This is a genomic window from Pedobacter humicola (genome assembly GCF_056490705.1).
Map to the genome: position 1 here is coordinate 346029 of NZ_JBWJIG010000002.1, position 57671 is coordinate 403699.

The window sequence follows — 57671 nt, forward strand, 5'->3', positions numbered from 1 at the left end:
ATTGAAGTTTATAATGGCGGTAAACCTCTTTTTTATCTTCTGAAAAACCAAGGGTCTGCATCCGTTTCTCGAAAAGATCAAGATATTTTTGCTGATTATTAAGTAAAAAGGGATCATGGGTAGATACCGTCAATATCACATTCAGTTCAGGGTGGTTGTCAGGTTTCGGACTGCGCGTATTCAAATAATACTTGAATAATTGGTCGTCAGTATATCCCCAGGAAAAACCGTTGGCCTGTTGTGGTAAACGGGTGTATCCTACCGGAAAGGTTGCTTCGTCTCTTATCTCATCAACTTCATTATAACGAAGAAACAGCTTCATGTTATCAAATTCTGCATCCCCGCCATAATAAAAAGAAGTATGGTAACCGTTGTGTTTTAAAATCGAATAAAGAGAAAGATGAGGTGGCATACGTTCGCCCATATCCAGAAAACCTGCTTTTCCAAAAGGAAGCGATCCCATTAACGAAGGCAATACCGCAAAGGTTCGTCCTCCCGCACTCAAAAAATTTGGCCAGTAGAGGCTCTTGGTAGAGAGCGAATCAATGAAGGGGGTAAAACTACCTAAATAAGCATCATCATTACTAAAGGCCCTTCCAAGGCCCTCAACTATAATAAACACAATATTGGGGAGGGGTTTACCAGCATTAAAAAATGACCCTAACACCTCCCTGTCGCCAGGAGCGTGCAAAAATGGATAACCAGCAGGATCAATATAAGAGAATTGGAAAGTCGTATTGGACTGTTCACCATAATCACCAATGTAGCGATCGGCATAAATATCGGTTTCTTCTTCCTCATCAAAAAAATACCTGTTACTAGAAGACAGGAAATATTCCAATTTATTGGTGGCCAGGTTATTTGCATATTCAGAAGAAAAGCCATTTACCGTTGTACGTCCTTTGGGAATGATGAGAACAAGTAATATCAATGTGCAAAGCATGATAGCAGCGGCTTTTCTACCTATCTTGATACGAGGTAAAAAGTACCGTAATAGCAGAAAAATAAAAGTCAGGAACAGCAAAAAACCGATAATACTTTTTGCACTGACAACCCCCGATGAGGCTGTAGTTTGCAAAATATCTTTTAAAGAATAGCTATATAAATCTGCCCCCAAAGGCACTAGTGCAGTATTGAAGTAAAATACAAGTAATAACGAAATCATTGTACAGATAACCAGTACCGAAATGGCTATAGCCGATGCAATTTTTTCAGAGATAAGATAAAGTATAAAGAAAGTAGGATAAGTGATTACTGAGGAAGAAACCGCAAATAAAACACTGTTCACCATACTCCGGAAAACCAGTCCGGGCTCATGAGAAAAACCATTTGATAAACCGCTTATTACCTGTTCTAAAATACATATTAACATGACCAGTAACACCCATGTTAACATCAAAGGAAAAAATTTCGTGGCAGAATCCATGATTTTGCGGGTGGGCAAACGCTCAATAATATCTCTTTTATTCATGAATGATTACTTTTTTTTTGCAACAGTAAAGCCTGCCCTGGTCATTTCTCCCCAGGAGTTCTTTTTTCTCAACAAATCGATATTCCCCATTATCGCCGACCATACTACAAAAGGATGAAAAACAAATGCTTCAGTAAAAGCTGTGAAAATAAGCCGGAGAATATCTTTACGCCGCTTATATTGATTATAAGTCAACACTTCCATAAATATGGCAAATACCGAGTATAGAAAACCAAAACTGAAAACCAGAAGAAATAACGATAGAAAGAATTTCCATTGCGTTAAACCCAATATGCAAAATAAAATAAAAAATGCAAAACCAAAAAACTCTAGAATGGGAGACAGGAACTCGAAAAAGAACCAATAGGGATAGCTCAACATGCCAAGTATATGGTATCTGGGATTGAAGAACATTTTTCTGTGGATGTTAAGTGTTTCAATTGTTCCCCTGGTCCAACGGTTACGCTGTCGGCCCAAAATCTTAAAGGAAGCGGGAGCTTCTGTCCAGCATAATGGATCGGGAATAAAGCTCACCACATAGGGTATGCGGAGTTCTTCCATATATCTTCTCATCCTCACCACAAGCTCCATATCTTCCCCTACCGTTTTATGGTCGTATCCTCCGGCTTTAATTGCTATTTCCCGATCGAAAGCGCCAAATGCGCCAGATATTAAGAGCAGGCCATTTAACCGCGACCATGCCATACGGCCCAACAGAAAGGAACGGATATACTCTAAAGTCTGTACCCTCGGAAGAAAAGATTCAGGCAAGTTCACCTTAACCAGTTTCCCACCCTTAACTTCACAGCTATTGGCAATGCGGACAACGCCACCTGTTGCTATAACCCTCTTTTTCGTGTTTTCCAGAAAGGGTTTGGCAAGTTTGAGCAAGGCATCCTGCTCCAGAATACAATCTACATCAATACAAACAATGTAATCTTTCTGTGCAACATTTATCCCCACATTCAGCGCATCTGCTTTACCCCCATTTTCTTTATCTACGACGATAAGCTTTTTAAATATGCTTTTTTTACTTTTGTAGATACCCCTTACAGATTTAGTATGGATTTGTTCATTAATAAAATAATCAATTTTTTTCAGATCATAAGCTTCAATAAGTTTTGCCAATGATTCATCTTTACTACCATCATTAATGATAATGAGTTCGAGATTTGCATAATGGATAGAAAGCAGAGAACGTACATTTTCTACAATATTGGCACCCTCATTGTAAGCCGGGGCCAAAATACTGATACCGGGTGCCTGATCTGAACTGGCCAGAAGCCGGTAATCGGTAAATCTATTCTTGAACATATAGGTCCTAACCTCTCCAATAGAATATAAAGCTATAAAGAGATAAGATGAAATGAGCAAGACGGAATAGGCCAATAAGCCATAGCTAAAAAAGTCGGTCAATATATTCTGCCAGCTCATACCTGCTCTCCCTCCACCTGCTGAATGATCGACAATAAAACGCTATCAGTCATCTCAGCCTGCTTTAAATTTCTGAATGTATCCATATCGATTTTAGCAATTGATCTTATTAAGCTACGTCTTAGCTCATTATGAGGAGTTGACAGGAGTTCGATCAATTGCGGGATATCTTCCCTGGTGGCGATGAATTGAAATGCCCTTGCAATGGCCAATTGATTTGTAAGGGTTTCCTGTGGAAAAAACATAAGAAGATATTTCATGCTTTCCTCAGATTCCCATTTGCGCAGACAATTGATAGCCTCTAACCGGATATTTTCCTCGGGGCTTTCTAAATGAGGTAGAACATATGAATACAGTTCAAAGCGCCTGTAAGTGCCTGCCAGTTTAAGCGAAAACAACACAACACTCCAATTGGTAGACTGCATCCATTTCTCAATTCCATTAAAATTTTCAGCAGGAAGCAATGAAAGCTCATTGAGTAATTTGATCTGCTGCCAGGAAGTAAGCTGATAGGATATCACATCCAAAAACCGCAAACCTTCAAAACCATATAGTTTGATGATGGCTACTTGTGCTTCGCCACGAACCAACTCATTTTTATGATTACTATACCGGTAAATTTTGGCTAATAAGTCCTTTAAATCCATTAAACCTATTTCTTGCAGTGCCATGGCCTTACGATGCCAGTGAGGTCCCCTCAATTGTTTCAAAGCGTACTGGTCTAATCCCAGCTGAAGGTAGAGGTGCTTTAGGGGTAAGGATGAAGGGCCAAGAATATTTTTCCGGGCAACCAGAAGTCGATGTGTTAATAGCTTTCTGAAGTTTCGGTTGCCCAAAAGCTTTTGCATCCTTAACGTAATCCTGATGGGTTCGTTCGGCTGTCGGGATTCGGAAAAGATGGCATTCCTGACCACGAGATCACACATATTTTTCCACTTCGCCCGTTTTCTGCGTCTTGATTTCTTTATCGTTGCACTCGAAAGTACATATAAAATAAGGACCAGGGCAATGGTGAAAAAACCTAAAGAGATAAAAATAAAATAGTTCATTACTTCATTCGCAGGGCGAACCTTTTTACCCTGACAGATAGTTCGCTTGGGCTGAAAGGCTTCGTTATATAATCATCGGCCCCCAACTGGAAGGCCTCTAAAACTACTTCTTCTTGCCCCATTCCGGAAAGGATAATGATTGGTATTTCGGGACTATAACTTTGCTTGACAGTTCCTACAATCTCCAGTCCGGTCACAAAAGGCATCATAATATCAGAAATGATCAGATCAGGTCTCAATCGTTCAATTTGCTCCAATGCTTCTAATCCGTTGCTGCAGCAAAAAACCTCATGACCATCTTTAAGGAGACGGAGATGGATGGTTTTAAGCATCAGTTCATCGTCCTCAGCGATTATAATTTTCATATCGGGATTTTGTCCGAAGATATAAAAATTTCATACAGATGAGAAGAGCATTCTCATAAATCCTATATTTACATGCGTTAAAAATATTTACCCTAACAGAAAATCAGCTATCTGAATCCTAAAATTAATATGTCTTCCCAACTTAATCCAATTCCGAGCAATGAATTTGAAAGGCTTATAAGCTTATCAGATTTCGACCTGGACTATTCTAACTTAAATGAACACTTCAAGGATCTGACCGAACTGGCAGCCAGGGTTTCGGATTCTGAAATCTCTGTGGTTAACCTCATCGATAGTTATACCACCTGGTCTATATCCAGTTTTGGACTTGAAAATATATCACAAACGCCCCGTGAGGAATCGACCTGTCAGTATACCATCATGAACAATGATTTTTTTGAAGTGGAAAACCTGACACTTGATGACCGCCTCCGGGATAAGGCCTTTGTAAACCCGCCCTTAAGCCTGCGATATTATTTCGGATTACCCTTAACTACCGTAGAAGGAAGCAATATTGGAGCGCTCTGCGTGCTCGACAGAAATGTAAGGAAACTCAGTCCTGAGAAAATAGAATTGCTCAGGCTGATTGCCAATGAGATCGTGAACAGGCTCAATACAATTAAAGTGGTAAAGGAACTGAAAAACAGGCTTACAGATTCCAACCAAAATAATTTCAAAATTGCCCATGATATTCGTGGTCCCTTATCGGGAATTATTGGCATTGCAGAAGTAATCAGTGAACGTGGAGACAAAAACCAACTGAATGATCTCCTTGATCTAATCAATATGATTCAGAAAAGCAGTAAATCACTGCTTACCCTTGCAGATGAAATCCTGACAACAGATTATCAGAAAAGCAGCGCACTCTCCAATGATGAGTTTAACCTATCGGTATTACAGGAAAAACTTGATGTACTTTACCGGCCACAGGCCAGGAACAAAGACATTTATTTTAACGTTAAAATCAGCTCGGCAAACCACCAAATCCCTTTTGCAAAAAACAAACTATTACAAATAGCGGGCAACCTGATTTCTAATGCGATCAAATTCACTCCTGTAGCGGGGATAGTTACTGTGGATCTCGAGCTTAAAATAGAGTTGGCAAGTAAAAACCTTGTTATTGCCGTTTCGGATACCGGACCAGGCCTAAGTGTTGATGCCATACACATGATACTTTATGGTGAAAAAAATTCTTCTTCGGGAAGCAACGGAGAGCAGGGATATGGCTTCGGTCTTTTGATGGTCAAACATCTTATTGATGTGCTAAAAGGTAAACTTGAAATCGATTCTGATGGACAAAAAGGCACACGGTTCATCGTAACTTTGCCTATCACATAAATTGAGACGAAATCAGCGTTTAGACTAATCCCTTAAGGATTCTTGGGAGAATCACTAAAAGGGATCAAAAGCTATAGAAAGCCTGGAACCGTAAGGTTCAGGCGTTTTTCGTTTATAAAAACTTAATTTCACAACTCGAAAAACAAGCATTAAGCTTTCTAGAATGGACTATATTTCTACTGAATCCTTTTCAGCAACAACAAAATATGGTTGCCTCCTGCAAAACATTTACCGGAAGGGTACACATTAAACATTTAGATCAGGTGGCTTTTCTGGATACTTTCTTTTAACAGCACAAACTCGTAACTATCTTGTGGAATGGCCCGTCTGAGCGATTTCAGTTTTTCGGGCACAAACCTAAACCTTATTTTACCATAAAGATCCTGATAAACACCAATCTGCTCCGTAATTTCGCGTACCATACATTCGTATTTTTGATAGGTTTCAATTAAATCTATCCTAAGGTCCCTGATCTGATCGCAACCTTTAGGATCATTACCAATGATCCCTTCCAGTTCTTCCAACTGATTGAGCAGACCGATCATATTTGCTACCGTTGCTTTGCTTATCCCCTTTAAACTCATATTATTTCTCAAAAATCTTTTAATACCTGCAGCAAAATCTGCCACAGGCTTATTTCCAACACCTATTATACAGCCTTGTGTTTAAGCTAAAGCAGGTTTAACCCGTGTCTTATTTCCCATCCTGGCTACAAAAAAGGCAATCGAAGCCGATAATATACAGGCTATTGCGGTTACGATAAAAATATTGTTGCTATTGCCGGTAATATCGATTACATAACCCAGAAACGGTTCGCCAATGGCCGCAAAAAGATAACCGCACATATTCATAATCCCTACACCTGTACCGGTTAACCTGTTCCCCAACATATCCGGACTCAATGGCCAATAACAGGCTTGCGGCCCGTAAACAAAGAATCCCGTTAGCAACATCAACACACTACTGAGCGCGATCTGTTGTGTGGGCACGATAAAAATAAGAAGCGAAAGCACTGCACTTGCCGCCATGCCCACCACTATGGCTTTTAACCTGTTCCCCTTAAACAAAGTATCGGATAAAACCCCAAAACAGAGTGCCCCGATGGCCATACCAACCGGAAGCAGAAATGTTACCCAAATATTGCCCGGGTTATCTTTCCAGTTTTTACCCAGAAAATGTACCGGAACCCAAAATATAAGCCCATAACGGGCCATACTTTCGAAGCCGAATGACAATGAGGTAAGCAGAAACTTTTTATTTCTGAAAGCTTCCCTATAACGATCCAGCCAATCTGATCCCACATCTACAGGTCGCAGGTTTTTGGTACTTTCGCTGTCTTCAGGTTGATCTTTTGCAACAATTAAAAGTATGGTTGCCGTAACCAACAATAACAATACAGGCAGGCGGAACAGCATCCGCCATTCAATACCCTGCTGGAGCAACACTATAGAAATGAGGTAGGTAACTGCCGACGATAATCCCGCAGCCATGGTGTAAAAACCAAAGGCCTTGCCCCGTTCATGCTCATCCCACCAGTTATTGATCAGTTTTGCCCCTGGTGCCCAGGCCATCGACTGAAAGAAACCATTAAGTCCCCACAGGATCATAATCATGGTAGCCGTGTTTGAAAAACTGATGGCAATATTGGTCAGAATAGATAAATAAGCACCCGTTGCAATCATCAGTTTAGGACTTAGTTTATCAGCAAGGTTGCCATTGATTAACTGCCCAACCGCATAACCAATCAACATACAAAAGCTGATCCATCCAATGGTGCTATAAGGAATATTCAACGAAGCAACCATGCCTTTTACGGCCCAACCGAAATTGTGCCTGCCGGTGTAAAAGAATAGGTAACACAACATGGTGACCAATAACATTCTCCACCTTAACCTGCTGGTATTATTGTTGTTCATCACCGGCTTTTTTAGTAACATTTATCCCAACCCGTATCGGTTTATCAGCCACGGCATAATTAAATGCAGATTCGGCATCCCTCAATGAAAATTCTGCTGAAACCAGTTCTTCAAATGGAAATTTCGTGTAATTATTTTCGATAAACTGAACTGCTTTTACAAAATCTTCATAGTTATAGTTGTGCAAACCCTTAATGGTAATGAGGTTCCGTACTACACGCTCGGCATTCACCTGTACCTCGCGGTTTTTAAATACCGCTCCTATCCAAACTGCTGTTCCGCCAACCGTAAGGGCTGCCAATCCGCTTTCCATGGCATCGGGCGATCCACTCATATCAAAAGCTACATCAATACCATCCGGAAGCTGGGGATGATCAGTTAATAAGTGTTGAACATTTGCACCAAAGGATGTAGCCAGTTGTAAACGTGCTTCGTTTACATCCGCAACATGTATTTCCTGTGCACCATCGGCACTACACATAGCGGCGCATACCACGCCCAATAAGCCTACGCCCGAGATCAGTACCTTTTTACCCCGAAGACTTCCTGAAAGCCGTATGGCTCCGGCAACCGTAGCTACTGCACAATTAATGGTCGCTGCAACTTTTAAGGGAATCTCTTTACTGATTTTCAGCACTGTAGTGCCATTTTTTAATATACAATGTGTAGAAAGGCCGCCATGCAACGCATCGGTTTCCGTTACGGTAGCATGGCCATATTTAAATAAGCCATCCGATTTTTGTGGCATGCCCGCCCTTGCCTTAGCAGAATTGGCGTTCGAAGAAAATATGCTCCAGGTTACCCGGTCACCAATCTTAAGCGGATTTCCCAAATAATCCATTTTGCTATGCGCTGTATGAAAACCAACAATTTCACCTACAATTTCATGCCCCAGTACCGTAGGCACAGCCTCATTGCGCAAACCGCAAAAAGTATGCAGGTCGCTACCGCAGATTGTAGTGTAAAGATTTTCAATCAGGATTTCGCCGGGCTGTAATTCAGGGATGGGAGTTTCCATTTCCTCTAGGGCTTTTCCCGCTCCATTGAAAACAATGAGGGTTGCTTTTTTCATATATTCTTTTTCTGTTGAGTCAATTTGATTACTGTGCCTAATATTTTGGTGCGATCCAGATCGTAAAGCAAAAATGGGCTTTTAATGTTTAGCAAATGTAAACAAATGTTAACTTAAATGTTAACTATTGCTAAACATTTGTTTAGCAATACTACATGTAGTATCTTTGACGAAAGAGTTTAAAATTAATTATCTTACTTTAAAAAAAACAGAATGTACCCTGAAATTAAAATGGTCGTATTCGACATGGCTGGTACCACGGTAAACGAGAACAACCTCGTATACAAAACGTTAATGAATGCTATAAATGCTGCTGGTTTCTCATACAATCTCGATCAGGTGCTGGCTGTAGCAGCCGGAAAAGAAAAAAGAGAAGCCATCAGGTCTGTTCTAAAAACATATGAAGGTACTTTCGACGAAACCACCGTTGGCGAGATTTATAATGAATTTATCGGTAAATTAAAACTGGCCTACGAAACGGAAGAAATTTTACCACAGCCTGGTGCAACTGAACTTTTTAGAAAACTCCGCGAAAAGCAAATCATTTCGGTGCTGAATACTGGTTACGACCGCTCTACAGCACAATCTATTCTTGATCGGTTAGGTTGGAAAGCAGGTGTTGACTTTGATACACTGATTACCGCATCAGATGTTAACCAAAACAGACCTGAACCAGATATGATTTTGCTGGCCATGAAACAGCATGGAATTACAGACAGCAAATCGGTAGTAAAAGTTGGCGATTCGAGCATTGACATTGAAGAAGGCCAGAATGCAGGCTGTGGTCTTAGCATTGGTATTACTACTGGTGCACATACCAAACAACAGCTGGAAGAAGCAAAACCAGATGCAGTAATTAATCAATTATTGGAGATCTTCACCATCATCACCGGAGCCACTGCAACTGCATAATCGCGACTTACACATTTATATGAATATGCTGGCGAATAAAGCCAGCATATTTCTTGTTGGGCTCCCATACCCACCTATTCTTTCACTTTTTCTTTGCAGCGCTGACGATTTTTCTTTTCCCGATAACCGGTACAATTTCTTTGTCAGGCAGTAACCCGCTTTCGTCGATGTAATTCAATGCTTTGGGAGACAGACCAACCCAACTGCTTTTTTTACCGTCGATGTGTATAATGCCTAAAACAGGATCGATGTTTAGGGTAGTAAATAAGGCATCCTGATAAGGGCATGTACTCGATATCCATGGATGGCTTTGGTGTACTGCTTCCGGATAACTATTATGTTTATATTTACCACCAACCCAAAAGTACGAGGCCGAATTGATGTGAACATAATTGATGTTTTTGATCTGTAACTGGCAATCGATATGGGTGTGACCATTTATCGCCAATAAAACCTTATCAGCTGCCGAGCTCAGTATTTCCTGTATTTCGTCAGCATTATCAACGGCAAGGGCACCGGCAAGTGGCTGGTGACTTACTACAATAATGGGTTTGTCGATCTCTTTCAATTGTTGTTGTAACCAGTTTTTTTGTTCATCGTTAATATAGGCCGGATAACCTCCCTTGTGTTTTGGCGACCCTTTGTCATTTCCGTCTAATACAATAAAACATATACCATTTACTTCTTTGGTATAAAACCTGGCAGGCATTTTCCAGTAACTGATGCACTCCGCTTTGGTATGTCCCGAATCGGTATCGTGGTTACCGATCACATGTAACGTTTCCTTGTGTGCATCATTAAAAAGATTAATTAGTTCCTTATTTTTTTCATTTGGATAGGCAAAGTCGCCCATTTGCATTATCGCATCGGGATTAACCTTTTTGCAGTGATCTAAAAAAACCTCCAAACGTTCGCGCCCATTGTGTATCACATCCTGATGCAGATCCGTAATCACACCTACCTTGATTGGTTTTGCTTTTGGCGGGAACATGGCAAGCGCTGTGTCCGGAATTTGTAGCACAATACCTGTGGCAAGCATAACACCGATAAACTCTCTTCTATTTAGGTTTTTCATTATTTGCTAATGGTATTTTTGAATAAGCCGATCAATGAACAGTTCGTGATGGTTGATGTCGGCCAGATTTATTTCGAAGCGTGATAAATTACCCGGCAGGGAAGATCCCTGCCAGGTACATGCATGATGAAGCTTAAGGTGCTACTGAAATTAAAATTTTCCAATCCCGGTCTGTTCCGTCAGCCGAATGGAGCCTGTAAGTAAATTCTCCTTTCGAAAAATCGGCAATTATACCCGCAGCTGGTGCGCCGTTAACGGGTTCTATTGATTTTGCAAAATGAGAAAATCGGATACCTATTTTGGTTAAATCCGTTCCTTTGGCAGCGACGATCCTTACGGTAGCCTGGCCTTTATCAACCACATTTGAAGGAGTAGCTATGCTCACATTCTGATAACCGGTTACGGGTTCGTTATAACCCAACTGATTTTTTACTTCTTCATATTTAAACAATACGGCAGCAGTAATATTGGCATTATCGCCCCACTGGGTATCATCGAGTTCTACCCTTGGTTTCATGCAACTGGAAAATACAAGCAGCAGAATCAGTGCCATGCAATTTGATATTTTTATGTGTTTCATTATTTTTCGCTTAAAGGTTAAAAGATTAATTCCATCCCGGGTTTTGGCTGAGTGTTGCATTGTTTGCCTGATAAAGTTTAATCTGCTGCAATGGTATAGCGCTTAAATAATCCCTTGTTGGATTAATATAAAGTCCTCTGCCCCCAGCCCTGAAATCGGCAACTTTAAACAATGGATTTATCCTTCCGTTAGAAAAACTGGCCACGTTGGTATTGGGTACCAGGTTAAATTCATTGAGCACATAACCATCCTTTCTAATCTGGCTATATAAAGTTGGGTCGGAGCCTTTATCCAATGCAACCTGACTGGCAGAACGGTTAAAATAATTAAGAAATTCCTGCAACATTGCACCCTGTGGCTGATAGCCGTTAATTACTTTTTCATACACACCCCATCTCTTGAGGTCGTCCAGGCGGAAACCCTCTAAAGCAAATTCTACGGTTCGCTCTCTTCTTATTTCATTTACGATAGGTGTGGCAGCAAGATCAAAACCAAGATCTTCTCTATAGGTTCCTGCAGCAATTGTGCCCATGTTTAAAGGTACCATGCCCACCCGGTTTCTAATTACATTTACTGTTTTATCGATATCAGCCTGCGTAATTGTGCCTAAAATAGCCTTAGCCTCGGCCAGCGACAGTAAATCTTCTTCATAACGCATCAATACATCATCGGTTTCCCCTTTTGTTGCTTCCTGGGCTAAAACGGCGCCTTTAAAATTCCGGTAGCCTGTAGAAGTAAAACCTATATCAGTATAAGGTGCCTGAGAAGCAATAACCGGATACCTGAAAGGATTTCCATCACCACCACGTCCAGCCAATTGATTCAGCGGACCTCTATCTGGTGTCCATACGGTTTGTCTAAACCTCGGATCTAAATTGGTACTTAACTGATTCAGTGTATTTGGATACACGGCCGGAAACACTTGTGGTGTACCATCGTTGTTTAAATAAATATCAACCAAATGGTCGGTTATAGACGGACCTGAATCCAGAATTTTGAAAAAGAAATTATGGCTTAATGCAAGTAAGGTTGCATCGTATACTTTATAGAGAAATACGCCATCGATATTCGAAGCATTTTTTTGAGCAAATAGCTGATTGTAAGCAGTGGTTTTGTCGCCAGCTGCCGTAAATATTCTGGTACCTTGTCTGTTGATCAGTTGGGAAACTGTGGGCTCAACCATTTCCAAAAATTCGACACCATTTTTCCCAGGCATGGCATAAGGACTTGCTTTTTTACTGTGGTAATATTCCCAGGTACCTTCGTATAAGGCAACCCTTGCTTTTAAGGTTAGGGCTGCTTCTTTATTAATTCTACCCGCAATAGCACCTTGCCCGTCACTTTTCCAGTTCAGTTTTGAAATGGCCAGATCAAGATCGGCAATGATCTGTTTGGCCACATCGTATCTCGAAGCTCTTGGTACAAATAGTTTATCCAGGTCGCTATCGGTTAGTGGTTGTGTAATAATGGGTACCCCGCCAAAATTCTTTAACAATGCAAAATAGTCCCACGCCCTAAAGAAATAACCTTCACCGATATAATGAGTGGCAGCATCTGTTTTTTCAGCATTGAGGCCCGCATAATAAAGAAAATAATTATCTGACCTGATATTGGTATAACCTCCTGACCAGCTGCTATTGGTATCACCGGCAACGGAAGCCACATCCCATCTGTACAAACTACTGGTTGCTGTTGTTTGTACAATCATCATGTCGGTATTGGCATCCAGCGCCAAATTACTATTACCCCCAGAGGTAGTAGCTGTGCCCCCCAAAGTATTGTACTGGGGAGCCAAACGGCCATAAAATCCATTTACAAAGATTTGCAGATCGGATGCTGTTTTGAAAAAATTGGCTGAATTAACTGAGTCTAACGGACTCTTATCCAAAAAGTTTTTCTTACAGGCAATAAGATTCATCGCCACAAAAAGTGCGAATATTATCCTGCCTGGTTTATTGTAAGCTTTCATATCGTTTATATATAAAATGATAGGTTATAAGTTTAAATTCAATCCAATAGAATAATAGCGCAATGGAGGATATCCGTTTGCATTATTGCTTAATAACTCAGGATCATATTTTACAACTGATTTTGAATAAATAAAGCCTAAATTCTCCCCGCTGAGGTAAATATTGGCCTTTTTAATTTTAACCTTACGCAACCAGTTCTGAGGTAAATCGTATCCTACCGTAATGTTCCTGATCCGCAGGTTTGCAAGGTTTAAAGAATATTTATTGGTTGCCAATCCACTGCCTGTATTAAATGCAGGGAAAAAGGCATTGGTATTGTCTGGACTCCAGTAACCCAAACTTGTACTTTCTTTGTATGCAGAAGTATAAAAATAGGCAAGATCGCTACCCGCATGTGTACCCCATACCAAATCGGTTGTATTGTATACTTTCCATTGCATTACTCCATCCAATACCGCAGAAAAGGAAATGTTGTTCCATGAGATGGTAGGGATAATGGAATAACTCTTACGTGGATAATTAAAACCGTCTTTAATCACATCTCCACGGCTATACCAGAAACCACCATTGCCCGAATTGATATAACCATCTCCATTCACATCGTTGTATAAAATGTAACCCGGATAATTATAAGTACCGTTTAATGTTCCTGTCCTCAGATCGGCGGTATTTTGGGCAATCCCTCTTGCATCATAGACAAAATTCTGACCAAATTGCTCACCCGGTGTCCAAACGCCACTTGTTACGCCTGTTTTATTTTGAGCATACTTGGTCACATAACCAATGTAATCGCTCATATTAAACTTTAATGAATAGTTCAATGGTTTGTTCGCTACTTTAAACTGATCGGTCCAGCCAACCGAAAGCTCCCATCCGCGGGTTTCAGAAACAGAATTATTCAGGTTTGGTGCCGAGGTACCCAATACCTGAGGAAGCGGGTTTGGCGGCCCGATCTGATCAATTACCGTACGCTGGTACCATTCGTAGGTTACATTTAACCTTCTGTTCAATGCTGAAACATCCAAACCGAAGTTTAATACCGTCGGTTTTGCCCAGGTAAGTGTCGAACTTACAAGCCCCGGTGCTGTTGCCACATTCGAATAGGTACCACCCAGCAATGTATTTTTGTTAACCGAAAAACCAAGTGTTGGTAAATAGGTATAATAATTATCTGCGCCTACTGAAGTAAGATCTCCTGAGGTTGACCAGGAAACCCGAGGTTTAAAATCAGAGATAAAATCCTTTAGCGGCCAGAAGTTTTCTTTTGCGGCGTTCCAGGCACCTGATACTGAAGGGAAGAAACTCCATCGCGACTCAGGCGAGAAGCGTGAACTCGCGTCTCTCCTACCGGCAAACTTGATCATGTACCTTTCCAGATAATCGTAAGTAATTACGCCATAAAAACCCAGCGTGCTCCAGGAATACATGCTATCATTGGCCTGCTGGTTATTTGCCGCCCCATTTAAAGCCTCAATTACCTCGGGGGCAAACAGATCGGTACGGCTGCCCGTTAAAGATTTATAATCATTTTGTTCGGATTGAAAACCAAACTGCGCAAACAGGTTATGTTTCCCGTTAAACGAGCGGTTATATTGGGCACTGATTTTTGCCACCCCAAATTCCTGTGTTCCGGTTGTTTTTGAAATACTGCTCACATTGGCCGAGCGGTTATTCTGGATTTTGGTACCATCAGGAAGCTCGGTATAAGCAATTTTGGTTACCGTGGTGTTATCGGTATAACTTTGTCTTCTGGAGTAATCGGCATTTATTTCAAAATATTTAAAAGGCCTTAAAGTTGCGCCACCACTCAATACCATTTCATTCCGGCCATTGGTAATCAGTCCGCCTTCTCCTAATATGCCCGCAGCCCCTAATATCCAGGAATAAGCATTGCCTGAGGGAACCCTTAAAGGCGTAGCAAAGTATTGCATCATGTTGGCGAAGATGCCAGGATAATTGGCTACCGTACCTCCTGCACCCGAAAAGTTTGGCCCCTGATTTCCAAATCTTACATAGTTAACATCAGTTCTGAGATCTAGCCAATCTGAAGCTTTATAATTTAATTTGGTTTGAAAATTATACCGTTTATTATAGTTTAAATCACCCTTCAACAAACCTTTGGTATTGTTATAGCCAAAACTCGAAAAATAACGTAATTTATCGGTACCTCCGCTAAAATTAAGATTGTGCTGCTGGCTGATATCGTTTCTATTAAAGTACGAATCGTACAGGTTGGTCGTCGCAAACGACTGTTCACGCGTCCAGCCTTTATAAGCTGCATTACCACTTGGAAACTGCCCGTTTTCGATATAGGCTTGCGCCTTATCGCCAAACTGGGTCCTTAATGCGTCAAACGACGGGTCGTTCCAGTCTTTTCTCAGCCAGGCTTCCATTCTGGCTATGGTAACTGCATCAACACCATCGGTACCTGTTCCGTTTGGTTGTCCGTTTTTTTGAGCAATATTGATATAACGTGCCCATTCTGGCGAATTGGGCTGTGTTGGAGCCAATACCATTTCACCTATTTTGGTATTCATCGAATACGTTATTGATGCTTTACCTTCTTTACCGCTTTTGGTGGTAATCAATAATACGCCATAAGGTGCCCTCGAACCATAAATGGCTGTGGCTGCCCCATCTTTTAGCAATGAAATACTTTCCACATCATTTGGGTTTACATCCTGAAGCGGCCGTTCTATACCATCAACAAGGATAAGGGGCGCAGCACTCGCATTAATAGAGGTAAAACCACGGATATTGATTGAAGCGTTAGACTCGGGTGCACCACTGCTCATCCGGATGTTTAATCCTGGCGCAAGCCCGATCAATCCATCTGTGATATTCCTAATTGGCCTGTTGGCTAGCTTTTCACCGTTAATAGTTTCAACGGCATCGGTTAAACTGCTTTTTTTCACTTTACCGTAAGCAGTAACAACCACATCGTTCAGGTTTTCCTGCGAAACAGCAAGTACAACCTTACCATTCTTAACATCCTTTGCCAATACTTCTTTACTCTGGTAACCAATAAATGAGATCACCAGACTGGCCATATTGTCTTTTACATTAATGGTAAACTCTCCGTTCCCATTGGTCTGGATTACATTGCTAGTCCCTTTTTCGGTTACACTTGCACCTGGAATGGGCATGCCCTGCTCATCAACCACTTTACCGCTTATCTTTTCGGCATTGAACTGAAATGGATTAAAAAAATTAAATTTTATCTCTTTCCCTTTAATCATCACGGTTTTGTCCGTAATCTGATATTCTAAGGCCTGGTCTTTAAAACAGATTTTCAATACTTCCTCAAGCGTGGCATCCTTCACATTAATGGTAACCGGTTTAGCTAATTTCAATGCCCTCTTGTTGTAAAAAAAATCATAATTGCCTTGATTGCGGATTTCGTTAATAATCTGCGATAAAGGCGAATTAACCTTATCTAGCGTTATCTTTTGTGCAAACGAGGTCGCACTAACCTGCATTATGGTCATAATTAAGAAAAATGTCGTAATCTTCATCACCAGCAGAAATTTGTAAAAGGCACGGCGGTGCTCACCATACCGATTATGTAAGTTTAAATTCATAAATTTGAGTGTTGGGTTTAGGTTTAATTCTTCGTTAAATTTATTCCGACCTGTCGGAAGGGTAAACTCAACATCCGGTCAGAGGTGCTCGAACACCTTTGACCATTTTTGAGTTTACCGTAGTTATTACGGCTATTTGGTCACGATGATCCTCCTTCCTTCGATTTTAAAGTTTACATCACCATCAAACGCTATGATTTTCAATAAGGAAGATATATTTTTCGAACGCGAAACTTTGCCCGCGTAAACAATGTTTGGATCTGGCTTAAACTGATAAACCACTTCAACATCGTACCATCTGGCTACCTTGGTCATAATGGCTTCAAGGTTCTCATCAAATTTAAAATAGCCGTTTTTCCATGCCACCACATCCTCAACATCCACATGATCAGTTACTGTAATTTTCCCTGAACCTACCTGTGCCTGCTCGCCGGGAATCAATAGTTTTGTCGTGCTGCCATCCGAAACCTTTACTGACCCTTCTAACAATGTAGTTTTGATCTGTTCCTGGTCGGTATAACCCATAATATTGAAATGTGTACCCAACACTTCAACAGTTTGTTTACCACAGTGCACTTTAAATGGCATTTTGGCATTGTGTGCTACTTCAAAATAAGCCTCACCAGTTATTTCTACATTTCTTTCGTTGCCTGTAAAATGTATTGGGTAAGTAATGCGCGATAATGCATTTAGCCATACTTTCGAATGATCGGGAAGCACAACCTGCCACTGCCCGCCCACTGGCACTTCGATGGTATTAAATTCGGGTTTGGTACCTGTATTTTGTGTGTTTGCAATGGTCTCGTAAATCAACTGCCCTTTGGCTGTTTTAGAAACCTTAATACCATTCTGACAGGCAATTTCGCCATTGTTTAAATCTTCCAGGCTGATTTTTTTGCCGTTAGCCAGTATTAAAATCGCTTTATTATTTCCCGGAGCAATGTCCTTAAGCTTAACCTGCTCAGTTTTCTTTAATTTTTGATCATTCAAACTCAAGTAAAGTGTTGTACCAATGGCCAATAATACGGCCGCTGCAAGCGCAAATGCTTTTAATCTTTTAAAGGGATAAAGTTTAGTAACTGGAACAGCTTCCTGTTCTATACGTTCATTAATCTGAAGCAACATTTTCTGTTGGGCCTCCTGCCTTTCATCTGTCGACAGGCGATCGGTATAGCCTTCATTCGACGCCTGATTTTCATACCAAAGTTCAATTTCCCTGATCTCGGCCGCTGTGGCCTGTCCGTTATGAAACCTGGTCATTAGCTCAAGCAGATGTTTATCGAACGCATTTTCATTCTTGCTCATATAAGGTATTCGAAGCAAAAGCGAAAAGGTTCTATTGTAATCTGAAATTACTTTCAAATAAAACACAACATACTGATTGACAGAAATATAATTTTATCAATAAAATTATATTGACAAAAAAAGCAGGCAGGCGATAGTCAGAAAAGTTTTGCTTCCTTTAAACTCTTCCCTCAGGAAAAGCATGGCTTTATGGAGGTGTTTTTTTACCGTACTGACCGAAATTGCTGCCCGTGCGGCAATTTCCTGATGGGATAATTCTTCGAACCGGAACATGATAAATACTTCGCGGCATTTTTCGGGCAGTTTTCTACAAGCCGAGATGATACTCCTTTTGAATTCTTTAATTTCAAGCTGATCATCAGGTGTGGCAGGCGATAGATTGGTTTCTGCTATCAGGTTATCAATATGCCTGTAATGCAATTGCTGTAAACGGTAGGCATCAATTACTTTAAACCTGAGTGCGGTTTTGAGATAGGCCTCCAGGGTAGATTTTGGATCAATTTCACTTCGGCGGGAATAAAGATTTACAAACAATTCCTGAACAACCTCTTCGGCATCTTCTCTCGAACGCAAACGCTGATAAGCGGCATTGATCAAGATTTCCCAATAGCGGCTGTAAATTTCGGCAAATGCATTTTTACAACCCATCCGCAAGTGGACAATCAAATCATGATCAGAAAGTTTATCGTGATTTTTCATTAGGGATTAAAATCTATCGATCAGGAATTGAGGATTATTATAATTTATTTTGTTTAGCAAAACTAAACTATGTTTATTAAAATCAAAATAATTCTTTGTTAAATTTTAGTTATCATCCAACATAAATTTCCGTCTGACCCGTCAATAAAAAAACAATAATCAGCAGAGTAAACATTGCAATTTTTAGCAGGTATTTTATGGCCATCCGTTTTTTCAATCGAGCGGTATGACCATGCTTTGAAGCCAACCAACTGTTGGAAGAAAAATTAAATATGGCCCACTAGCTAGATCTCATTCCGGCAATAAAATAAATGTTGTTCCCTAAATATTATTTTACCCCATTCAGCCAAGCATTATTGCAAATGCCCATAAACTATAACAGAACAAAGATTGGGTAGGCACTATCGATCTTACGCCCCGAATAGTAGGCGACAGTTACCAGATTTGTTGGGAATTACTGTGTAAATATGTACCATTAATTAATTAATTTATTAATTAAAGGGCCGTCTTCATCCGATATCTTTTTTAGCAATAAAGATATCATTGAGACGGCCCCAAATACTTTCACCAAAAGATTAATATAATCCCAGTTCGGCAATAGCGGCATTTTGCGTACCATCCCACGAGGTATTGGCCACAATTTTAAAGTATTTAAAGGTTAGCGCCGATCCAAATGCGAAATATTGTTTACCATCAGTTTTAACGGTCGAAAAGTTGCCCCTTGAGGTATAGCTGATGCCATCCGTACTGGTGAGGATTTCAAAATCTTTGATTGCCCGGTTTGATCCCGAACGGTGCTGTAGGGCAATACCATTGGCAGTCTTATTGCTTCCAAGATTTACGCTGATAAAATGAGGATAGCTTCCTGTTGGCGATGATGACCATCTGCTATGCCAAAAGGTAGTCGGGTTATCGTCAAGGATATTCGTTGCATAGCCATTCTCTCCCGTTTCCTGTGTACTGAAACCATCGATTGTCCAACCAGTCTTGCTAAGTTCGGGGCGATAACCGAAATTGATTACAGGAATACCACCCTGGAAAGTGTAGTAGTAGATATGCTGGGTAATGGTTCCATTGGTATGGATAAACTTCACTTTAAGTTCATAAGGTATACCATTAGATTTTTCCCATAGCTCGGAAACAGGCATTACCACATTAAAACTATCCGTTCCTATTTTAGGGCTTACCCAGGTTACGGCATTATAGTCTTTATTGGTTCCCGTACCTTCGTTGTTTACGTTTGGATCGTTGTAATATAACACTTTAGCTACAGTTCCGGTTGAGGTAAATTTTCCTGAGCAGAGAATGGCATTCTGGCTTGCCGAGTAACTGGCATAAATCCGTGGAATAGTTGTGGTAACACTACCATAGTAAGTTATGTTGTCGTTGTTAAAGACTTCGTTATTATTAAATATCGCAGCATCAGCTGCAGCAATAAACGTTGGCGTTTTACCCAGGGTATAGTTACCGCCTCCCATCAAGGCTGTACCCAGGCTTGTTTTTTGAGATACAGATTCTTTATCGTGGGCGGCATTAAAGGCGTGCCCCATTTCGTGGGCCAAACCACCAAGCCATTTTGTAAACGGATCAGTAGCAATATTGGCAATATTCAGCCCCGAATAATCCATGGCAAAACAATATTTGCCTGTGCCATAAAATGGATTACTGTTATCAGGGTCGGTACCACCACTAAAAGTAGGCATCATAATCAATACATGCTGACTCTGCTTTAAACCAGGATTGGCCGCATAAAAATTATTGACTTCAGTAACACCCAGACCACCATCAAAATTTGTTTTCGACTGTGTACTTCTGATTACACTAATCTGGACCAGTTGCGTTGCCGGATCCTTTATCAGTCCAAAGGTTTTTGAGCCATAACCATTTCGGTTCATTTCCTGCGAATAGAAATTCTGTACCCAGGTAAGTACACCATCAATTCTCGATCTGAAATTGTAAAGTGTATCCATATCATTCGGAATCAGATAGGCAACAGTCAGATTACGTGTATGAGAAATTACAGGGTTTGTCACCGTCATTTGCTCACCCGGTTTATTCAGGCTAACATTTTCGTCAACAGGAATTTCTGCTTTTTTACAGGAAGACACAAATAAGACCGCCGACGAGGCGAAGATCATAAGGAGTTGTTTTGTTTTCATTTTTATTTGAGGTTTTTAGGTTGTAGGCTCAAAATGCTTAACTCAGCCACATGCAGTGCTCCTCTTTGTCTGGTACTCCTATTTTACAAAAAATTCCGCAGTAACAGGACAATGGTTCACATGCAACAAACTTTACAGATCAGTTCTTATACTAATATTGATTTTTAAAAATCTACAAGAGAAGTGTTTACACTAATTTAAAGCATATTGACGATGGAGGGAGCTAAATAACCATACAAATTAAATTCAAAAAAATGTACAGATAACAAACTGAAAACAAACATCTTACATTAGTAAAGAAAGTCAGGTGGACAGAAAATATATTCTCCACACGGTCATTCCGTTATATGATACCCGTTTCTTTGTCACAGAAGGTACAATTAACCTCATTAATGGAAAGACAGGAGATTGGAGACTAAAATCCGTATTGTATTAAAATCAGATCAGGTGGCCAGAAAACAGTTTATATATTACCCCTTTAGGCTCAGCTATAGTGTATGCATGACAAGGTGATACCATACACATTTAGTGTTAAATTTAAAAGCAAGAACAAAACGGTTAATGAAAGAAAGCATTCTGCGGCACAGGTTGTTTGGCAAATGACGCTTCAGACCATTCTAAGTTAACTGTTCCTGTTGGCTGTGCTGTTTTTTGATAAAAAAGTTTGATGGGGTGCAGGCCTGCTTTTAACTTCATCGTGCTTTGTTTTCCACTTTTTGGAGTATATCCAAAATCAGCATCAATCAATACTGCCTCATGGATCCTCAGAAATGCTTTAGCTCCCGCAGTCAGGTAAAACGTATATTCTCCATCAGCCGGTATTTTGATAAAACCCTCGAGCGCAACCATGTTGCAGGCAACTTTTCCGATAACAGGATTTAAACCTGTGCTTGTACCATTAGAAATTACCCTTAAGCCCTGAGGGTTCGGTAGCCATTCGGTAGCTGACTGATAGGTATTCCATAATAATCCCTTAACTGCAGCGATGTGCCCTACAGCCGGCACGGCTATGGAATCGTAGGGCCTTGGCGCCTCTGCATCTATGCGGCGTACATCAAGCACCATATCTTTCATTTTACGCTGGAGGGCAGCCATATTTGGATTTCCTGCTAAATTGTTCTGCTGGCGAGGATCTTTTAGCACATCAAAAAACTCAAAATTATCATCATGAGATTTGATATCGTACCTCAGTCCAACAATATTGCCCATTCGTATCATCTGCATCTGATTTCTGATCCTACCGCGATTTATAGCCGAAAAATCAGTGTAAGCAGGTGTTTTGCCACCCTCGTAATATTCTGAGTAGATCATACTGGTACGCTGCTTGCCTTTTCCGGTTAGGGATGGCAATAAGGAAACCCCGTCTGATACCGCCGGAGCAGGCAAACCGGCCGCGTCCAGAAAGGTTGGCATCCAATCATAAGAAATACTCGGTGAATTTACAGTGCTGTGTGCAGGGATATGCCCTGTCCATTTGGCAATCACCGGCATGCGCATCCCCCCTTCCAATACATCTCTTTTTATCCCGTCAAAGGGCCCAAAGCTGCTGAAAAAATTAGCTTCATACTTTACCTGGGGTTTTGGAAGGTACGACTCAATAGACGGGCCATTATCGGAGCTAAAAATAACCAGGGTATTTGAATCAATTTTTAGGTCTTTCAATAACTGCAAAATATCCCCAACCTCATCGTCGATCCGCCTTGTAGAAGTGGCGAATCTTTTATAGGTATCAGGCCATGGTTTTTCAGCCGTTGCAACATTATGGTCATCATCATAGGTAGCATTGTTATAATCGGGATGCGTAAAGCTATCGGGTATTCCACTGGCTGTATTGATCATTTTCCCTGGTTTTCCCAGCCATTGCAAGCCACCTTTTAGTCCGCCACCGGCAGGATATGCCGATGTAGGGAGTTCCAAAACCGCATGCGGCGTATCATAGGCCAAAAACATAAAGAAAGGCTGATCCGTATCTTTGCCTTTTTGATGGTCAACAATCCACTTTTTGGCCCTGGCGGTCCATAAATCACCAGTATAACAATTATTGAGGTCCTTACTTACTTCTGTCCGATTTTCCCAAACCTCTTTCTTGCCCCTGTACAAACCTTCTTTTGGGTAATGTTCATGTCCGTCAGAATGGCGCATATAACCATAGTAATAATCGAAGCCTCTGTTAAGTGGATGGGCAGACCATTCTTTATTTCCCTGAAGCCCCCACTTGCCAATGGCTACAGTGGCATAACCCGCCTTTTGCATTACATTGCCCAACGTATAGTTATCGCTTAGTGCCTTATCAAACTGATTATCCCTTACATTGGCATGTCCCTGGCTCTGCCCCAGCAGAATGGATGCCCTGGAAGGCGCACAAACCGGGGCCGCACAATAATGCTGTGGAAGTGTAGCCCCCGAAGCAGCCATTTCATCCAGATTTGGTGTCAGGGTAAAGGGTTTGCCCCTATCCCCGGCTGCGGCTCTTTTATTTTGGAAAAACACCCCAACATCGCCATAACCAAGATCATCGGTGAGTATAAAAATAATATTGGGTGCTTTTTTCTTTTTTTCCTGGGCAAAGCCGTTGCCCGCTATAAACGGGAGGATGAGTATCAGTGCGTAAACAACAGGTTTCATTGGGTAGAATTGTGGTTGATTTTTCAGTAATTATATAAATTTAATTTTCCCCTCCAACTGTTCCCTGAACCGGCTTATTGGTTGCGGTGATCTTCGTGGGCAGTGGTGCTTTTGTTTTTTCCATCCAGTTCAACAGATCGGCCAGAAGTTCATCCCGCTTTGCACGGTTTGTACTGGCCAGATTCAGGTGTTCACCCTCGTCGGTTTTCATATTGTATAATTCTACAGCATTATTTTTGTTGATATTAGCCTTCCCTCCATCAAGCATCCATTCTTCGAGGTAAAGTTGGAGCTTAAAATCTCCTTTTCTGATGACGGCAACAGGCCTGGTACGGAACACCTTATCGCGGCCCCTGATCACAGGATTATCGAGATAACCGGGAAAATACCAATATATCGATTTTCTAATGGTTTCTGTTTTCTCACCCAGGAAAAGCGGCATCAAATCTTCTCCATCGCCCTTAAATTTATGATCGCCGGCCAGGGACATAAAAGTGGGGTAAAAATCGAGGTTAATAATCGGAGTGGAATTAACAGCTCCCGGTTCGATATGGCCTGGCCAATAGGCAATGAAGGGTTCTCTGATTCCTCCTTCGTAATAAGACCCTTTGTTTCCACGTAACGGCTCCTGAGAAGATTGTTGAGTGGCCCCATTATCGCTGGTAAAAATGACCATTGTATTTTTATCCAGTCCCGACTTTTTTAAAAAATCCAGTACCAGGCCTACGCTTGCGTCGAAATCGTATGTGCAGGCCGCATAAACGGCCATTTTATCGATCAATCCTTTCTTCTTGAATTTTGCTATGGTTTCAGCCCTTGCTTCCAGCTTAGAGTGGATGGCATTATGTGCCAGATAGGCGAAAAAGGGCTTATCTTTTGTGTTTTGCATGAATTTAATGGCTGCATCCGTGAGATAGAAAACTCCTTTTGGATCAACAGCCTCATTGCTTCCCTTAAGGGATTGCTCTTTTGAACCTTCTGTGTAAAGGTCGAATCCCTGCGCCTGGGGTTGGGTAGCTTTACCCTCAGCCAGGTGCCATTTTCCAAAAATAGCAGTAGCATAACCCTGGCCTTTCAGTCCTTCGGCAATGGTATTAAAAGATGGATTGAGGGAAACATTATTGCGTACCGGAACAAGTTTCATCAGATCCACCGGACCACGGGTAGTACTTCCCACTGCATAAACACCGGTTCGTGGCGAATATTGACCGCTAATTAAGGCTGCCCGGCTAGGCGCGCAGTTGCCCGCTCCTGCATAGGCGTTGTTAAATACCATTCCCTTTTTTGAAAGCGCATCAATATTCGGTGTTTCCATGGTCTTGCTCCCGGTAAAACCACAATCCATGTAACCAAGATCATCGGCAAAAATCAGCAATATATTGGGTTTTGCAGGTTTAAGGTGTTGAGTTTGAGCATGGGCGTTTAGATAAGATGAGAGGGCAAAAACGAATAGTAAACACTTAAAAAAATATCTCATACATATTGGCTAAGGTGAAAATGTGATGCCCCGTAATTGCTAAATAAGGCTAAAGGTATTGATCCGGACAGCAACGAAATTAGCAAACAAATTTAACAAATACTAAACAAGATAACAATCAACATTTAACTGATTTAAACAAGATATTGACCTGGCATAGACCTAATAAAGGATAGAATCATGCTGGCTTGCAAAGTGATGAGTGTTCCTTATACGCCAGTCATTTAAATTTGCGACAAAATTATAGGGAATGTCTGCCATTGAAGCAAACCGTTCACCAGGGATTTTATCTGCTACTGCATAAGTTAAATACAGTCAAAAAAATTGCACCGTGCCAAATTTTATTTAACTTAATCACTCTAATCCATGTTGATAGTCCTACAACGAAACCAGTTCAAATAATGAAACATATAAGTTCAGTCTTCCTTTTTTTAATCTGTGCAAATGTTACTCAGGCCCAGAATAATGCCGCTCCTGAAAACAATATAGTCATCACGTACAATGACCAGAAAACCGAGGTTTATACCAACAACAAGGCAGAATTACAGGTAAATGTGTCTCCAAAGGATGTACTAAAATTTAAAGCGGCCGGATCGGTTCGTTACAGTAACTTCGGTGCAAAAGGTGATGGAAAAACCGATGATATAGATGCCATTGCCGCAACTCATGCATTTGCCAACCAGCATGGGCTTTTGGTTCAAGCCGATGCGGGAGCAACTTATTATATTGGAGGGGAGAAGCGTACAGCGGTTATTCAAACGGATACTGACTTTGGCACAGCCTCCTTCATCATTGATGATACGGAAGTAAAAAACCGCAATGCAGCTGTTTTCATAGTCAGCTCAGCACTGAAACCGTTTAAACTGAAAACGATAAGCTCCCTAAAGAAAGACCAAAGGAAAATCAAAGTTGCTTTACCAGGTCCGTGTTTAATCACCGCAACAAATGCTAATGTGAAACAATACATCCGGTTAGGCCTAAACCAAAACAACGGTTCTTCTCAGACCGATATCTTCCTCGTCGACAAAAACGGTCAGGTGGATATGGACGCCCCGATTATCTGGGACTTCGACCAGATTACGGATATTACCGCTTTGCCTATTGATGAAAAGGTTTTAAAAATCCTTGGTGGCCATTTCACCACTATTGCCAATCAAGAGCAATCAAAGTATAACTATTATAGCCGCAACATCGCCATCAGAAGATCGCATGTGATGGTTGAAGGCTTAAAACACGACATCAAAGGCGAAGGAGAGCATGGTGCACCTTATGGAGGCTTTATCAACATTGGCGATTGTGCCTATGTAACAGTAAAAAGCACCGTCCTAACAGGCCACTTAGCTTACAACACTATTGGGGCAGCCGGTAAGCCTGTTACCATGGGTACCTACGACCTTTCTGTGAACCGTGCACTGAATATATCTTTTCTGAATTGCAGTCAAACCAACGACATTGACGACAACAAGTACTGGGGTATTTTGGGTTCAAACTTTTGCAAAAACCTTCTTTATGATGGCTGTACACTCTCCAGGTTTGATGCCCACCAAGGGGTTGCCAATGCCACCATCCGAAACTCAACCCTCGGCCATATGGGGATCAATGCAATTGGTTTTGGGAAATTGACTATTGAAAATTCTACCGTCCGTTCAAGAAGCTTTGTTAACCTGCGCCCCGATTACGGCAGCACCTGGCAAGGGGAATTAATCATCCGAAACTGTGTATTTGTTCCTGCAGCTGGCAAGCCTGTTAGTGCTTCTATCATCACCGGGTCCAATTCAGGTCAGCACGATTTTGGTTATATCTGTTATATGCCCCATCGGATTACCATTGAAAATTTTCAAATCAACGACGCCAAACACCCCGATAATTACCACGGCCCAACTATCTTTGCCAATTTTAATCCGGAAATGACAGATAGTACCTATAAGGAAAAGTTTCCATATGTTAAAACTAATGAGGTTATTTTAAAGAATATCACCACGGCCAGTAAAAAAACACTTAGAACCAGCGATAATACGTTTCTATTCAAGGATGTGCGGGTTAAGAATGATGACTAACTGAGATCAATCAGGTCGCGGGGGAGATCGAAAAATAATGTAAACAACACCAGGTGAACTGAAATGACCACCTGGTGTTCAATCATTTATCTTGATTGGTTAGCAAACCATTAAGGTTTAAGCACCACTTTTACGCAGTCTTCCTGTTTTTCATCAAAGATTTTATAGGCATGGGCCGCATCAGCCAATGGTAGTGTGTGGGTAATAATATCATCCAGAACTACCCTTCCTTCATCTACCAGGGAAATCAGTTTATCGATATAATTCAGAACAGGTGCCTGCCCTTGTTTAATGGTAATTCCCTTATCGAAAATCCGGTAAAGCGGAAAATTATCATATGGTGAGCCATACACGCCCATAATGGAAACGGTTCCCATCCTTCTTACTGATTCGAAGCACATTTCGAGTACTTTCATCGAACCCTTTTCAAGGTGTATCGTCGCTTTCAGTTTATCCATCAGGCTGCGTTCAGGCTCAAAACCTACAGCATCTACACATACGTCAGCGCCGCGGCCACCGGTCATTTCCCTGATGGCTTCAACTACATCCACCTTGTGGGGGTTTAGGGTTTCTACGTTATTGGCAACACGTGCTTTCTCCAAACGGTAATCTAAAGGATCGATGGCAATAACCCTTGCTGCCCCGTTAATCCATGCCGCTTTTTGCGCCATCAGGCCAACCGGGCCCGAACCAAAGATGGCTACGGTTTCTCCGCCCTTTAACTGTGCCCAGTCAATCGCCGACCATCCCGTTGGGAAGATATCAGTAAGGAAAAGCGCCTGTTCATCGCTTAAATGTTCGGGCACCACCCTGGGGCTTACATCTGCATAGGGCACTCGCACGTACTGTGCCTGCCCACCGGAGTAACCGCCATACAAATCGGTATAACCGAAAAGTGCACCGCCTTTCTGATCGGCCACATTACCTGCCGGACCATAATTTTTGTAATTGGATTCTTCGCAGGCAGGCGATGCCTCATGGGTACAGAAAAAACATTTCCCGCAGGATATCGGGAAAGGAACCACTACACGGTCGCCAACTTTAAGGTTGGTAATGGCCGATCCAACCTCTTCTACGATACCCATAAACTCATGGCCCATCACCATCGGATCTTTTTGTGGCACTGCTCCGCTCAGGATATGCAGATCACTGCCACAAATGGCTGTTGAAGTGACTTTAAGGATAATGTCTCTGGGATCTAAGATTTCCGGATCCGGAACGGTGTCGAACCGGATATCACCGGGCTTGTGAAATACTGCTGCTTTCATAGGGCTTATTTTTTTGGGCCGTAACCCAGGTTGATTGTTGTTTTATATCTAATGAAGACCTGCTAAGCCTAATTATCGGCGTCACTTCCTTCAGGGGTATCGCTTTTTTCCGGATCCACCGCCTCTGGCTGTGGCTTTCCAAAATCCCCGTTTTCATCATAGGCTTTATCGGCGTCGCTGCCTTTAATTTCTTCATTGGGAATACTTCCTGTTTTGCCTTTTTCTTCTTCCTTGTTGCTTTCCATATTTTATACAATCCTTATTTAGGACACATTGTTTTGTCTATTTTCACAACAATTAGGCATCTTCTTAATGATCCAAACTTCTTTTTAACATAACTGTTGTTAATGTTATAATCGATTCTGTAATCATGAACAGTACAAAAATCAGGGAAGCCGAACGGTTTGAAATGGGCAGACAGGCAGAGCGCGACGGGCAGCTTAAGGAGGCTGTTAAACAATATGTTCTGCTACTCAAAAAGAAGCCCGCACATGTAGCAGCCAATAGCAGGCTGATGATGGTTTACCGGAAACTGCATGAATATTCGAAAGAAGCTGCCCTGATTAAAAACGCGGTTAGTGCCCTTGAGCAGGAAACCGAAACCCAACAGCAGCGCTATGTGGATGAACATCCGGATAAAGCAAGGGATACCAAAGCGCTGGCCATGAGCCTTGGCCTGCTTGGTACAAAAGGTCTTCCTATTGCGGAGAATGAAACCGTTTTAAAATGGCAAAAAAGACTCACGATTGTGAAGAAAAAGCTTGAACGGCTAGAACTTAAATGAGATCGCCCACAAAACCTTTAAGGGTTTGCAGGTTAGCATAAGCCTCACCCATAGTATTGTTAAAATAAACAAAAACTTCCTTTCCCTCCAGTAACCATTCTGCAATATAACCCGCATATTCTGCAAGTACATCATCCGGATAACTTCCCCTGTAATTGCCATTAGGCCCATGAAACCGCAGATAACGGAAACTGGTATCCAGATCATCAAGTGGACTTGCGGCTGCACCTTTGTCGTGTGTAACCATACCCAAGCCATATTTTTCCAAAAGTTCCATTACTCCATCAACATATAATGATGAATGCCGAAACTCAAGTGCGATCTTCCAGTCCTTTTCGGGATCGTGTTCACGCAAGACGGCCATTAAACGGGAAAGCTGCGGAAGATTGGCAATCCTGATGCTGGGTGGAAACTGGACCAAAAGGCAGCCTTTCTTATCGCCTGCATGGGCAATTACCTCCATAAACCTGGCGATATCTGCAGGATCAAAACCCAACTGTGGCGCATGGGTAATCCCTTTAAAGAGTTTAAAGCTAAAAAGAAAATCCGCAGGAACTTCCCCGGCCCACTTTTTTACGGTTGAGGCCAATGGAATCTTATAAAAGGAACTATTGATTTCGATACTGTTCATGAGCGAGCCATAATAACAGAGCCTGGAGCGATCCTTAAATGCTTCGGGATAATGCAGCTTGTTGGGTACAGGCAAAAGCAGTCCACTGGTACCGGAATAATAACCTTTTACGTCTTTTTTCATTGTTTTTATTTAAGCAACACCGGTAGCTGTTGAATTGTTGTGGGGAAACAGATTGTGATTATTGTCTGTCTGAATTTAATCTCCCATAAAACCAAAAAAATGGATGCCATCAATACATGCAACAGGTAAAAATACGGGGGGCTGCGAAATCTACGTATTGGGGAACTTTCCGAAGGAAATGGTCCATGTTGCTGGTACAGGTTTTGTTTTGATTGGGTATACGCTAAAACGATAATTATGACACAGAAAGAATTCAGTGAAACCATCAGTTTGCACGCGTCGTCTCTAAGATCGCATGCACTCAATTTTACCCGGGATCCCGAAGATGCAAACGACCTGTTGCAGGAAACCCTGCTCAAGGCGACGCGTTTTGTTTCCAAGTTTGAAGATGGTACCAACATCAAAGGATGGCTCTTCGTGATCATGAAGAATACCTTTATTAATAATTACAAAAAAGCCATTAAAAACCGTGACCGCACTGTACAGGAGGATGAAATCACCTCTGCCAATCTTCATTATAGCGCAACTACCAATGCTTCTGTGGGCAGTTTTGCCATGCAGGATATCAACCGTGCGTTATCTATGCTACCTGAAAAATATTCGGTTCCTTTTATCCGCTATTTTGAAGGATACAAATACCATGAAATTGCGGAGGAAATGCAGTTGCCACTGGGTACGGTTAAAACCTATATCCATGAGGCCAGGATTCACCTGAAAAAATACCTTAAACAGTACCAGTCATAAAGCCAAAAGAGGAAAGCAGTTTAAAATCTGTATTCCTCTTTTTTATACACCAGTATAAAAAAACTTAAAAAGCATCAAATTTTCCCACGTGGAAACTACGCCTTTTTTCGTGTAGATTACTCTAAATTACTATTTTGAGGATCAGTTCAGAATGCCGTTTGTGTAAGCAAAGCGCATTAAGGCGGCCGTGTTTTTGGCACCTGTTTTATCAATCAGGCTCTGGCGGTGCCCTTCTACGGTACGGCGGGAGATGAATAGCTTATCTGCCATCTCCGCATTGGTAAGCCCCTGACCAATAAGTTCTAGAATTTCAATTTCCCTGGAAGAAAAACCGGATTCTGTTAGTCCGCTGCCAGGAATCAGTACCGAATCCATCACCTGGTCAATGATTTTAACCGAAATCGCTGAACAGATATAACGCTCTCCGGTGGCAATCCTGGATAAGGCAAAGAAAAGTTCTTCTGAATCAACAGATTTGGAAAGAAAGCCCTTTGCACCTGCCCTTATGGCCTGATACAGATGTGATTCATCATCAAGCATCGACATCATCAACACGGGTATCTGGAAATCCATATCTATAAGCGCTTTGGTCATCGTAATTCCATCCATAACGGGCATACCGATATCTGATACGATGAGATCGGCACTTAAGCCACTCTCTAACGCATCTAGCACTTCCTGACCATTACCGGCATCGAAAACAATTCTGTATTCGTTTGTGGATTGAAGTAGCATTTTAAGTCCGTTCCTGATGACTTTATGATCTTCTGCTAAAATGATATTTTTCATTGCGTTTAGGCGTGATCATAGCAAAGCTTTCAAATATTGACAATTAATCAGGCAATAAATTAACACCCCATGTGCTATAAAGTTTTAAATTAACTTTTATGGTGCCTGCGGATTATAATTTAAGCGAAAAGCTAAATGTTATCCGCGCCTAACTTTTCTATATCATTACCGAACCTACAAGTTAAAAGCGTAAATGGTAAAAAAAGCGAACTGGAAACCATTGTAGCGGAAAATGCAAAAGTGCGTATCTCCAGGAAGGCTTAAAAGTTAAAAAGACGCATAAATATTTATATCTTTAGTAATCAGATCAGTTAACATCCGATTAAGAAATATTTTTAAAATTTTGTCTTCTTTATAAAATTCGATCCTGCCCCACTATCGGGCAATCGATAGACCTGATCTTTAGTACTGATTTAACACTTATACTTTTTAAGGTAGCATTATTTCATTAATCATCCCCGATGGAAACTTTTACCCATATCAAAACTGTATTAGGCATCATACTCGGACTGAGTATTACCCACTCCTTAAAGGGCGTAGTTAAAATTATCGAACATCCGGACCGTTTGAAACCATATACTATCCACCTCTTATGGGCTTTTTATATGTTTTTAAGTACGGTTTATTTTTGGTGGTTTGAAGTGCACCTGACCGAAATAAAACATTGGGATTTTTTAAAGTATCTCTTTCTGGTGATTTATGTAATCACCTACTATACTTTAGCCGCCTTGTTATTCCCGGAAGATTTACGGGACTATAAAGATTACAAATCCTATTTTTTATCACGAAAGAAGTGGTTTTATTATATTTTAGCGGTCCTTTTTATGTTTGATGCCGTCGACACCTACATAAAAGGCCCTGATTATCATGTCGAAATGTTAAAAGTATATCCGGTCAGGGAGGTTCTTCATATCATTGCCTGTTTTAATGCCGCCAGAACAGATCGTAAATGGGTACACATGATTACCGTGTCCGCATTTATAATATTTCAGTTTTACTGGATATTGAACTATTATATGAATGGCTAAATTAAGATGAAGCCTTAATGGTCATGTAGTGAAAATCAAAGTCTTTAATAAGAAATTTTTTCACCGTGCCAACCAGTTTTGCGTAAGAATTGTTCCCAGTTGAGCGAATTTGGATTTATCTTACGGCTCCATAAAAGATCGCGTTCCCGAGCAAAATAGCCATTTTCGACTGCATAGGCTGACATTCCTAAAATTTCGTTCAACAGGGGCTCATTAGAAGCAAAGCCGGGAAAATGATGGAGAAAATCTTCTCTTGTGAAAGCAGAACTATAGATGGCTTGCTTTCCTGTAACCCTGGTAAAAGTATCGACCATTTCCTGCGGTGAGATGATATCCCCAATTACCGGCAGGGATTTTCCAGCATATTGGGTTGGGTGCGAAAATATCTCCAAAACAGCTGGTCCTGTTGCCGTAAGCGGATCAACAAATGGCGCACGAAAATCCTCAGGCAGGTAAATTGGAAATACAAGTTGATCGTTCTTTAGATATGGTGTATAAAATTCCATGAAATTGGTATAAAAAAAGGCCATGTATATAAACGAACTGATTATTGGTAGCGTACGGATATATTCTTCAACACGGGCCTTGTCGGTAAAATGCGGAGCGAACTTCTTTCCGTTGGTAATTTGATCTACATTTTCCAGACTGCTAAAAACAATCTGCTCTATTCCTGCTTCAACCGCTGCATCAGCAAGTTCTTTCCCCAGCTCCATCTCGTGGGTTTGTGGAGGTGCAATGCTTGGCGTAACCATAAAAACACCGTATGATCCCCGGAACGCTTCTACAAATTGTGCTTTGTATCCAAGATCAAGTGGTACATTAACCAGTTCAGCTCCTTGCTGTATCAAGTGGATCGTTTCTGTTGAGTTGATGCGACGGGTAATACCACGCACACGAAATTTTCCACTTTCCAATAGGGTTCTTGCAACGCTAAGCCCCTGTTTACCCAAAACCCCTACTACCGTAATCAGCGGCTTTTCATTTGTTTCCGGATTTGCTATCATATGATGCATTTTCTCAAAAAATTAAACTATAATAATTATAGTTGCAAAACTAATTTTAGTGAATTACATTTGCAATAACTATCAATTTTGATAGCCTCATATCAATTGGGTCATGAAAACGGAATGTATTGGTGAAAACGTAAAAATGAATGGAAAAACTTATCCATGTACGGTAAGTCTGGCCATGGATCTGATTGGAGGAAAATGGAAAACTGTAATTTTATACCATTTAAAGGCAGAGCCAAAACGGTACAGCAAACTCTTAAAAGAAATGCAAACGGTAACGGAGATGACCTTAAGCTTACAGCTCAAGAAATTGGAACAGGATGGCCTGATCTCCAGAAAAGTATATGGTAAGAAACCTCCGGTTAAAGTGATTTATAGTTTAACTGATTTCGGCAAAACCCTGATCCCTACCCTTGAGGCGATTACGGCATGGGGAAACCAGATCACCGAACAAAGAGGTGAATTCCTCAATCATTCAGCTATCCCCATCGTTTAGGACAATATAAACTATCTTAAGAAGTATAGTCTCAGTTTTTAGCCGCCATCCCGAAAATTGGCTACACTTTGAGCAATGAGTGATACAGAACTTACCTTTCCCTCACAGCCAGTGCCAACAGGCGCCTGAATACCAAATCCGACCATCACGTTTTTGCCCAGCCCTAAACCAAAAGCACGCACAAAACGCCATATTAGCCCATCAATGGAGTAATGCAGCCCCCAGAAATCTTCTTTGCGGGTAACCCTTAACCAACATTTACCTGTAGAGAGCAATTCGCCATTGGCATCATCTGACCATGGTGCGGTTATTACCGATACCACATTATAGTTCCCATCTACCCCAAGTTCGACCGCCAGTTTGATCCAACGGTCTTCACTTTCGCGCACCATCAGAAAGACTGCGTCATAGTCGGCACTACCAATGGTTTCCACCTCAGCCGACAAGGTAAAATCGCCAAACTGTTCGGTGTAGAAAAACGCGGCATCATCCCTGGTATACTGATGGTATTTACAGATAAAATCTGTTTTTGGTTTGGCCGTTAACAGGAAACCCGCATTGAGTTTTTCTATCTTACCGGGGTTTATACTATGATCAAACATAAATATTTCCTCTAACTGAAATTGATGATGGAACCAAATCTCTGCATTTCCTTTACAGCAACGGTCATGCAAAAACAACATTCGCTTTTATGACATAGGATAAAAAACAATTGCCTAAAACAGATTTTTATGGGTGAAATCTATTTATTCTTTTCCGATAATCCATTTTCTGTGCGTTTCGCCCCATTCGGAAAGAATCGCAATAATCGGTTTAACGGAATTTCCATACTCCGTGAGTTCGTAAGTAACGCTTAGCGGCAGGCTACTGGAAACGGTGCGTTTAATGAGCATATTCGTCTCCATTTCTTTGAGCTCTCTACTGAGCACCTTACCGGAAATACCGTGTACATTCCGCAGGATATCAGAATATCGCTTTGGGCCAAAAAGCAGGCAGGCCACAAGTGTGATCTTCCATTTTCCGCCAAGCACATACATCGCATCGTATACCGACATAATCGCGCGCTTACATTCGTGGGTAGGGGTTTCTGTTATTTCTGCCATGGTTACCTTTTTGTCACCGTTACTTTTTGTCTTATGGTGACAAAAGTAAACTAATATTCGCAACTTTTGCAGCATTAATAATTGAAAAAGAACATGAAAGTAATAGAAAATCTTAAATGGCGATATGCCACCAAAAAATTCAGCGATCGCAAGTTATCATCTGAAGACCTCGAAAAAATCCTTGAAGCGACCAATCTTTCCGCGTCATCAACAGGCCTACAGCCTTATCGAATCATCGTTGTAGAGGATGCAGCACTTCGTGAAAAACTGGGCGAAGGATCTTTCAATGGCCAGATCGTACAATCCTCGCACTTACTGGTTTTCGCTGCTTTCGAAAAAGTTACCCTTGAGCATATTGAAACCTATATCTCCCACATTGCAAACGAAAGGGGAATTCCTGAAGAAGCGTTGATAGACTTTAAGTCTGCGCTGGTGGGCGGCATCCTATCAAGACCTGATGAGGAGAATTTTGGATGGGCCGCCCGACAGGCTTATATTGCGCTGGGAACGGCTTTGATTGCTGCAGCAGAATTACAGATAGATACTACACCAATGGAAGGATTTGATGCTGAAAAGTTTGACTCACTGCTCAGTTTAAAAGAAAAGGGACTCCGATCAGTGGTTACTTTGGCATTAGGTTACCGTGATGCAGAAGGAGACGTTTTTGCGAATTTTAAAAAGGTGAGGCTTCCCTTATCTGATTTCGTAAGCTTTGTGAAATAAAATTGTTTGCTATATGATCTACAGAAGATTGAGTGGAGTCTTTTGTAGATTATTATCTGCTCATACCTTTCACTTAGCCTGCGGAAAGATGTCGCAAACCCACCGTTAGAAAGTCGTTTTCATCCCTATAATTTTTTACATTTTTCTTCCATCTTTGTTTTAAACAACAGTGGAGCAGTAAACACTTTAAAAAACGGGCGAACCGAAAAGCCACAAGAGTAGGAACAATAAAGATCTATTTTATGTCTGACAACAAAGTTTCATTGCACAGAATCATAAAGGCATCTCCTGAAAAATTATACCGTGCCTTTACCGACAACACCGCAATTGCGGCATGGTTGCCACCTTATGGCTATCTTTGCACTGTTCACGAACGCGAGGTAAAAGAAGGTATTACCTACAAAATGTCGTTCCAGAATTTTACCACCGGAAATAGCAACAGCTGGACCGGAGAGTTTTTGGAAATAAAGCCTAACGAATTTCTAAAATACACCGACCGATTTGACGACCCCAGTCTACCTGGCGCAATGATTACCTCTGTATCGTTTAAAAACACCATTGCGGGCACAGAATTAAAAGTATTACAGGAAAATATACCTGCGGTAATACCTGCTGAAATGTGTTACCTGGGTTGGCAGGAATCCATCGAGAAACTGATCAAGCTGGTAGAACCAGAAATACCGGAGGCTTAATCAGCTACAGATATATTAGTGGTTTCCACTCTTTTTGATAAAATAAAGACCATGCATTTGCATGGTTTTTTTTATGGGTAAATTCTGCAGGACGAACATCATATTTGTACATATGGAAGAATTAAAGCCAATTATGGATAAAATAAGCATGATTGATGCTGATTTAAAGACTTTATATTCCACACCAGGATGATTATAACAATCGATCGGATTACCGGTATCCTCACCCACCTTGCTTTATCCCGCTATTTTTAGGTTATGGAACATCATATAAGGACCTGAATCATCATTTCTTTTCCGACAGGAAGATACTTTTACTGAATATTTTTTAGAACAGGGTTTTATTTCATGATTATCTGAACTAAACAATTTACTCAACCTAAACGTTTTTATTGTGATAACTAAAATATAATCATATGACCACACAAGAAGTTGCTGACCAATTGGTTCAGCTGTGCCGTGCAGGCAAGAACGATCAGGCGATTGAGGAACTCTATGCGGATAACGTAGTGAGCAGGGAGCCAAAAGGTTCTGACATGGAACTCACTGAAGGTAAGGCCGCAGTAAAAAACAAAACCTTACGGTGGGAAGAAAGCGTGCAGGAGATCCATAGCGCATCCCTTTCAGATCCTATTGTTGCGGAGCATCATTTTTCTTTAGTAATGGATATCGATGCTACCTATAAGGAACACGGACGGATGAAAATGAGCGAGATCTGCGTTTACGAAGTTAAAGACGGTAAAATAGTTGCTGATGAGTTCTTTTATCGGATGGGCTAAAAAAAACAGCGCTCCGATATTCCGAAGCGCTGTTTAATTTAAACCAAGCAAGATGCCTTCATCCTACTTGAAATCTGGTATCGGGAATATATGGCCTCCGAATAAAATGTACGACCATAGTAGTGTCCAGAAGATATTGAAAATCTGAGCAGTTACAAATGTAAATGCTGGTCTGCCCCCCTGCAATTTTACCAGTGAAGAGAACTTAGCTTCCATGCCGATAGAGATAAAAGCGATAGCGAACCAAACCGTGCGCAAGCCATTTAGTGTTGGCGCTACGCTTTTTGCCGTTGCAGGCGATAACAGGAAGGAGAACACGAGTGAAGCGGCAACAAACCCTAAAACAAATTTCGGGAAACGTTCCCATACAATTTTAAGTCCAGGGCTTTCGGCTTTAACCAAAACCTCACCATCCGCGCCTTTTGGTTTTTTGTAGGCCCACCAGATGGCGATAAAAAATGCAGCTACACCAATAAATACGTTCTGTGAGAATTTCGCGATTACGCCGGCTTTAACAGCAATCGGCCCAACCAAATCACCTGCCGCGGTAACAGTAGCAGTGGTATCCAAGGTTCCGCCCAACCATGCGCCACCAATTACATCGGGGATATGAAAATACCTGACTGCCCAGGGCTGGATAATCATCATCGGGATAGCCATTATCAATACCAATGTGGTTACATAAGATAGTTTGCGTTTGTCGCCATTAATAGCTCCTGCTGCAACTATCGCTGCTGAAACGCCGCAGATGGATACCGCTGAGGCTAAGATTACCCCAAATTCATCATCCACCTTTAATTTACGGCTTAACCATAACGAGAAAAACCAAACGGCTGTAACTACAATAATGGCCTGTACAATTCCGGGCAATCCAGCTTTAATTAAATCGGCCGATAAAATAGTGGTTCCTAAAATCACCAAACCTGTTTTGATATAAAATTCAGACCTTACCGCTTCTTTTAACCAGTTTGGCAGTTTTACCAGATTACCCAACAGGATACCGATCAGCAGGGCAAACACCACATATTCCAAACCGAAATAGGATACGTTTTTGTTGCCGCCAATGATAAAGGAAAGTATGGCCAAAAAGTAGATCAGGGTAAAACCTGCAGCGAACCTGGCTACATTACCGCCTGATAAACCTATCGCTATGGCAGCAAGCGCAAGAAAAACAGCACCCGTTTCTACAATCAACAGCAGGTTTTTAGCGGATAATATTTTGCCCGTTAAATCATCGGTAGTGGCCCATTTAAAAGCAGGTAAAGTGATTGTAGTGCCGTTATTGGTTAAATAAAGTACCGTTGCAATAATGATTGTTCCCAAAATAACCGCCCACCAATCTTCGGTAAGCGATTGTAAAAATGTTTTTTTGTCGGGCGTTATTCCGGCATCTGTTAAAGCTCCCGTAGTTCCTGAAGCATTGTTTTGTGTTGACATCGTTTTTTATTTGTGGTTATCGAATTTTTATGTTGAAAATATCTTTTAATACTTTTTTACCTGCATGGTATCCGCACATGCCGTGTACGCCACCTCCGGGCGGAGTGGATGAAGAGCAGATATATAATCCTTTGGCCGAGGTTTTATACGGCGACCACCTTAAAGCCGGCCGGGTAAACAATTGGCCAAGATCGAGTATTCCGCCATTAATGTCGCCACCAATGTAATTTCGGTTATGTGCTTCCATCTGTTCCGTATTCATGGTATGTTTGGCGAGTATCCTGTCTTTAAATCCAGGGGCAAAACGTTCTACCTGGTTTTCGATAAGGGTTGTCATATCCTGTGTCGATCCATTCGGAACGTGGCAATAGGCCCAGGCGGTCTGTTTTCCTTCTGGTGCCCTTGAAGGATCGAAAAGACTTTGTTGTGCCAGCAATACAAACGGTTTTTCTGCTTGTTGCCCTTTACTTGTTCTGAGTTCTCCTTCAGCTATTTCTTCAAAAGTATTGCCCAAATGTATGGTACCAGCGCCCCTGCACTCTTCAGCGGTAAATGGAATGGGACCATCCAACGCCCAGTCTACTTTAAATACGCCCATCCCATAACGGTAACGCTCGAGCTGCCATTTATAAATACTGGAGAATTTATGGCCAGCGATCTGTAATAATTGTTTTGGCGTTACATCGAACAATACCGCATGTGCCGAAGGCAATTGATCTAAAGTGCTAACAAAAGTTCCTGTTTCAATTTTTCCGCCCAGCGATTTAAAATAACCGGCCAGTGCATTCGCAATAGACTTAGAGCCGCCTTTGGGTATCGGCCAACCTTTAAGGTGCCCCGCAGCCATGAGCACTAAACCAATGGCCGTGGTACTCAGATTGCTTAAAGGTTGTATGGCATGTGCGACCATTCCGGCAAAAAGTCCGCGGGCAGGATTTGCTGCAAAGCGTTTAACAAAACCTGTGGCACTGCTCAATGCCTTTAGTCCAAAACCTGCCATGGCCAGGGGATGTTTGGGAAAATGTAAAGGTCCTAATGCGTCTTCATCAATCAATGGCCATGCAGCCGTGATATTTTCCATTAAGGAAGTATAGGTTTTGGCATCTTTTCCTAAAAAATCAGCTGTTTTTTGGATAGAATGATGTAATATGGCAGCTGTACCATCATCAAAGGGGTGTGCAGCGGCCAGGGTAGGTTGCAGGTATTCCAATCCGAATTTGGCCAAAGGCAATGTTTTAAAAAATGGTGAGGCCAGGGCCATCGGATGAACCGCCGAACATACATCGTGCATGAAGCCAGGCAAGGTAAGTTCGGCAGAGCTAAGCCCGCCGCCGATTACTTCTTTACCTTCTATAATTAAAACGGAAAGGCCCTGCTGTTGCAAAAGGATAGCTGCAGCCAAGCCGTTTGGCCCCGACCCCACTACTATTGCGTCATAATCCCGTTTTTCTAATTTCATTTGGTTATTTTATTGTTTCCGGTTTAAACAAAACGGTTCCGTCATTTTTAATCTGCCATGCCGTAATGGGATTCATATGATATCCACCCAGGTTTACACCACGAGCCTCTACCAATTGTGCCAAAGTTGGCTGCAAATAGCCAGTCTCGTCGGTAACGCGACTTAATATTTCTGTTGCCTCACCGGTCCAATCCCAAAGGTATCTGAAATAAGTATGCGCTTTGCTTAGCACAGGTTCCTGTAACCTGGCCAACTGCCATGTTTTTCCGGCATCGGTGCTCACTTCTACTTTTTCTACCTTTCCCCTGCCGCTCCAGGCGATTCCACGTATTTCTACCCAGCCTTTATTTACCCTTTGAGGATAGGATGGGTAGGTAATAATGGAACGGGCATCCAGCTCAAAGCTAAACATTCTGATTTTATCTTTTACAGGGTAAGTATATTTTGAGGTTTCTTCCCTGGTCATATAAGGTTCTTCTGAAAGCTCTATTCTTCTTAGCCATTTAATATTCATATTTCCTTCAAAACCGGGCAAAAGCAGCCTAATGGGGTAGCCCTGTTCAGGACGTATGGCCTCACCGTTCTGTGCGTAAACAATCATGGCATCATCCCATGCTTTAGCGATGGGAATGGTACGCGTCATTACTGCAGCATCCGAACCTTCGGCCAAAAACCATTTGGCCTTATCGCTGATGCCCACTTCGTTAAATAGTGTAGAAAGCATTACACCCGTCCACTCGCTCTGACTGGTGAGCCCCAAAATATCCTGTGGTGTCATTTCGGCCTTACCTGTACGGAAATTACCCGCACATTCGATAAAACAGGTACGCGTAACAGATGGGAATCTTTTAATATCGGCAAGGGTAAATTTCATTGGATTTTGCACCAGTCCATGGATCAGCAATTCATGCTTAACCGGATCGATGGTTGGAATCCCTGCATGATGGCGTTCGAAATGAAGATCTGCCGGCGTGATGGTGCTATGCAAATCCTGCAAAGGGGTGCGTGAAGAAATATCAGAAGGTTTACGCACGGGTTGCTCAAACAGTGAACGTTTACCCAGGGGGCTTGGCCCCGGGCCAACGATTTTAGTTGGATCATCTGTAATATCGGGAAGAACAGGCGTTTCTGACGGCGTTTCACTGGCAAATAAAGATTGTACAGGTAAAACCGCAGCAGCAATTACGCCGCCCAATAAAGTCCGTCTGCTGATTTTGCCGGTAGCTTTTTCCTGATCTTTGTTGTCAATCTTTCCCATTACCTTATTTCGGGTCCTCCTTTACGGTCGTCCATAATAAACAGTTTTTTCGCTGGCATGACTACCTTATATAGATTTTTAGCATCGAGTACTACATCATCTTTGATAATTTTATTTGCGCTGAGCAGGTAAGCGGTTATGCTGTACACTTCACCATTACTTAAAGAACCCGGCAGATTATAAGGCATTGCACGCCGCATATAATCAAACAAGGTGGTGGCATAAGGCCAGTAATTGCCAATGGTTTTAGGTTTGCTGCTAGCCGAAGTATCGCCAACCAAAGCTGCACCGGGCAGTTTCACACCAGGTTTCTCCCTACCATCATCGCCATGGCACATCGCACATTTTTGAGCATACAGTATCCTGCCTTTTTTCACGTCGCCCTGCCCTGAGGGTAATCCTTTTCCGTCTGGTCTGACATCGATATCCCAAACGGCAATTTCCTGAACGGTCGCCGGGCGGCCAAAACCAAATCTGGCTGGCCGCTTTAAGCTATCTGTTAATGGCTTTTTCCCTTGTGGCGGTATAAATGTGGCTTTTAACGACATCAATAACAGCATTACAGGGCAAATGAGTAAGATTGCCGTTTTGTTCATTCTATTAATATTTACCTGCATTCAAAGTGCTTTTTGGGAGTATATAATTGCGGTTGTAACGATCGAGCACTATATAAATAGAATCTTTACGCTCATTAATGCCTGAAAGGATTACCCTGGAGCCATCAGTTGTATCATATTTCAATACCATACGGTGGCGTTTTACTTCCCTTGGTTTTTCCTCAAATTCGCGGTCCCTACGGGTAGACCAAGCTGCTTTATCGATCATTTTATTTTCATCACCGATATGTTGCCATGCCGTTTTGCTGATCCAGTTATCTTCTTTTGGTTGATCTTGCTTACCGCGGTCGGCACCCTTACGCCCTCCCCTTAAGGCCATTACGTTTTTATCCTGCAGGTAAAGTATCTTATCTACGGTATCGGCATAATAGTGGAATGCCCTTTGGCCACCTGCAACACCACTGATCTCAAACGTACGCTGAATATCACGCATCGGACTACCGCCCCCGTTTGATGGATCGATTAATACCGGACGGTTGATTTTGAAGGTCAGCGTGGTCCAGTTTTCGAAAGTGGCTTCCTGCCACCGGGTAGAATCGAGCGGGTTAAATGGAATCACCTGTCCATTGATTTTAAACTCACTTACATGGTAATTCCCCCTTAATTTTTTAACGCCAGCGGTTGCCGGCTGTTTATAAGGATCATACTTAAAATTGATGACCTCGGTATAGGTGAGCACACCAAAAAAGATCACAAAGGTGAGTACTTTCAAGGTAATGCGGCTGTATTTAAGCCAGGGTTTTCTAAAATCGGGATAAATCCTGAAGGGAACAGTATAACGTTCCAGAATTAAGAGGTTGTATAATTTAGGGAAATCGTCGGCCGCGAGGAAGAGTGCCAGAATTACAAAATAAAACGCATAAACATGTACACCTCCGTCGTATGCATAGTTTACAAAGGTAATATCGCCCAGTGCCGCAGCCAATAGAATAGCGCCAAAAGTGGTTGTTTTGCGGAAGAAAAGCATGGTACCGGCAGCAATCTCTACCACGCCGCCAAAAACCTGGTACCAGGGTACTACCCCTACCGAGAGCCAGTATATTTTCTGCGCGGTAAAATCGCCAAAATTACTATTTAACAGCCCTAATGATGGATAAGGCATCTGCGTTGGAAAAAGCTTGGTAAAACCAAAACCGATGATCCCGATCCCGGCACGATAACGTACCACGACCCTGATCCAATAATACAGCAGGTGGTAAGATTTGCTTTTCCGGTCTATGGCAGTCCAGATCAATGCACCCACCAGCGCGAATAATAGTGCTATGCCCCAGTCTGTATAATCGGCAAGAAAACTATTCTTTGGAGGCAACCCTGCATCATTTTTGGCTTCACCTTTTTTCACGGCGCCATTTTCAGCTTTATTTTTTGGAGACTCATTTTTTTTGGCACTTTCATCTCCTGATGGCGAATCGCTAATATCACGGGAACGCTGGCTGCCAAAAAGGGATAAAAAGCTGGGCTGGAAACGGGCGATATCATACAGATCGCGATAATGTGGGCGCGACCAATCGAGGGTAAAAACATTTTTATACCAGTTGGCCGAAAAAGGGATAGACATGGCCAGAAAGAAGATAAACAGTACCCGAAAGCCAAACTTCTTTTGCCACGACCATGGCTTTTTGGCTGTAGTTTGATAATCTGTTAACTCTTTTTCTGTATCCTGTTGTTTTATTTCAGACATAACATTAAGCTTTGTTTATAGTTTAAGTGCTTTGCGGCGGCTAAGCTTTAATGGATATTTTTTATCGATTTTGTTCAGTACCACATAAACAGAATCACGGTGCTGATCGGTACCAGAAAGGATTACTGTGGCACTATCAGGACGTTCATATTTTAACCGCAACCGCTCACCTTTATAGTGGGGATTTTTGTTGTTTAAAAAAAGTACACGGTTAACTGAATCGACTGTATAACTGTAATAATGTCTTCCTGCTGTACCAGCCAGTTCGTAATCGCGGTCCTGATCGTTTTTGAAAACCTGTTCGTAATTTGCCGAATCCACAATAACCGGACGGTCTGAGCGTATGCTTAACGTGGCCCATTTTTCAAAAACCACATCCTTCCAGCGCAATGCGTTAACTGCTGCATAAGGCAATACCTGGCCATTGACCCTGAATTCGCTTACATTATAAATTCCTGCGGCATTATTCAGGCCCTTAGCCCGGGGGAACTGGTAAGGATCGTGATGAAAACCCGAATAGGTTTTAAACCCATAGAAGAAAACAAAAAAGAAAATGATGAGTGACTTAAGCGTCAGGCGCAGCGATTTGCCTCTACCTGTAAAGTTTGGCTTAAACCTATTGGGGTCTGTCGGACGCTCAAGCGATACGAGGTTGTAGATCCGCTGTGCATCGAACCAGATCACGAACAGTGCAAAAATGATCAGGTAGGTAGCATACACATATTCACCACCTTCATAGGCCAGGTTGGATATAAATACGTTTCCGGTAAATACCAGGATAATTGCAGCACCTATAGTGGCTGTTTTCCGGAAGAACAACAATAGCCCTGCAAGGATTTCTATCCCACCTAAAAATGCTTCGTATGATGGCACGATGCCCAAACTCATCGAAAATATCTTCCAGTCGGTAAAATCGCCATAACTGGTATTTAAATTACTGATGGATGGAAAGGGTGCCTGCAGAGGGAAAAATTTAATAAACCCGTATCCGATAATGCCAATGGCCAGGCGATAACGCACCACAACCCTTAACCAGTAATAAAAACTGTCGTAATCTATATTTTTATATTTCGATCTCTCCCAGGCCACAGCGCCTATCAATGCGATAAGCGCGACAATGATCCAATTCACAAAGCTATCGGTACCAGGAATAAACTTCGCTGATAAACGGCTAAGGTTAAAAATATCGCCGTAACTGATATTCAGCCAGTTAAACCCAAAAACCGTTTTAAAAAAATCAACGCTCAAGGGGATGGCCTGGAGGATAAAAAAGAGGAAAAAGAACCTGAATAATCTTTTTTCCACATTCGTCCATACAGGTGGCGATGGTATATTCGTATTACTCATTTTTTTATTTTTAAGATTATTGATCGTCATCAGCTTTATTAGCGGTATTTGCAGGTTTACGTGTTTCTTTAATCACCTGTCTTTTGGCCAGATCATATTTCTGACCTGCGCTCAAAAAGAAAAACGGTCCGTTCGACGCCGTAAAATCTTCACGGTTGTTCACCACGTGTTTTTCACCACTATTTATGATGGTGTTATAATCGTAAATAGCCACAAAAGAATGTCCGAGCACCTGCAACGTATCGCGCTGTACCAGAATGGCTGTTGCTTCATTTAAACCAATACCGATCAAGTCGGGCGCTTTACGGATAAAATCGACCAGATCAAACTGGCGGTTACGCACCAGTAAATGCTGATCGATGGCCGAATTTTTAAGAAAACCCAATCCCTGCGTATGATCACCCACTAAAATCTGCGCACCTTTGGTATCGCCACGCCATAAAAAGGAACCGATAATACTTGCTCCGGCCGAGCTGCCCGCAATTATGCCTCCCCTGTTCAATACATCAATAAAAGCCTGATGGGTAAGGGTATTGAGGTAAGAATCGGCAATGCGCCATTGACGGCCACCCTCGAAATAAACAGCGGTTGCATTTTTTAAGGGGGCGATAAATTTCTCGCTATTGGCTTCCTTAAAATCGCTGGTATGAAACAGTGTTACGTTTTTGATCCCCGTTTGACGTTTTACCTCTTCAACCCCTTTTTTATCGAAAGCAGCCGAATCACCCGATGCAGTGGTAACCACTACCAGTACGGCTTTATCTTTACCTCCGGCCAGTTCGGTAAATTTCTCCCAGATATCGCGTTGCGAACCCACGTTACCACCGATAATCAACAGGCTGCCTTTTTCGGGGCCATGCCTGGTATCAGATTTTTTCACGGTGATGGGTGAAGGTTGCGCAAATGCAAAAGAAGCAAATGCGGTGAGGGCCAAAAGAAAAATGCTTAATTTTTTCATGATCAATATTTTAATAACCAGGATTGCGGTTTGCTCCTGCCAATTGCGGGTCAACCAATGTTTCGTTATATGGGATTGGGAATAGGTAAAGGTGCTTATCAGGCAAAGCCAGCACAGTTTGTGCACGGTCTGTTCTAACCAAATTGAACCAACGGTCGGCTTCGAAAGGGAATTCTACCTGACGTTCTTTTTCTAATGCCAACAGAATATCACTCAAAGTAGCTGCACTAGTTGCATCAATACCTGCACGGTTACGTACGGCGTTTAAATCACTTTGCGCACTGTTTGTGCCGGTTAGGTTGCCCTGTTGTGCCCTGGCTTCTGAACGGATGAGGTATAACTCGGCGATGCGGATTACATATGCCGGATCTGTACCCAATGGATTGCGGTAATACAATTTGCCATACCATAAGTTGCCAGGGGGCGCGGTTCGTGCGATCAGGCTATTGCGATTACCGCCAATAGCAGGGTTATTCAACAGGCTTACCAGGGCATCATTTGGCGACCACTCTCTTCTGCCTCCCAGAGCAGGTGGCAACCACCAGTTACTGTGCCCGTTGGTGTTGGATGTGGTGTAAGCCAGCTCCAGTATTGACTCATTGGTGGCAACAGCATTATTGGCGAAAAACGCACTATATGGTGCCACAAGCGAATAATTGGCATTATCGCCAATTACTGACGTGGCAAATTGTTCAGCCAGTACCCAGTTTTTCTGATACAGGTAAAACCTGGCTTTAAGTGCCTGTACAGTGCGTAAACTTACCCGGTTACGGCTTACCGCGGTAGGTACTAAAGTTTCAGCTAAATTTAAATCTTTTAACACCTGTGCGTAAGTATCGGCCAGGCTGCTCCGTGGAATATCGCTGTTATCTGATGAATTATTGGTTGGTTTTAAAATCAACTGAACACCGCCCCATCCACGTGCCAGGTCGAAATAGGCCAGCGCACGTACAAAATAAGCTTCGCCAAGGTACTGGTTTTTTAATGCTGTGGTTAACAGCGGATCACTAACGGTTGGTACCTTATCAATAATATAATTGGATTGAGATATGGTTTTGTAAATGGCGGTCCATGCCGACTGTACATACCCGTTCGTAGCGGAAGTCAGGTGTTTAGTGATCTCATTGGGATCAGATTGCGATCCCGACCATTGGATATCGCCGGCAGATAAATAAGAAAGCGCCGGAAAATTTGAGCCATAATAACTGTTGGCAGCCAAAAGGTTAAATAAACCATTTACAGCGGTTGCTGCTGTTCCGGCATTGATGATCGCCTGATCCTGATCTACCTGCAATTGAGGCTGCACTTCCAGAAACTTTTTGCAGGAAGTGAGCAGGGATATGATGGCAAATATGTAAATAACTTTTTTCATGATGAATATTCGGTTTAAAAAGTAATGTTTGCGCCTATCTGAAACGTACGTGGCACAGGTGGTGTACCTAAATCGTAACCCAATACGGTAGCCGATGAAGACACATTGATTTCCGGATCGGGACCTTTATATTTCGTCCACAACCAAAGGTTTGAGCCACTAGCGTATATCCTCACTGAAGCCATTCTTGCTTTTTTAATAAACTCTTTCGGCAGGTTATAACCAAGCGTTACATTGCTCAGGCGAAGGAAAGATCCGTCTTCAATATTGCGACTGGTTGGGCTTAGCGTGTAGTTCTGCCCGTAAGCCGTAAGCCTCGGCATGTTGGTTATATCGCCGGGTTTCTGCCATCGGTCTAACTGATAAACGTCCATCGCCCTGTTGGCATCGCGGGTACCGCCACCTTCAAGGAAATAGTTATTGTTGTTGTACACCTTATTGCCATACACAAAATTGAAGAATACCGATAAATCGAAGCCTTTATAGCTTAGGTTATTGGTTAAACCACCGTTAAATTTCGGTAATGCATTTCCTACAGGTACAATATCATTGGCGTTGATTACACCATTGTGGTCTGCATCTTCGTAAACGGCATTTCCGGTCTGCGGATCAACATAAAGCTGATTGTATACATAAAAGGTATACATCGATAAACCCTGTACCATACGCTCAGCAGCATAAGCCGCCACAACCGGAACAGGCAGTTTCTCTATTTTATTGATGTTGCGCGAAATATTGAAATTGCTGCTCCATTTAAAAGCACCATCTAAATTGATGCTGCTGATGTTAAGCTCCAGCCCTTTATTGCTCATCTCCCCGGCATTGGTGAGGATGGAAGAAAAGCCTTTGCTCGAAGCCAGGGGCAGATTAAGCAACAGGTTGCTGGTATACTTATCGTACACATCGCCGCTCAAAGTCAAGCGGTCTTTAAATAAACTTAAATCGAAACCAATATTGGCCTGACGGGTGCTTTCCCATTTCAGATCGGGGTTGGCCAATTGCGAAGGTGTGGTTCCCGGGTTGTTCTGATAATTGGCACCAGCGCCCCACAAGCCACGCGAGGCAAAGTCGTTAATGCCATTCTGGTTTCCGGTTACCCCGATACTTCCGCGGAGTTTTAAGTCTGAAATCACAGCAACATCCTTCAGGAAATTTTCCTGTTTAACGCGCCAGGCCAAACCTGCTGAGGGGAAATACCCCCATTGATGATTGGCACCAAAACGCGAAGAACCGTCGGCCCTTATACTGAAAACAGCATAATATTTTCCACCATAGTTATAATTTAAACGGGCAAAAAACGACGATAACGTGTATTTTGATTCAGATGCAGATGAAGTTGTATTGGCCGCAGAGGCAATCTGCTGGAACGAATCATTCGGGAAATTGGTACCCTGAGCCAGTGTTTGATTGGAAACTGAACCTTGCAGCGAATTACCGATTAATGCACCAAAAGTATGCTTACCAGTAACATGATTATAGTTTAAAGTCTGCTCGTTTGTCCAGATGGTATTGTTACTCACGCTTGAAGTACCGAGGTTTTTGTTCGCAATCCCCAGGTTGGTTAAACTGTTCCAATACTGAAACTCGTTGTATTGGTTATAGTCAACACTCCAGCTTGTTTTAAACGTTAAATCTTTTGTAATATTGACTTCCCCATACAGATTGCTGATCAGCCTGTTACTGGTACTGTTCATATTGGTATTGTTCAGCAATACATCCAGGTTATCAAAACCGGCCCATTTACCTGGCGTTCCATCTGCATTTACCTCTGGCAGATAAGTTGGGGTGTGTAATGCCGATTGCAGGATACCACCTTGTGGTCCATCGCCAACCCGTGCATTGGTACGGTAGGTTTGGGTAAGAATATTACTGGTCCCTATTTTTATGTAATCGTTGATTTTCTGATCGAGGTTCAGTTTAAAAGTTCCCCTTCTAAAATCATTCGTTTTAAGTGTAGCTTCCTGTTTGTTTAAGCCACCACCGATGTAATAGGTCGTTTTATCGTTACCTCCCGAAACAGAAAGATCATAATTCTGAAGTAATCCGGTACGGAAAGCCTTATTCAAACGATCATAGGTATTCTGATCTTGTGGTAAACCCCGCGCCGCCGGAGAAGCGGCTGGATTATCAGAAAGTGCACGGAAAGGTTGAAATTGATAAGTGGTGGCAGGAACTGTTCCATTTGCCGCAGCAATTGCAATGGCATCAGCATTTGAGTTCCGGTAAAACTCATTAATGAGTTCTGCATGTTGTGGACCTGTTACCAGATCCCATAATTTAGGTGCTTTTGCCACGCCAACATAAGCACTTAAACTTACTTTTGGTGCAGTGTTATATTTACCGCGCTTGGTGGTAATCACGATTACACCGTTGGCTGCACGTGCACCATAAATAGCCGTCGCATCGGCATCCTTTAAAACGGTCACACTTTCAATGTCATCCGGACTGATGTCCGACAAGGGATTATTGGCTTGTCCCTGGGTAGTAATTTTTTGTAGCGATCCACTGTTTACATAAACCCCATCGATCACATATAATGGATCGTTACTGGCATTAATTGAAGTGGTGCCACGGATCCGGATAAACATCCCATCACCAGGGACACCTGTAGAAGTGCTTACCTGTAAGCCCGGGGCTTTACCCTGCAGCTGCTCGGCAAAGGTAGCGGTGGGCTTGGCCCTAACTTCATCTACCGCTATGGTAGAAACTGAACCTGTTAACGATTTTCGTGTCTGGGTACCATAACCCACAACAACCACATCGTTTAACTGACTGTTGAGTTCTTTTAATTTAATGGTGACCGGACTCGTTCCGACTACAATTTCCTTAGTCTCGTAACCTACAGAAGAAAGGATTAAGGTATAGGGCAGTTTCTGACCGGTAACAAAAACAAATTTCCCATCACCATCGGTAGAAACAACATGGGTAACACCTTTAATGCGGACTACCACTCCGGGCAAAGGCTGTTTGGTTAGGGAGTCGATTACTACACCTGCCAATTTCGAATTGATGAGTGGCGGCGGCTCCACCTGGGCTAAAATTTTAAGGGGCACGGTTAGCACAAAGAGGAGCAAAACAATGCTGACCAATAAGAACGGTTTTTTCTTATGGAGAAATATTTCCATATTTAACGGGTTTTATGTTAATGATTCAATTCATTTAATAAGACTGGTATGGATATCAGTGCGTGATTGGCGTTACAGAACTGATATTCCGTGATAACCGGCGAGGCTTCCTTGCCGGTTGTTTTTTATATAAGGATTTCAATACATATTGTAGGGAATTGGTGGTCAGTTTTAAGGGGACATAGATTTTTTATCTATGGTTTTTCCGGAGAAATCAAAAATCAACAACAGCACATATTCCAATAGATATAAATGTTCAAAACAATATGCTTAAAATAGATATCAGTAATAAAAGAGGTTTTGGAGCTTATTATTGCATTCATGATCAGCGCAAACATATCGATAAATATTTAATCTACAAAATCCATAGACTAACTATTAATAATGTTACATGAGCCCTGAATTAGGGTTCTATGGGGTGATATACGTACATTTGAAGATGATAAGGAGTTAACTGAAAACAATTTGTTCAGGTGCTTTCAATTGTAGAACGATCAGGTTCCTTCTGTATTTTGCCCGACCCTGGTTAAACTGAACGATCTATCGATATTATAATTAACTGCCCACCGTTTTATTAAATTGCTTCTTCTCCTGTAAAGCTTGGTCAGAAGAGCTATCTTTAGTATTTTTGAAATAATCAGATGCCTTACTAAAAACAAAATCCTCCTGCTTTTGATGAAGCAACAGAAATATTCCATCCCTAACCATAGCATATAGATGATCAGAAAGATTTTGGATAGCTGTATCGCCCCGCAAATGCCAAAGTTTAATAAAAATATCCTGTATCACAGCATTTGCCTCTTCCTTATTCCGAAGTTTATGGTAAGCATGGTTAAGCAGCAAATGATGGTACCGGTCAAAAATCTCGGTAAAACCGGCATAATCACTTTTATTCAGTAAAGCGACAAGCTCATGATCAGTATAAGAGGATAAATTGTTCAAATGCTTTATGTTATATTAATCAGTTACGGCATCACCCGGTGATGTGTTAAACTTTCACATCACAACAACAATGAATCTGAATTTTCAGAAAGCAAATATATACAAAATCCATAGATTATATAGTTTATTAAGAATGGATGTGTCTGCTATAAAAAATTGAAAAACTAAATCTCAGGCAATCTTTCCACAATGAATTTAAAATATAAACCGCTTTTGGTTAAAGCCAAAAGCGGTTTAAGGTTAATTTGCCTACAGAGATCAAGGGTAAAATTTGGATCATATGATCCGATTATCTAGCCTCCGGTGCTTGAAATGTTTACGTTCGACATATCAACAGCATAATACGGAGCACTGCTTGTTGGCATTGGTGGACCTGAAACCCATTTGATCACAACATATCCAGAGGCGGTGATTCCCGTTTCCATTACACGTCCATCCAACTGTGTTCTTCTGCCATAAATATAGGTGGATGGGTGACAGCTTATGGAACCGATTACCACACCTACTTCCCATTGCCCCTGCGAGTAGGGGTTGCTTGTATAAGTTGCTGCATAATTTACATTTGTTAAACTGAAAGAAGTTGGGCCATAGGTGAGTGAGAGATTAAAATTGTTCTGCGTTAAAGTACAACTGTAAAAAGTGTCATTTGGTTTCAGTGTTCCGTCCTTTGCATTTAACGCTACCGAAACATTAATAAGCAACAACAATAAGAGTAATGATTTTTTTAACATGGTTTGGTTGTTTACGGGTTAATTAATATATTCAGATCTATATAGGCATTTTGATAACCTTTTGATGCAGGTTTTTTATGATATGATTGATATAGCGCTACGATCGAAAGATCGTTTATAGCATTCAACGTATTGAATATTGCAGAGGCAAGGCTCATCTCAAATGTTCTTATTTGGTTAGCTAAAGCTAGTATCCAGGGGGTAAATGAGAAATGCATAAACCGATCATAATGATGGATAATTATATCATCCCTCGCAATTATCAACACACAAGGCATTCATTTTAAAAATACAGTTTTGTAATATTTAAATTACAAACACATCTCTTTTATTTTAAAGCACTAACTTAAATGATATATCCATCTCCAGATGGATTTTTTTTAGCACCATTACTAAAACGTTTTAATCATATCGAAAACAGAACTTTACAATACAACGGCCGAAAAGATGAAAAGGGGGGCAGCCAAAGCATACCTGAGCAATCAACTCAACCTAAATATAAAACCCATTATGAAAAACAGATTAATCCTCATCCCTGGCCTCTTGATCTTTCTTGGCCTCTCTTGCAAGAAACAAGTTCCGGAAGACGCTCAGCAGCTTTCAAAAAACCCTGTTTCCGTTACAAATAACACTTTACTGGCAGAACCGCCGCTCACCTGGCAGGAACATTGGTTCGACCATGTACAGGTATTACAGCGTTTCTACCACGACACCAGTATCGTGGTTTATCATGATAATGATGTAAGCAACACCGTTACCTGGCCCAATACCTATCTGGCGCAGGTTTGGAACTATACCAAAAATAAATATGGATCGTTTGGCCCCGACTCTCGCTTGTGGGCAATATTCCATACCGGAAAATACAGCGGCGGCCATCCCAGTACGTATATGGATGCAAGCCACGATTATAGAAATGTAATCGATGTAGGTTCTTCCAGCACGACTGCCTGGTTATCAGGTACTGGAAACGACCTCGACATCACCACGCACGAGGTTGGCCATATTGTTGAAGGCGCATCAAGAAACGTACTCAATTCGCCAGCATTTGGCATCTGGCACGACAGTAAATGGATGGAAATATACATCTATGACGTTTACGCCGGCCTTAACCGCCCGGCTGATGTTCAGCGCTGGTATAACCTGGTGGCCAATGGTTCGGAAAGTTATCCACGCGCACAAACGTATTGGTTCAGGGACTGGTTTTTCCCTATTTACAGCCAACAGGGCGATGCCAGTGCTTTAAACAAGTACTTTAGTCTCTTGGCGCAATATTTTCCAAAAGAGACCGTAAATAATGGCCAGGGCAATATTGTGCGTTTTTCAAGATCAATGAACTACGGTGAATTTATCCATTTCTGGAGCGGCGCAACTGGCATCGATCTTAAGCCACTCGCTTTAAGCGCTTTTGGAACCCTGGACGAACAGGGAAATAATTGGACTACCCAACTGAATACAGCCAAAACAGCTTTCCCAAATGTAAGCTATCTGAAGGATATTACTGCTCAGGCTGCGCTAAGCGTGAGCAATGAAAACGCTGGTGGTGCTTCTGCCGCCGAGGGTTCTTCAAAACTGGCCGACAGTTATTACAATACTAAATTCTTTTTAGGGAGCTACCCAACCACTTTTTGGACACAGCTCACTTTCCCAACCAGTCAGGTGGTTAAGGGGTACACCATTACCGCAGGTAACGATGCTCCTGACCGCGATCCAAAAGGTTGGAAACTGATGGCTTCTAACGATAATGTAAACTTTACGCAACTGGATATCCGCAGTAACCAAACTTTTGACCTGAGAAGACAGACCAAGAAAATATTGATCAGCAATACCACTGCTTATAAATATTATAAACTGTTCATTACGTCCAACAACGGAAGTGTAGATCTTCAGTTTAGCGAATGGAGATTATTGCAATAACAGATTGACTATGATGACCGGGAGTTTAAGAGTTGAGCAATTCCCGGTCATTGTTCTCATTTTCAGCAAATAGGTTTTTGCTCTATTGTATCTCTTGATTGACGATTTCACCGTTTTTTTGAAAAGCAACACTTTCAAGTAATCAAGCCCAGGCTCTTCTTAAAAACCTGATCCAGTTACCATGCATTAAATTTTCTACATCGGTTTTACCATAACCACGTTTTTCGAAGAGATGAGGGATTTTATCCAGACCGGCAATGCTTTCCAGGTCGTAAGGGCATTGCTCCCTTCCAAATGCACCATCCAGATCAGAACCGATACCAATATGCTCTGTATTGCCTGCAAGCTGGCAGATGTGATCAATATGATCGATCATCACCTCGAGATTGCAATTCATTTCTTTAGGGGTAGAAACGCCCCTTACCCAGTTGGGAACCATCATCCAGGCATCCAGGGCGCCACCAATAACGGCGCCACGTGCAATTAACGCTTTTATCTGCTCATCACTAAACTGCCGGTTATGGTTCACCAATGTCCTGCAGTTATTGTGCGAAGCCCATATAGGTCCGTTAAAATGATCGAGCGCATCCCAAAAACTATCGTCACATAAATGCGTGGCATCAAGGATAATGTTTAACCTTTCCATTTCGGCTAGCAGTTCGTATGCTCCGGGACGTAATTTACCAGTCGCGTCTGTTCCCTGGGCGTACCGGCCCGGACCATAATGTGCTGGCCCTACGGCCCTTAAACCACTTTCATATGCATGTTGCAGATAGTCGACATGTACGATAGAATCGGCCCCTTCCAAACTTAAAATATAGCCGATCCGTTTCTTTTCGTTTGGGGAATCATCTTTCCACAAAGTAAGGTGTTTTTCTAAACTCGCCAGATCGTTAACCTGACTCATCTCGCCACGATCTTCCATTGCCTTATACCAGGCCAGTTGTCCCTGGGTTTGTGCCCAGGCCTGCTCAGGAGAATGCCATCCAGGTAATGGATTGTTAGGCGCCACAAATCTGGCAATCTGCGTAGCCACCACCAGACCAATATTGCCTTTTCGGAGTTCAGGCAGGGAAACGGTTGCTTTTCCACGGTCGGGTTTGTCAGACAATCCCTGTTCACGCCCATTTATTTCAGCCAGCGGACGTGTTAGATCACGGTTCCATTCCAGCGCATTCATACTTAAATCCAGATGGGCATCTATCGTAAACATATCTGTTATATCGTTATTTTTCTTTTTCTTGAACTGATACTCCAATTTTGATCTGCACGGACTGAAGAAACGGAAGTTGCATTTTCGTAAAGGGCTACGGTTGGACAAATGTGAAATGGCAGGCCGTATAGGAGATCACCTATTTGATAGCTATGATTTTCCCCTGCATCGAGTACCAGATGTTCTTCGCTTTGACTAACCGGAACAAGCTCTGTTGCATTTAAGAAGGCTACTCTGTTATCGAGCGGTTTTTCTGCGGCTACTGCTTTATGTCCCAGATCGCAACAGATCAGATTGCTTTCGGGTAGAGAAACAACCCGCGTTACGATCAAAGCCGCAGTCAGAAATTGCTGTTCCTCGAAAGCATCCTGGTAACCTTTATCCCAAAGTGCAAAAGTTCCAGGACTACAATCGAAATCCGTCTGGTTGTTGTAAACCGTAAAAGTTGGGGTTCCGCCGGCCACTATAACGGCATCCTGATTAAACCGGGTCTGGATTTCGGCACGCAGGTAATTCAGTATATCAATAATAACTGCTGCTTTTTCACTACGGATTGCAAAAGCGTGATCATGGATGTGACCATCATAGGCATGCAAACCTTTAATTGTTAAGCCATCCATTTCACCAACTTTGGCATACAGATCCAAAACATTTTTAGGAAGAATCCCGGTTCGGTTCATCCCCACATTTACATCAATAAACACATCGCTTTTTAGTCCGCTTCTTTTAGAAAGTTTAGCCAACAACTGCGCAGTGTTTTCATGATCAACCAAACAGCTAAACCTGGTAAGCGGATATTGTTGTTGAAGTTTTATAAAACGATCTAAATTAGGGCCAACTGGTTGATATGCGAGCAGTACATCAACCGGTCCACATAAACCCAGCATTTCTGCTTCGGCAATGGTGGCGCATTTAAATTTCGAAATACCTGCATCCATCATGAGTTTGGTTACTTCGATTGATTTATGCGTTTTAACATGCGGTCGCAAACGGTTTTTATCATCAATCATCGAAATCAGCAACTGAATGTTCGCTTTGATCCGGTCTTCGTAAAAGATTAAACCAGGCGATTCAATTGAACCGGGATCGTCTAAATGGTACCATTGCTTTTCTATCATAGCCAAAAGACTTAATATAGCTCAAACAAAGCTTCAATTTCTACCGGGATATTATCAGGCAGTGAGCCAAAACCCACGGCACTTCTCACGCCTATTCCGTTTTCGCTACCCCAAACTTCGGCAAAAAGTTCGCTGCATCCGTTAATAATAAAAGGATGTTTTTCAAAATCAGGCGTACAGTTTACCATTCCCAATACTTTGATTACCCTTTTAACTTTATCCAGGCTTCCTAAATTGGTTTTAATGGTTGATAACATGGTTAAACCCACTTGTCGCGCGGCAAGTTTGCCTTCGTCCTGATCCATATCAGTGCCTATACGACCGATAATCAATGATTTATCGTCTCTCACCGGACCATGTCCGCTCAGGTAAAGGTATTTTCCATCAATAAGACAAGGTTTATAAACACCCAGCGGCGCCGGTGCCGGCGGAAGGTTTAGACCAAGTTTCTCAAAACGCACATCCGCAGTTAAATTTTCCATATTATGATATTATTATTTTAAGTAAAAGTACGCCGGCAAGTCCTGCTGTACCAACGATCGATTCCATCAACGCCCATGATCGAAAAGTATCTTTAAGGCTTAAATTGAAGTATTCTTTAAACATCCAAAATCCCGCATCGTTTACATGCGAAAACATTAAACTACCAGCTCCAACGGCTAAAACCATTAGGTTTGGATCGGTGTGTGTGGCCACCATAAGCGGCACAATAATACCTGCTGTAGTTAAACCGGCCACAGTTGCCGAACCTACGCAGAAACGGATCAGGGCAGCAATGAGCCAGGCCAAAAACAAGGGTTCCACGGACAGTCCCTGGAGATAGACAGCAATTTCATTACTCACACCACTCTCGGTCAAAATCTCTTTTAAGGCACCCGACCCTGCAATAATCAACAAAATCGGCGCGATATCTTTTAAGGCATCACCAAAAATACCCGTAAGATAACTCATTCCTTTCCCCCTTGCAATGCCCAGGAAATAACTGGCCAGTATTAAAACAATCAGCATCACAATGGAAGGATGCCCTAAAAATACAACTACCGGAATAATGGGAGAACCTGGATCTAAAAACAGGGGAAGGAAAGATGCCAGTCCTAACAATATCACAGGTAATAATGCCGTAAACAGACTGATAAAAGTTCCTGGCAACTCACTTTCAGGCAATTCTTTTGCGGTGAAAGAGGCCATTGGTGTGGAAGGGATTTTTTTTAAAGTTTTGGCAAAAAGTGGCCCTCCGACTATAA

The 57671-nt window shown here is 42.0% G+C and carries 49 protein-coding genes (2 of these 49 cut by a window edge); 11 read left to right on the forward strand and 38 right to left on the reverse strand.

What is annotated here, in order from left to right; genetic code table 11:
• From AC04Q1_RS05025 to AC04Q1_RS05040, 4 genes are all read right to left on the reverse strand, one after another.
• Positions 1-1471: the 5' portion of an LTA synthase family protein gene (locus AC04Q1_RS05025; protein WP_478362416.1), read on the reverse strand. The gene continues 584 nt to the left of window position 1, outside the view; the window shows 1471 of its 2055 coding nt (coding positions 1-1471); the start codon lies at positions 1469-1471; the stop codon falls past the left edge of the window.
• Positions 1472-1477: 6 nt separating this feature from the next.
• Positions 1478-2785 carry a glycosyltransferase family 2 protein gene (locus tag AC04Q1_RS05030; RefSeq protein WP_478362418.1) on the reverse strand — a complete coding sequence of 436 codons (1308 nt, stop codon included), beginning with the start codon at positions 2783-2785 and terminating at the stop codon, positions 1478-1480.
• Between the two features lie 116 nt (positions 2786-2901).
• A complete protein-coding gene (locus tag AC04Q1_RS05035) occupies positions 2902-3954 on the reverse strand; it encodes a HEAT repeat domain-containing protein (RefSeq protein ID WP_478362420.1) in 1053 nt (350 codons plus the stop codon).
• Entirely contained in the window at positions 3954-4319 is a 366-nt protein-coding gene (locus AC04Q1_RS05040) for a response regulator transcription factor (RefSeq protein WP_478362422.1), read from the reverse strand. Before AC04Q1_RS05040 ends, AC04Q1_RS05035 begins: the two co-directional genes overlap by 1 nt.
• A gap of 129 nt (positions 4320-4448) precedes the next feature.
• Here AC04Q1_RS05040 and AC04Q1_RS05045 point away from each other — a divergent pair, with 129 nt between their 5' ends.
• On the forward strand, positions 4449-5657 hold the full coding sequence (locus AC04Q1_RS05045) for a GAF domain-containing sensor histidine kinase (protein WP_478362424.1): 1209 nt from the start codon (positions 4449-4451) through the stop codon (positions 5655-5657).
• 254 nt (positions 5658-5911) lie between these two features.
• On the opposite strand, the gene AC04Q1_RS05050 is transcribed toward AC04Q1_RS05045, so the two are convergent.
• The 3 genes from AC04Q1_RS05050 to AC04Q1_RS05060 form a co-directional block, all read right to left on the reverse strand.
• Entirely contained in the window at positions 5912-6253 is a 342-nt protein-coding gene (locus tag AC04Q1_RS05050; RefSeq protein ID WP_478362426.1) for a hypothetical protein, read from the reverse strand.
• Positions 6254-6322: 69 nt separating this feature from the next.
• Positions 6323-7573 carry an MFS transporter gene (locus tag AC04Q1_RS05055; RefSeq protein ID WP_478362428.1) on the reverse strand — a complete coding sequence of 417 codons (1251 nt, stop codon included), beginning with the start codon at positions 7571-7573 and terminating at the stop codon, positions 6323-6325.
• The gene (locus AC04Q1_RS05060; protein ID WP_478362430.1) at positions 7560-8645 is read right to left on the reverse strand and encodes a zinc-binding dehydrogenase; all 1086 of its coding nucleotides are present in this window, start codon (positions 8643-8645) and stop codon (positions 7560-7562) included. The genes AC04Q1_RS05055 and AC04Q1_RS05060 overlap by 14 nt, the downstream gene beginning before the upstream one ends.
• 213 nt (positions 8646-8858) lie before the next feature.
• On the opposite strand from AC04Q1_RS05060, the gene AC04Q1_RS05065 reads away from it, so the two are divergent.
• Positions 8859-9557: a phosphonatase-like hydrolase gene (locus tag AC04Q1_RS05065; RefSeq protein WP_478362431.1), complete on the forward strand. Its 699-nt coding sequence runs from the start codon at positions 8859-8861 to the stop codon at positions 9555-9557.
• Positions 9558-9639: 82 nt separating this feature from the next.
• Here AC04Q1_RS05065 and AC04Q1_RS05070 read toward each other — a convergent pair whose 3' ends face one another.
• From AC04Q1_RS05070 to AC04Q1_RS05110, 9 genes are all read right to left on the reverse strand, one after another.
• The gene (locus tag AC04Q1_RS05070; RefSeq protein ID WP_478362432.1) at positions 9640-10632 is read right to left on the reverse strand and encodes a metallophosphoesterase family protein; all 993 of its coding nucleotides are present in this window, start codon (positions 10630-10632) and stop codon (positions 9640-9642) included.
• A 133-nt stretch (positions 10633-10765) separates the two neighbouring features.
• A complete protein-coding gene (locus tag AC04Q1_RS05075; protein WP_478362434.1) occupies positions 10766-11185 on the reverse strand; it encodes a DUF5018-related domain-containing protein in 420 nt (139 codons plus the stop codon).
• A gap of 52 nt (positions 11186-11237) precedes the next feature.
• A complete protein-coding gene (locus AC04Q1_RS05080; protein WP_478362435.1) occupies positions 11238-13181 on the reverse strand; it encodes a RagB/SusD family nutrient uptake outer membrane protein in 1944 nt (647 codons plus the stop codon).
• 24 nt (positions 13182-13205) lie between these two features.
• Entirely contained in the window at positions 13206-16763 is a 3558-nt protein-coding gene (locus AC04Q1_RS05085; protein WP_478362436.1) for a SusC/RagA family TonB-linked outer membrane protein, read from the reverse strand.
• 132 nt (positions 16764-16895) lie between these two features.
• Positions 16896-18068, reverse strand: a complete 1173-nt coding sequence (locus AC04Q1_RS05090; protein ID WP_478362438.1) for a FecR family protein — start codon at positions 18066-18068, stop codon at positions 16896-16898.
• Positions 18069-18173: 105 nt separating this feature from the next.
• Positions 18174-18767: an RNA polymerase sigma factor gene (locus AC04Q1_RS05095; RefSeq protein ID WP_478362440.1), complete on the reverse strand. Its 594-nt coding sequence runs from the start codon at positions 18765-18767 to the stop codon at positions 18174-18176.
• A gap of 575 nt (positions 18768-19342) precedes the next feature.
• Positions 19343-20926 (reverse strand): discoidin domain-containing protein, encoded by a 1584-nt coding sequence (locus tag AC04Q1_RS05100; RefSeq protein ID WP_478362442.1) that lies wholly within the window; start codon positions 20924-20926, stop codon positions 19343-19345.
• Between the two features lie 558 nt (positions 20927-21484).
• Entirely contained in the window at positions 21485-23551 is a 2067-nt protein-coding gene (locus tag AC04Q1_RS05105) for a sulfatase-like hydrolase/transferase (protein ID WP_478362444.1), read from the reverse strand.
• A 40-nt stretch (positions 23552-23591) separates the two neighbouring features.
• Positions 23592-25028, reverse strand: a complete 1437-nt coding sequence (locus AC04Q1_RS05110; RefSeq protein ID WP_478362445.1) for a sulfatase — start codon at positions 25026-25028, stop codon at positions 23592-23594.
• Positions 25029-25429: 401 nt separating this feature from the next.
• Between AC04Q1_RS05110 and AC04Q1_RS05115 the strand changes: the two genes are divergently transcribed.
• Positions 25430-27085 (forward strand): hypothetical protein, encoded by a 1656-nt coding sequence (locus AC04Q1_RS05115; protein WP_478362446.1) that lies wholly within the window; start codon positions 25430-25432, stop codon positions 27083-27085.
• A 110-nt stretch (positions 27086-27195) separates the two neighbouring features.
• Here the strand turns inward: AC04Q1_RS05115 and AC04Q1_RS05120 are convergent, their stop codons facing one another.
• Together AC04Q1_RS05120 and AC04Q1_RS05125 are read right to left on the reverse strand one after the other, a co-directional pair.
• Positions 27196-28353: a zinc-dependent alcohol dehydrogenase gene (locus AC04Q1_RS05120; RefSeq protein ID WP_478362447.1), complete on the reverse strand. Its 1158-nt coding sequence runs from the start codon at positions 28351-28353 to the stop codon at positions 27196-27198.
• 68 nt (positions 28354-28421) lie between these two features.
• The gene (locus AC04Q1_RS05125; protein WP_478362449.1) at positions 28422-28598 is read right to left on the reverse strand and encodes a hypothetical protein; all 177 of its coding nucleotides are present in this window, start codon (positions 28596-28598) and stop codon (positions 28422-28424) included.
• A gap of 125 nt (positions 28599-28723) precedes the next feature.
• Between AC04Q1_RS05125 and AC04Q1_RS05130 the strand changes: the two genes are divergently transcribed.
• Entirely contained in the window at positions 28724-29137 is a 414-nt protein-coding gene (locus AC04Q1_RS05130) for a hypothetical protein (RefSeq protein WP_478362451.1), read from the forward strand.
• Here the strand turns inward: AC04Q1_RS05130 and AC04Q1_RS05135 are convergent.
• Positions 29130-29891: a DUF72 domain-containing protein gene (locus AC04Q1_RS05135; protein ID WP_478362453.1), complete on the reverse strand. Its 762-nt coding sequence runs from the start codon at positions 29889-29891 to the stop codon at positions 29130-29132. The two genes, AC04Q1_RS05130 and AC04Q1_RS05135, sit on opposite strands and share 8 nt — an antisense overlap.
• 237 nt (positions 29892-30128) lie before the next feature.
• Here AC04Q1_RS05135 and AC04Q1_RS05140 point away from each other — a divergent pair, with 237 nt between their 5' ends.
• A complete protein-coding gene (locus AC04Q1_RS05140; RefSeq protein ID WP_478362455.1) occupies positions 30129-30635 on the forward strand; it encodes an RNA polymerase sigma factor in 507 nt (168 codons plus the stop codon).
• 141 nt (positions 30636-30776) lie between these two features.
• Here the strand turns inward: AC04Q1_RS05140 and AC04Q1_RS05145 are convergent, their stop codons facing one another.
• Entirely contained in the window at positions 30777-31424 is a 648-nt protein-coding gene (locus tag AC04Q1_RS05145) for a response regulator (protein WP_478362457.1), read from the reverse strand.
• 461 nt (positions 31425-31885) lie between these two features.
• Here AC04Q1_RS05145 and AC04Q1_RS05150 point away from each other — a divergent pair, with 461 nt between their 5' ends.
• A complete protein-coding gene (locus AC04Q1_RS05150; RefSeq protein ID WP_478362458.1) occupies positions 31886-32452 on the forward strand; it encodes a hypothetical protein in 567 nt (188 codons plus the stop codon).
• A 44-nt stretch (positions 32453-32496) separates the two neighbouring features.
• Here AC04Q1_RS05150 and AC04Q1_RS05155 read toward each other — a convergent pair whose 3' ends face one another.
• A complete protein-coding gene (locus AC04Q1_RS05155; protein WP_478362460.1) occupies positions 32497-33456 on the reverse strand; it encodes an NmrA/HSCARG family protein in 960 nt (319 codons plus the stop codon).
• A 112-nt stretch (positions 33457-33568) separates the two neighbouring features.
• Between AC04Q1_RS05155 and AC04Q1_RS05160 the strand changes: the two genes are divergently transcribed.
• Entirely contained in the window at positions 33569-33958 is a 390-nt protein-coding gene (locus AC04Q1_RS05160) for a winged helix-turn-helix transcriptional regulator (protein WP_478362461.1), read from the forward strand.
• A gap of 38 nt (positions 33959-33996) precedes the next feature.
• On the opposite strand, the gene AC04Q1_RS05165 is transcribed toward AC04Q1_RS05160, so the two are convergent.
• Together AC04Q1_RS05165 and AC04Q1_RS05170 are read right to left on the reverse strand one after the other, a co-directional pair.
• Entirely contained in the window at positions 33997-34560 is a 564-nt protein-coding gene (locus AC04Q1_RS05165) for a DUF1349 domain-containing protein (protein WP_478362462.1), read from the reverse strand.
• A gap of 144 nt (positions 34561-34704) precedes the next feature.
• Entirely contained in the window at positions 34705-35061 is a 357-nt protein-coding gene (locus AC04Q1_RS05170) for a winged helix-turn-helix transcriptional regulator (protein WP_478362464.1), read from the reverse strand.
• Positions 35062-35154: 93 nt separating this feature from the next.
• On the opposite strand from AC04Q1_RS05170, the gene AC04Q1_RS05175 reads away from it, so the two are divergent.
• From AC04Q1_RS05175 to AC04Q1_RS05185, 3 genes are all read left to right on the forward strand, one after another.
• Positions 35155-35784 (forward strand): NAD(P)H-dependent oxidoreductase, encoded by a 630-nt coding sequence (locus AC04Q1_RS05175; RefSeq protein WP_478362466.1) that lies wholly within the window; start codon positions 35155-35157, stop codon positions 35782-35784.
• 242 nt (positions 35785-36026) lie between these two features.
• Complete coding sequence (locus tag AC04Q1_RS05180) at positions 36027-36476, forward strand: SRPBCC family protein (protein ID WP_478362467.1); 450 nt, start codon at positions 36027-36029, stop codon at positions 36474-36476.
• A 416-nt stretch (positions 36477-36892) separates the two neighbouring features.
• Positions 36893-37255, forward strand: a complete 363-nt coding sequence (locus AC04Q1_RS05185; protein ID WP_478362470.1) for a SnoaL-like domain-containing protein — start codon at positions 36893-36895, stop codon at positions 37253-37255.
• Between the two features lie 63 nt (positions 37256-37318).
• Here AC04Q1_RS05185 and AC04Q1_RS05190 read toward each other — a convergent pair whose 3' ends face one another.
• From AC04Q1_RS05190 to AC04Q1_RS05240, 11 genes are all read right to left on the reverse strand, one after another.
• Positions 37319-38692 (reverse strand): YeiH family protein, encoded by a 1374-nt coding sequence (locus tag AC04Q1_RS05190; protein ID WP_478362473.1) that lies wholly within the window; start codon positions 38690-38692, stop codon positions 37319-37321.
• Positions 38693-38708: 16 nt separating this feature from the next.
• Positions 38709-40151 (reverse strand): phytoene desaturase family protein, encoded by a 1443-nt coding sequence (locus AC04Q1_RS05195; RefSeq protein WP_478362474.1) that lies wholly within the window; start codon positions 40149-40151, stop codon positions 38709-38711.
• A gap of 4 nt (positions 40152-40155) precedes the next feature.
• A complete protein-coding gene (soxC, locus tag AC04Q1_RS05200; protein WP_478362475.1) occupies positions 40156-41409 on the reverse strand; it encodes a sulfite dehydrogenase in 1254 nt (417 codons plus the stop codon).
• Positions 41409-42005: a c-type cytochrome gene (locus AC04Q1_RS05205; protein ID WP_478362477.1), complete on the reverse strand. Its 597-nt coding sequence runs from the start codon at positions 42003-42005 to the stop codon at positions 41409-41411. Before AC04Q1_RS05205 ends, soxC begins: the two co-directional genes overlap by 1 nt.
• Positions 42006-42009: 4 nt before the next feature.
• Positions 42010-43707, reverse strand: coding sequence for an MFS transporter (locus AC04Q1_RS05210; RefSeq protein ID WP_478362479.1), 1698 nt, complete (start codon positions 43705-43707; stop codon positions 42010-42012).
• A gap of 15 nt (positions 43708-43722) precedes the next feature.
• Complete coding sequence (locus tag AC04Q1_RS05215) at positions 43723-45054, reverse strand: DoxX family protein (RefSeq protein WP_478362481.1); 1332 nt, start codon at positions 45052-45054, stop codon at positions 43723-43725.
• A 16-nt stretch (positions 45055-45070) separates the two neighbouring features.
• Positions 45071-46012, reverse strand: a complete 942-nt coding sequence (locus AC04Q1_RS05220) for a cyanophycinase (RefSeq protein WP_478362483.1) — start codon at positions 46010-46012, stop codon at positions 45071-45073.
• A gap of 10 nt (positions 46013-46022) precedes the next feature.
• Positions 46023-47384 carry a RagB/SusD family nutrient uptake outer membrane protein gene (locus tag AC04Q1_RS05225; protein ID WP_478362485.1) on the reverse strand — a complete coding sequence of 454 codons (1362 nt, stop codon included), beginning with the start codon at positions 47382-47384 and terminating at the stop codon, positions 46023-46025.
• 14 nt (positions 47385-47398) lie between these two features.
• Positions 47399-50509, reverse strand: a complete 3111-nt coding sequence (locus AC04Q1_RS05230) for a SusC/RagA family TonB-linked outer membrane protein (RefSeq protein WP_478362487.1) — start codon at positions 50507-50509, stop codon at positions 47399-47401.
• A gap of 555 nt (positions 50510-51064) precedes the next feature.
• Positions 51065-51451, reverse strand: coding sequence for an RNA polymerase sigma factor (locus AC04Q1_RS05235; protein ID WP_478362488.1), 387 nt, complete (start codon positions 51449-51451; stop codon positions 51065-51067).
• A 293-nt stretch (positions 51452-51744) separates the two neighbouring features.
• Positions 51745-52182 (reverse strand): hypothetical protein, encoded by a 438-nt coding sequence (locus AC04Q1_RS05240; RefSeq protein WP_478362490.1) that lies wholly within the window; start codon positions 52180-52182, stop codon positions 51745-51747.
• 510 nt (positions 52183-52692) lie between these two features.
• Here AC04Q1_RS05240 and AC04Q1_RS05245 point away from each other — a divergent pair.
• Positions 52693-54096 carry a hypothetical protein gene (locus tag AC04Q1_RS05245; RefSeq protein ID WP_478362492.1) on the forward strand — a complete coding sequence of 468 codons (1404 nt, stop codon included), beginning with the start codon at positions 52693-52695 and terminating at the stop codon, positions 54094-54096.
• Positions 54097-54238: 142 nt separating this feature from the next.
• Here the strand turns inward: AC04Q1_RS05245 and AC04Q1_RS05250 are convergent, their stop codons facing one another.
• The 4 genes in view from AC04Q1_RS05250 to AC04Q1_RS05265 are tightly spaced (at most 11 nt apart) and all read right to left on the reverse strand, a layout consistent with a single transcriptional unit that may run on beyond the window.
• The gene (locus AC04Q1_RS05250) at positions 54239-55309 is read right to left on the reverse strand and encodes a dipeptidase (protein ID WP_478362494.1); all 1071 of its coding nucleotides are present in this window, start codon (positions 55307-55309) and stop codon (positions 54239-54241) included.
• 5 nt (positions 55310-55314) lie between these two features.
• Positions 55315-56427, reverse strand: coding sequence for a D-TA family PLP-dependent enzyme (locus tag AC04Q1_RS05255; RefSeq protein WP_478362496.1), 1113 nt, complete (start codon positions 56425-56427; stop codon positions 55315-55317).
• Positions 56428-56438: 11 nt separating this feature from the next.
• On the reverse strand, positions 56439-56909 hold the full coding sequence (locus tag AC04Q1_RS05260; RefSeq protein WP_478362498.1) for a RidA family protein: 471 nt from the start codon (positions 56907-56909) through the stop codon (positions 56439-56441).
• Position 56910: 1 nt separating this feature from the next.
• Positions 56911-57671 carry the 3' portion of a gluconate:H+ symporter gene (locus tag AC04Q1_RS05265; protein ID WP_478362500.1) on the reverse strand. 556 nt of this gene lie beyond the right edge of the window, so only the last 761 of its 1317 coding nucleotides appear in the window; its start codon lies beyond the right edge, outside the window; the stop codon is at positions 56911-56913.

What these genes read in the sequence shown, in the direction of transcription:
- AC04Q1_RS05030 (WP_478362418.1), bottom strand. Translation starts at nt 2,785, where the DNA reads ATGTTCAAGAATAGATTTACCGATTACCGGCTTCTGGCCAGTTCAGAT.
- AC04Q1_RS05035 (WP_478362420.1), bottom strand. Translation starts at nt 3,954, where the DNA reads ATGAACTATTTTATTTTTATCTCTTTAGGTTTTTTCACCATTGCCCTG.
- AC04Q1_RS05040 (WP_478362422.1), bottom strand. Translation starts at nt 4,319, where the DNA reads ATGAAAATTATAATCGCTGAGGACGATGAACTGATGCTTAAAACCATC.
- AC04Q1_RS05045 (WP_478362424.1), top strand. Translation starts at nt 4,449, where the DNA reads ATGTCTTCCCAACTTAATCCAATTCCGAGCAATGAATTTGAAAGGCTT.
- AC04Q1_RS05055 (WP_478362428.1), bottom strand. Translation starts at nt 7,573, where the DNA reads ATGAACAACAATAATACCAGCAGGTTAAGGTGGAGAATGTTATTGGTC.
- AC04Q1_RS05060 (WP_478362430.1), bottom strand. Translation starts at nt 8,645, where the DNA reads ATGAAAAAAGCAACCCTCATTGTTTTCAATGGAGCGGGAAAAGCCCTA.
- AC04Q1_RS05065 (WP_478362431.1), top strand. Translation starts at nt 8,859, where the DNA reads ATGTACCCTGAAATTAAAATGGTCGTATTCGACATGGCTGGTACCACG.
- AC04Q1_RS05070 (WP_478362432.1), bottom strand. Translation starts at nt 10,632, where the DNA reads ATGAAAAACCTAAATAGAAGAGAGTTTATCGGTGTTATGCTTGCCACA.
- AC04Q1_RS05075 (WP_478362434.1), bottom strand. Translation starts at nt 11,185, where the DNA reads ATGGCACTGATTCTGCTGCTTGTATTTTCCAGTTGCATGAAACCAAGG.
- AC04Q1_RS05080 (WP_478362435.1), bottom strand. Translation starts at nt 13,181, where the DNA reads ATGAAAGCTTACAATAAACCAGGCAGGATAATATTCGCACTTTTTGTG.
- AC04Q1_RS05085 (WP_478362436.1), bottom strand. Translation starts at nt 16,763, where the DNA reads ATGAATTTAAACTTACATAATCGGTATGGTGAGCACCGCCGTGCCTTT.
- AC04Q1_RS05090 (WP_478362438.1), bottom strand. Translation starts at nt 18,068, where the DNA reads ATGAGCAAGAATGAAAATGCGTTCGATAAACATCTGCTTGAGCTAATG.
- AC04Q1_RS05095 (WP_478362440.1), bottom strand. Translation starts at nt 18,767, where the DNA reads ATGAAAAATCACGATAAACTTTCTGATCATGATTTGATTGTCCACTTG.
- AC04Q1_RS05100 (WP_478362442.1), bottom strand. Translation starts at nt 20,926, where the DNA reads ATGAAAACAAAACAACTCCTTATGATCTTCGCCTCGTCGGCGGTCTTA.
- AC04Q1_RS05105 (WP_478362444.1), bottom strand. Translation starts at nt 23,551, where the DNA reads ATGAAACCTGTTGTTTACGCACTGATACTCATCCTCCCGTTTATAGCG.
- AC04Q1_RS05110 (WP_478362445.1), bottom strand. Translation starts at nt 25,028, where the DNA reads ATGAGATATTTTTTTAAGTGTTTACTATTCGTTTTTGCCCTCTCATCT.
- AC04Q1_RS05115 (WP_478362446.1), top strand. Translation starts at nt 25,430, where the DNA reads ATGAAACATATAAGTTCAGTCTTCCTTTTTTTAATCTGTGCAAATGTT.
- AC04Q1_RS05120 (WP_478362447.1), bottom strand. Translation starts at nt 28,353, where the DNA reads ATGAAAGCAGCAGTATTTCACAAGCCCGGTGATATCCGGTTCGACACC.
- AC04Q1_RS05125 (WP_478362449.1), bottom strand. Translation starts at nt 28,598, where the DNA reads ATGGAAAGCAACAAGGAAGAAGAAAAAGGCAAAACAGGAAGTATTCCC.
- AC04Q1_RS05130 (WP_478362451.1), top strand. Translation starts at nt 28,724, where the DNA reads ATGAACAGTACAAAAATCAGGGAAGCCGAACGGTTTGAAATGGGCAGA.
- AC04Q1_RS05135 (WP_478362453.1), bottom strand. Translation starts at nt 29,891, where the DNA reads ATGAAAAAAGACGTAAAAGGTTATTATTCCGGTACCAGTGGACTGCTT.
- AC04Q1_RS05140 (WP_478362455.1), top strand. Translation starts at nt 30,129, where the DNA reads ATGACACAGAAAGAATTCAGTGAAACCATCAGTTTGCACGCGTCGTCT.
- AC04Q1_RS05145 (WP_478362457.1), bottom strand. Translation starts at nt 31,424, where the DNA reads ATGAAAAATATCATTTTAGCAGAAGATCATAAAGTCATCAGGAACGGA.
- AC04Q1_RS05150 (WP_478362458.1), top strand. Translation starts at nt 31,886, where the DNA reads ATGGAAACTTTTACCCATATCAAAACTGTATTAGGCATCATACTCGGA.
- AC04Q1_RS05155 (WP_478362460.1), bottom strand. Translation starts at nt 33,456, where the DNA reads ATGATAGCAAATCCGGAAACAAATGAAAAGCCGCTGATTACGGTAGTA.
- AC04Q1_RS05160 (WP_478362461.1), top strand. Translation starts at nt 33,569, where the DNA reads ATGAAAACGGAATGTATTGGTGAAAACGTAAAAATGAATGGAAAAACT.
- AC04Q1_RS05165 (WP_478362462.1), bottom strand. Translation starts at nt 34,560, where the DNA reads ATGTTTGATCATAGTATAAACCCCGGTAAGATAGAAAAACTCAATGCG.
- AC04Q1_RS05170 (WP_478362464.1), bottom strand. Translation starts at nt 35,061, where the DNA reads ATGGCAGAAATAACAGAAACCCCTACCCACGAATGTAAGCGCGCGATT.
- AC04Q1_RS05175 (WP_478362466.1), top strand. Translation starts at nt 35,155, where the DNA reads ATGAAAGTAATAGAAAATCTTAAATGGCGATATGCCACCAAAAAATTC.
- AC04Q1_RS05180 (WP_478362467.1), top strand. Translation starts at nt 36,027, where the DNA reads ATGTCTGACAACAAAGTTTCATTGCACAGAATCATAAAGGCATCTCCT.
- AC04Q1_RS05185 (WP_478362470.1), top strand. Translation starts at nt 36,893, where the DNA reads ATGACCACACAAGAAGTTGCTGACCAATTGGTTCAGCTGTGCCGTGCA.
- AC04Q1_RS05190 (WP_478362473.1), bottom strand. Translation starts at nt 38,692, where the DNA reads ATGTCAACACAAAACAATGCTTCAGGAACTACGGGAGCTTTAACAGAT.
- AC04Q1_RS05195 (WP_478362474.1), bottom strand. Translation starts at nt 40,151, where the DNA reads ATGAAATTAGAAAAACGGGATTATGACGCAATAGTAGTGGGGTCGGGG.
- soxC (WP_478362475.1), bottom strand. Translation starts at nt 41,409, where the DNA reads ATGGGAAAGATTGACAACAAAGATCAGGAAAAAGCTACCGGCAAAATC.
- AC04Q1_RS05205 (WP_478362477.1), bottom strand. Translation starts at nt 42,005, where the DNA reads ATGAACAAAACGGCAATCTTACTCATTTGCCCTGTAATGCTGTTATTG.
- AC04Q1_RS05210 (WP_478362479.1), bottom strand. Translation starts at nt 43,707, where the DNA reads ATGTCTGAAATAAAACAACAGGATACAGAAAAAGAGTTAACAGATTAT.
- AC04Q1_RS05215 (WP_478362481.1), bottom strand. Translation starts at nt 45,054, where the DNA reads ATGAGTAATACGAATATACCATCGCCACCTGTATGGACGAATGTGGAA.
- AC04Q1_RS05220 (WP_478362483.1), bottom strand. Translation starts at nt 46,012, where the DNA reads ATGAAAAAATTAAGCATTTTTCTTTTGGCCCTCACCGCATTTGCTTCT.
- AC04Q1_RS05225 (WP_478362485.1), bottom strand. Translation starts at nt 47,384, where the DNA reads ATGAAAAAAGTTATTTACATATTTGCCATCATATCCCTGCTCACTTCC.
- AC04Q1_RS05230 (WP_478362487.1), bottom strand. Translation starts at nt 50,509, where the DNA reads ATGGAAATATTTCTCCATAAGAAAAAACCGTTCTTATTGGTCAGCATT.
- AC04Q1_RS05240 (WP_478362490.1), bottom strand. Translation starts at nt 52,182, where the DNA reads ATGTTAAAAAAATCATTACTCTTATTGTTGTTGCTTATTAATGTTTCG.
- AC04Q1_RS05245 (WP_478362492.1), top strand. Translation starts at nt 52,693, where the DNA reads ATGAAAAACAGATTAATCCTCATCCCTGGCCTCTTGATCTTTCTTGGC.
- AC04Q1_RS05250 (WP_478362494.1), bottom strand. Translation starts at nt 55,309, where the DNA reads ATGTTTACGATAGATGCCCATCTGGATTTAAGTATGAATGCGCTGGAA.
- AC04Q1_RS05255 (WP_478362496.1), bottom strand. Translation starts at nt 56,427, where the DNA reads ATGATAGAAAAGCAATGGTACCATTTAGACGATCCCGGTTCAATTGAA.
- AC04Q1_RS05260 (WP_478362498.1), bottom strand. Translation starts at nt 56,909, where the DNA reads ATGGAAAATTTAACTGCGGATGTGCGTTTTGAGAAACTTGGTCTAAAC.